We start from the raw sequence: 56,517 nt of genomic DNA on the forward strand, positions 1-56,517 counted from the left end.
TCAGGGACTCGCGCGCCGCGATTCAGCGCCTCGTGCCGGGGAAAACCGGGCGACTCCTCGGGACGGGCGTCGGCTTCGTCTTCCGGTTCCTGCCGGTCTTGCAGGCGGACCTCCGGCGGATTCGAGACGCCTCGGCCGCGCGACTCGGCGACCAGCAGTCGCTCGTCGCCCGGATGCGCCGGGTCGGCATCTCGGGACTGGCGCGGGCGCTCTCGCGGGCCGACCGGTTCGCGCTCGCGCTCCGGGCGCGGTGTTTCTCGTGGAACCCGACGCTTCCGCCGCTGGCGTTCTCGCGGGCCGACCTGCCGGTCTTCGGCGCGAGTCTCACGTTGCTCGCGTGGGCGGTAGTCTGAACCGTCGCCGACAGAGAACGAACGTCCTCGCCACCGGGTCGCAGTTCCGACTCCGAACCGAAGGATGCGAACAGTTCCGGAAATTAACTAATCGAGGAGGGAGCGAGACCATCAGTGTGAGTTATCTCGCACCCCGTGCCATCGACTGTCATGGGAATCCTTCGAGGCACCAAACTGGCGTTCGTCGGGGTAGTCGGTGCGGCCCTCGCGTGGTGGTTCGGAGTCGGGCCGATGCTACGAGAGTACGAAGTAGTCGAGGCGGCCCTCCGGTTGCCGGTAATCGCGCGACTCGTCGAGGAGTACGCCGCCCTCCTCGACTGGAGCGTCGGGGTCTTCGTCGCCGTCGTCGTCGCCGACCTGTTCGGCTACCTCGGGGCGCGGAACACGAATCGGAACGTCGAACTGAGTTCGACGTTGGGTGTCGGCAAAGGAGCGAGTGCAGTCGTCGCGGGAGTCGTCGTGTTGGCGTTCGAAGAACCTCTCTTCGCCGAGTTCGCGCGCCGAGCGCCCGAGGTCACGGATTTCGTTCGGACGTACCTCGGGGAGGCCGGGTTCTGCTTCGCGCTCGGAATCTGGGCCGGTGCGGTCGTCGCGGACGTGATACGGCTGTGACTCGATAGCGGGAAAACTGTAAACTCCGAGTCCGTTTTCGGCCGGGGAAGCGGGCTGAGTCGGTAAAACTTAAGCGAATCCTGTGCCCCGTGTACAACATGGCAAAATTTGTGCTGGCGCAGGCGGGGAGCGAGGCCACCCGCCCCACGTTTTGGAAGATCGGCCATCTGGGCGAGGCCATCTTCTACTACCTCGCGGCGGTGGCGATAGCCATCTTCGCCGTCGGGGCCTACCAGCGATTCGCGACCTACGCGCAGGGGACCGAATCGTGGTTCGACCGCCTCGACGACCTCACGGGGCGCATCGTCTCCGCGACGAAAATCGTCTTCTCGAACCAGAAGCAGTTCGACCGGGACCTCTACGGAGGTCTGATGCACGCGTTCATCTTCTGGGGCTTCCTGACCCTCCTCATCGGGACGACGATTCTGATGATAGACATGGACATCTGGACGAAGGCGCTCGGCCAGCCCTCGTTCTTCGAGGGCGCGTTCTACCTTTCGTACTCGCTGGTGATGGACGCGATGGGACTGCTGTTCGTCGTCGGCGTCGGCATGGCCATCTACCGTCGCTACTGGGTCCGGGAGGGTCGCCTCTGGGGCAAGCACACCTCGACGGAGGACGACCTGTTCGTCTGGACGCTCTTCCTGCTCGGCGTCGGCGGCTATCTCACCGAGGGCGTCCGCATCCTCGGCACGAGCGCGACCCGCGACGTGTCCTTCGAGACGGTGAGCTTCGTCGGTTGGTTCGTCTACGACGTGTTGCAGGTCGCGGGCGTGACCCCCGCGATGGCGACCGCGGCCTACCCCGTCATCTGGTGGTCTCACGCGCTGTTGGCGCTCGCGTTCGTCGCCGCGATTCCCTACGCCAAACCGTTCCACATGATTTCGAGCTTCGCCAACGTCGTCACGCGCGACGAGAAGGCGGGCAAGCGCCTCCCCGGCGTTCCGGACGACGCCAGCCCCGAGGAGATCGGTCACGGCTCCATCGAGGACTTCTCGTGGAAGGAACTGCTCGACCACGACGCCTGTACGAAGTGCGGTCGCTGTTCGTCGGTCTGTCCCGCGAAGGCCTCGGGCCGACCGCTCGACCCCCGCGACGTGATTCTCGACCTGAAACAGTACCGCGAGGACCTCGAAGCGGGCCGGACCGAGGAGAAAGACATCATCGCCGACGGCGGTGCCTCGGTCATCAATTCGGAGACGATGGAGTCCTGCATGTCGTGCATGGCCTGCATGGACGCCTGTCCCGTCGAAATCGAACACGTCGAGCAGTTCACGCAGATGAACCGGCGGCTCACCGAGTCGGGCCAGATGGACAAAAACGTCCAAGACGCGATGATGAACGTGTTCCAGAACGGCAACACGTTCGGCGAACCCCAGCGCAAGCGCCCCGACTGGGCCGACGAGTTGGACTTCGAGATTCCCGACGCGCGCGACGAATCCGTCGAGTATCTGTGGTACGTCGGCGACTACCCGAGCTTCGACGAGCGCAACCGGAAGGTGGCCCGCTCGTTGGCGACCATCCTCGAGGAGTCCGGCGTCGAGTACGGCATCCTCTACGACGACGAGCAGGCCGACGGCAACGACGTGCGCCGCGTCGGCGAGGAGGGCCTCTACGAGATGCTGGTCGAGGACAACGCCGAGGCCATCCAGAACTGCGACTACGACAAAATCGTCTGCACGGACCCCCACAGCTACAACACCTTCAAGAACGAGTATCCCGAGTTCGAGGAGTGCGACTGGACCGAAGACGACGTGTTCCACTACACGCAGGTCGTCGAGAACCTGTTCCGCAAGTTGGGTCTCTCGGGCAACGAACTCGACTACACCGTCACCTACCACGACCCCTGTCACCTCGGCCGGTACAACGACGAGTACGAGGCACCCCGCGAAATCGTGAAAGCGACGGGCTGTGAGCTGGACGAGATGCCCCGCAACCGCGACGATTCGTTCTGTTGTGGCGGCGGCGGTGGCGGCCTCTGGATGGACTTCGAGGAGGACCCCAAGCCGAGCGAGGAGCGCCTGCGCGAGGCGCTGAACGACACCGACGCGGGAGGCCGCGTCGAGAAGTTCGTCGTCGCCTGCCCGATGTGCATGACGATGTACGAGGACGGCCGCAAGACCGGCGGCTACGAGGAGGACATCGACATCGTGGACGTGTCGGAACTCCTCGTGGAGGCCATCGGCCGGAAAGAGCAGGTCGAAGTCGCGGCGGACTGAACTGGGACCGACCGAATCCGACCAACCAATTCGACCGACCGAACCGCGACCGACTACGCCGCGATTTCCGCCGGGTCGAGTCGCGGAACGAGACCGTCGAAATCGTCGTCGAACGCCAGCACCGCGTCGAAACCGTGTTCTTCTATCAGCGCAACCGTGGACGCGTCGGTGAAACTGAGGTCGTGGTCCCGGTAGCGGTCGAAGACCGCGACCGACCGGTCGAACAACTCCTCGGAGATGGTGACGAAATCTATCGCGTCGGGGTATCGGTCGCGGCCGAGAATTCGGTCTCCGACGACGGCCGCCTCCCGGAAACTGTTCGTTCGGCTACGAACGAGCGTCACCGTCTCGTCGTAAACGTAATCCGTCGTGTACGGACGACCGAACTCGCCGGACGTAACTCTCGACAGCGCCGCCGTCGCTATCTCGTGATTCGCGTTCGTTCTGGACGGCGCAGAAGACGCCGGTGTCGATGACGACGCTCATTTCCCGTACAGCGTCCGGTCTATCTCGTCTTCGGAGGTTTCGACGCCCCAGTCGCTCGTTCCTGCGAGAAAGGCGTCCCGCTCATCTTCCGAGAGACCTTCCCAGTCGTCGGAATCGGACTCACCCGCGTCGCGGAACGACGCGACGAACGCCGCCTTCGAGTCGTACCCCTCGCCGACGAGTCGGTCGAGGAGTTCCCGCTGGCTCACCTCCCGGCCGGTGGCCTCCTCGACCGCCGCTTGCAGTTGCTCTAATCGTCGCTTCGTCCGGTCCGAAACGTCCACCGACGAACTCATGCTATCAAACTGTTGTCCGTTTTCGTATTTGAAGGTTCGCCCAAAAACGACGACTGCCGCACCCATCGCGGCAGAGGTGCGCTCGCGTGAGTTCATTGCATGGCACGCGATGAATCGGCACGCGAGCGCAAATCGACCTACGAACCGAGCGTTGTTAGGTCTGACGCCTACCAGTTCGGAGAGAAACGCGCGGGGATAGCACGAGGAGTTCGTCGGGAGCAGAGAACGACCGGGGTTAGAGGAACCCGAAGAAGCCCTGCCCGGCCAAATAGAGCGCGGCCACCGCGAGCCACGACTGGAAGACGAGCGTGCCCAGCGCCGAGAGGAGAACGAACTCCCAGTCGCGCATCTCGGCGAACCCGGCCGGAACGGTGAGCATCCCGCGAGTGAACAGCAGGGCGTTGCTGACCGGGACGATGATTCGGCCCCACTTCTGGAACCAGCCGTCGAAGCGGTCGAGTTGCTCCTCGTCGATTCGGAACCACCGCTTTTTCAGCAGGTACTCGCGGCCGCCCCGCTTGGCCAGCGAGAACAGCGCGAACTGGCCGATGGTCGCGCCGACGACCGCGACGAGGATGACCGCGGCGATGGCGTCGTAGTCGCTCGCGGAGTCGGCCAGCAAGGTGACCCCGATGGGGACGAGGCTCTCGCTCGGCGCGAAATAGAGGAGCATCGCGCCCTCCAAGATGAGGATGAGAAACAGCGCGAGCAGGCCGTACTGGTCGAGCCACGCTCGGGCTAGCTCCTCGTTGCCGACGAAGAACAGGCCGACGCCGACCACTGCCGCGAGGACGATGCCCACGGTCAGTAGGACGACGCCGTTGTCGGCCAGAAACTCCCGGACGCGGCCGGGTTCGGTCGCGTTCGACAGCAACACGCCTCCGAGGACGATTACGACGAACCCGAGCGCGACTGGCGCGTCGGGAGCGACGAGAGCGGGCGGGGACAGCATTCGTGAGTGTCGTATCGACTGGGCGTAGTAAATGCGTTGTGACCCCGACCGAGTAGGAATCGCCGACGGACCCCGAACAGGAGCGGTGAATCGACGCCGAGGAGACCGGCGAATCGCCGCGAAGGGGTCGCCGCGAGCGACGCGGTTTTGAGACCCGCGGCGCAAGTGCCGACATGGACCTCACCGACCGGCCCCGCCGCCTCCGGCGGGACGGAATCCGCGAGATGGTCAGCGAGACCGACGTAGACGCCAGCGACCTCATCGCGCCCGTGTTCGTGGACGCGACGACCGACCAGCGAGTCCCTATCGAGACGATGCCGGGCCACGAGCGCGTCCCGGTCGAGGAGGCCGTCGCGCGCGTCGAGGAGGTACTCGAAACCGGCGTCGAGGCGGTCATGCTCTTCGGCATCCCCGAGTCGAAAGACGAGCGCGGGACTCGGGCGTGGGCCGACGACGGCGTGGTGCAGGAGGCGACGCGGCGCGTCACGAGCGAAACCGACGCCTACGTCATCACGGACGTGTGCCTCTGTGAGTACACGAGTCACGGCCACTGCGGCGTACTGGAAGAAAACGTAAGCGAGAGTCTGAGCGAGCGCGAGGCCCGCCTCACGGTGAAGAACGACGAGACGCTAGACTTGCTCGGGAAGATTGCGACCTCCCACGCCGAGGCTGGCGCAGAGATGGTCGCGCCCTCGGGCATGATGGACGGGATGGTCGGCGCGATTCGGGAATCGCTGGACGCCGCGGGCTTCCCGGACGTGCCAATCATGAGCTACGCCGCGAAGTACGAGTCGGCGTTCTACGGTCCCTTCCGCGACGCGGCCGACGGCGCGCCCCAGTTCGGCGACCGGCGACACTACCAGATGGACCCCGCGAACCGCCGGGAGGCCAGCCGCGAGGTCAGTCTCGATGTCGAACAGGGCGCGGACGTGCTGATGGTCAAGCCCGCGCTCCCCTATCTCGACATCGTGGCCGACCTCCGCGAGGAGTTCGACCGTCCAGTCGCGGCCTACAACGTCTCCGGGGAGTACGCGATGCTCCACGCCGCCAGCGAGAAGGGGTGGCTCGACTTGGAGGAGGTGGCGATGGAGTCGCTGGTGTCCATCAAGCGGGCGGGCGCGGACCTGATTCTGACGTACTTCGCGGAGGACGTGGCGGAACAGCTTTGAATCGCCGAGCGGCCCTTTTCGTCGGCTTCAGTAATATCACTCCTCGTCCGCCAAGAAATCGGCCTGCACAAAATATAATCAGTAGTAGCTCAAATAATCCTGTAATGGCTGAACACACTGGCGAACCGTCCGTTCCGTCGCCGCTGGACGACTACCGAGCGAAAACGGAGAGTCGGAGCGCCTTGGACCGTGTGTCGATACTCGTCCCGAATCTGACCGAGAAGACTACCGTGGCGGAAGTCGCAGACAACGCCGACGTGTCGAAAGAGACCGCCAGAAAGCATCTGAACCACTTCGAGAACTGGAACGTGCTTGTCCGGACCGGAAAGAACCCGGAGACGTTCGTCCGGAACGAGTCGTACTTCGACTGGCTCAGGGTCGATACGCTCCAGCGCGAGCAGTCCGTCGAAGAGCTACAGGAGACCCTAAGCGAACTCGCGGAGGAAGACGAGCAGTTCGCCGAGGAGTTCGACGTGGATTCGCCCAGAGACGTAGATATTTTGAGTGGAGGGTACGAGAATGCGGGAGAGTCGGCGGAGAAAATCCGACGGTGGCAGAGCGTCCGCGACCGGATGGACGACGTGGCGGCCGCGCTCCGAAACGAACTCGACCTCGGTTCGACTGCTCCGCGGGACGATAGTTCCGGAAACCGTCTCCGGATTTCGGAATAAGTATATTTAAATTGTGTAGTCAAAATAGTCTAACTAGCGTCGTGAGTCGAGCGCCAGTAGACGACCGGGTGTTGCGCGACATCGCCGACGAGTGGCGAGGACTAACTTGGGTGACGGCTATCGCTGTCCGACCGCGAAATAAACCGAAGAAGGCGGTCATCGAACTCGAATCCGACTATTACCCGAGTGAAGTCCGACAAGTATCGGTCGAGTTCGAGGTACTGATAAGCGGAGACTTCTTCGCCACGTATCGTGAGGTCTGGGACCGAGAGGCCGACGATTACCGGTGTCGATGGGACCGGCACCCGAACGACCACAACTCCAGAGACCACTTCCACGAACCGCCGGACTGCGAACGGGCGATAGACAGAGACGACTTTCCGAAGTACCCGTACCAGATGACCGAACTCGTTCTCCGGTTCGTAGAGCGCCGACGCGGGACGGCGTTCGAGGAGTCACGACTCGACTGACGTTTCGACGCCCGAGATGCTCGGTTTCTCGCGCGCGTCGCCGACTCGTGGGATACCCTGCCAGTCGCGGACCCCGGCCTACGAACGTCAGGAAATCGACCGCCCGAACGTCCGCTTTCTGGACGGAATACAACCTTATATCCGTATTATCCGATTTTAAATCGGACGGTCGTCTACCGCAGACACGATATTCTGTATATCTTCAACACTTACCCTTATGTACTGCTTTGCCGTCACACTATATCGTGAGCGAACACACGAACTCGGTGGAATTCGAGATATTCCTGAACAGTCGTCCAGACGATTTGGTGGAGATGCCGACCGAGGAGGGAGAGAGATGCTAGATGCACCCATGCAGGTGGACCCCTCGTCGATAGCCAGCGGGGTCAACAACGTCTGGGTCCTGACCGTGACCTTCCTCATCTTCTTCATGCACGCGGGCTTCGCGATGCTGGAGGCCGGGCAGGTTCGGTCGAAGAACGTCGCCAACCAGTTGACGAAGAACATGCTGACGTGGAGCGTCGGCGTGCTGGTCTACTTCCTCGTCGGCGCGGGCATCTCGTCGGTCGTCGGCGGGGCCGCCGACCCCTTCGCCTACGTCTCGGGCGGCTCGGACTCGTGGATAGGCTGGCTCTTCGGCGCGGTGTTCGCCATGACCGCGGCGACCATCGTCTCCGGCGCTGTCGCGGGCCGCGCGAAGCTCCGGGCCTACGTGAGCTACACCGTCCTGCTGGCGGCGGTCATCTACCCGGTCGTCGTCGGCTTCACGTGGGCTGGCGGCTTCCTGAACGACATCGGACCGGGCTTTCAGGACTTCGCGGGCGGCGTCATCGTCCACGGGATGGGCGGCATCGCGGGCCTGACCGCGGCGTGGATTCTCGGCCCCCGGATGGACCGCTACGACGACGACGGCTCGGTCAACGTCATCCCCGGCCACTCCATCACCTTCGCGGTACTCGGGACGCTCATCCTCTGTTTCGGCTGGTACGGCTTCAACGTCGGCACGGCCGCGAGCGTCTTCGTGGTCGAGAACGGGACGCTCGCGCTCGGCGCGTTCGCCGACACGGTGGGCCGCGTCGCGCTGACCACCACGCTGGGCATGGCCGCGGGTGCAATCGGCGCGAGCGCCGTCTCGCTGGTCAAGACGAAGAAAGTCGATACGCTCTACGTCGCCAACGGAATGTTGGCCGGACTGGTCGGCATCACCAGCAACACGAACGGGATTACGTGGGTCGGCGCGCTAGTCGTCGGCCTGCTGGCTGGCGGACAGCTTCCGGTCGTCTTCGAGTTCGTGGAGAAGAAGCTGAAGATAGACGACGTGTGCGCGGTCTTTCCGGTCCACGGCTCGGCGGGTCTCCTCGGGGCGCTCGCGTTCCCCTTCTTCGCCATTCCGGGCTACGAGGTCAGCTTCGTCGCCCAACTGGTCGGCGTCTCGGTCATCGCGCTGTGGACGGTCGCCGGGACCGGACTCGTCTTCGGCGTGTTGAAACTGCTGGGACAGGCCCGCGTCAGCGCGGAACACGAGCGCGAGGGCCTCGACATCGCGGAACACGGCGTGGACACCTACCCCGAGTTCGGCGGGCCCGACGTGGACGCGGGCGCGGTCAGAACTGACGGTAGCGGTGTCGTCCGCGCGGACGGTGCGGGCGACCCGCCCAACGCGGGGAAGATCAAGATGGTCACGGCCGTCGTCCGGCCCGACCGCCTCAGCAACGTCAAGACCGCCCTCGCCCAAGTAGGCGCGCCGAGCCTCACGGTCACGAACGTCTCGGGCCGCGGGAGCCAGCCCGCCAAGACCGGCCAGTGGCGCGGCGAGGAGTACACCGTGGACCTCCACCAGAAGGTCAAAGTCGAGTGCGTCGTCGCCGACGTGCCCGCCGACGAGGTAGTCGAAGCCATCCGCGAGGCCGCCGACACGGGCGAGCCGGGCGACGGCAAGATATTCGTCGTGCCGGTCGAGGACGCCTGTCAGGTCCGGACCGGCGTCCGCGGTCCGGAAGCGGTGTAGCGCACTCCCGAACGCCTCCTCTCTTTCCGGTCCGCGAAAGTTTATTATCGCGGTCCGAGTCTCGATTCACGATGAACAACGGGGAAGTGACCGACGGCGGCGAGCCTCTCGTCGATTTCCTGCGGTCGAAGGCCGGAGATTCACTGCGAGGCGTCATCAGATACGACAGCGACGACTACCGGTTCCTCTACGTCCGAACCGACGTTACCGAGGCCTACGGCGGAACGTCGAATTTCGAGGCGGTGGTCAGACAGTACCGGGAAGCCGAGCCGACCGAGTCCAAGCAGGAGGGGACCCTCTACGCCGGAAACCATCACGTCACGGTCCGGCTGTACGACGACGCCGCGATTCTTCACTTCCCGCAGGGCGAGGAGTACGGAACCATCGTGAGCGTGGACCCGAACGTCGCGCAGGGGCTATCGACGTTCACGTACGACTGTCTCGAACGCATCTTTCGGGATTCCCCCCAGCGAATCTCGAACGTGCCCGACTGGTAGCGCGCCGCGGCCCGGAGCCAACGTATATCCCGTCTCGCCGGGAAACACTCGCCATGGTCGAGAAACAGACTACCGCTCGGTCCGCCGACCGCCCTCCCGCTACCGGCAGGCGTCCGCCCGACGACGACCCCAACACACTGATGAACGCTATCGTCGGTGCCGTCGTGACGGTCGTCACCGCGCCCGCGCTCCCGTTCGCGGCCATCGCTGGCGGCGGGGTCGCGGGCTACTTGCAGGGGACGGACCTCGGAGACGGCGCGAAGGTCGGTGCCATCTCCGGCGCGCTGGCGGCGGTTCCGGCGTTCTTCTTCGCGTGGTTCGTCGCGGCCTTCCTCCTGCTCGGCGCGGACCCAGTTCTCGCAGTCACGAGCGTCTTCGCGGTTCTCCTCTTCGTGGTCGTCGCTGGCTACCTCGTCGGTGCCGGGGCGCTCGGCGGCGCGCTCGGCGCGTACCTACACCGGGAACTCTGAGCCGAATCGGACCGGGCACCCCGACCTGCTCGAATCGGGTCCCGACTGACCCGCCCGAACGGGACGAGGACGGACGTACCATTTTTATAAACTCGTCCCGAGGAGGTTCCGATAACAGTGTCCGACGCCGAGACCGGTGGCGCGTTGCCCGTGTCGCCCGAATCGCTGGCCGACGAGACGAACGTCCTCGTCGCCGGAGAGCCGTTCACGCGCAAGCGCGAGGTGATGCTCGAACTGTTGGACACGCCCGACCGAGGAGCCATCCTCGCGACGACGAAACTGAGCGCGGCCCGACTCAAGCAGGCGTTCGACCGGCGGTACGACGCCGCGGCGTGGGACCTCCGGTTCGTGGACTGCGTGAGCAAGGGGCGGTCGGTCGAGGCCGTCCGGGAGACCGAGACGGTCCGGTACGTCGCCGACCCCGGCGACCTGACCGGCATCGGCATCGAACTCTCGGGGTTCATGCAGGAGTTCTACCACCGCGACGACTTGGCGCGCGCCCGACTCGGCTTCGACTCGCTGTCGCCGGTCCTGATGTACGCCGACCTGCGTCGGGTCTACCAGTTTCTCCACGTCGTCACCGGCCGCATCGCCAGTTCCGGCTTCGCGGGCGTGTTCACCCTCGATACGGTCCGCGGGGACCGGCAGGCGGCCGACCGACTGATGCAGGTGTTCGACGCGCTCGTGGAAGTCAGAGAGACCGACGACGGCGAGCAGTTGCGCGTCCGCGGCGGCGACTTCGGCCCGAAGACGTGGACCGAGTTCTGAGGCTGGAGAGACGAGACTCGTCGTGCAGTCCGACCTATTCGTCCTGAAGGTGCCGTTTCGCCAAATCCACGATGGGCGACTCGCGCCGGTCGAAGACGAACGCCAGCCCGGACCACTCCCGGTAGGGGAAGTGGGCGACCTGCACGTTCTCGTACCAGCGAATCGTTGCGTCGAGCGTCCCGAAGTCGAACAGCGGTCGCTCGCGCGGCGGGTCGCCCAGCCCCTTCATCACGATGGTCTCGATGCGCGCTTCGAGTTCGTCGTCGGTGTACTGCTCGCGCACGTCCTCGCGGACGAAGAGTACGTCCGACTCGTCGCCGCTGAACCGGACCGCGAGCCGGAGCGGCGCGTCGGTCTGGTCGCGGAGTTGGTCGATGAGTCCCCGCACGTCGGTCTTTACGTCCTCCAAATCGTCCGAGATGTCGTCGAGTTCTTCGTCCAGATTCTCCTGTGGCTCCTGTGGCGCATCGACCATGTTGGACCAACCGAGGAGCGGTCGGAGTATAACAGTTGTTGTAAGCCGCGGGGTGTCGGGGACGAGCGCGCGACGACTCGAAATCCGCGCTCCGGTTCGGCGTGGCGTGGAGTGGACGAATCGGTCGGAAAGATATTGTGCGTCCGACGACTGACTGCCGGACACGAAGATGGGACGGTCTATCGAGCTGTCGGGGAACTCGGTCGTCTACCTCTTCTACGCCTCCTCGCTGGCAATCGTGCCGGTTCTGACCTACTTCGTGGTGTTGCCCCTCGACGGCCTCGACAGCGTTCTGGCCGCCATCCTGCTGGCGGCGTTGGTACTCGTAGCGGCGGTAGACTGCTGGTACTGGAAGACCGGGAAACTGAGCGACCACCTCACCGCGGCCGCGAGGAGGAGACTCTACGACATCACGTACGACCCGTTTGCCGACCCCGGACGCGCGGCCGGACGGAGTTGGAGGGCGGCGATTCGTCGCTCGCTCGGCGGGGACGACGACGAGGAGTGACCGGTCGGTCGCCGAGACAGAAATGGACTTCACGCAGGAGTCCGAAGTCCGGACCATGCACGACGCGAACTCCCGCGAGTTGTACGACCGGGCGCTCTCGGTTCTGCCCGGCGGGGTCAACTCCCCGGTCCGGGCCGTCCGACCCTACCCCTTCTTCGTCGAGCGCGGCGACGGCGCACACGTCGTGGACGCCGACGGGAACAAGTTCGTAGACTACGTGATGGGCTACGGCCCCCTGCTTCTGGGCCACGACCTGCCCCAAGAGGTCGAGTCGAGGATTCAGTCCCAACTCTCGGACGGGCCGATGTACGGCGCGCCCGCCGAGGTCGAGGTCGAACTCGCGGAGTTCATCGCGCGCCACGTCCAGAGCGTCGAGATGCTCCGGTTCGTCAACTCCGGCACCGAGGCGACCACCTCCGCGGTCCGCCTCGCGCGGGGCTACACCGGCCGAGACAAGGTGGTCGTGATGCAGGGCGGCTACCACGGTGCCCAAGAATCGACGCTCGTGGAGGGCAAGACCGGCGGCACCGGGTCCCCGAGTTCGGCCGGGATTCCCCAATCCTTCGCCGAGGAGACCATCACCGTCCCCTTCAACGACGCGGAGGCCGTCCGCGAGGTATTCGAGGCCCACGGCGACGACATCGCGGCGATTCTCACCGAGCCGATTCTGGGCAACTGCGCGTCGGTCGGGCCTGTAGAGGGCTACCTCGACAGCCTGCGCGAGATTACCGACGACCACGGCGCGCTCCTGATTTTCGACGAGGTGATGACCGGGTTCCGCGTCGGCGGGCTTCAGTGCGCCCAAGGCAAGTTCGGCGTCACGCCCGACCTGACGACGTTCGCCAAGGTCATCGGCGGCGGGTTCCCCGTGGGCGCAATCGGGGGTCCCGCCGAAATCATGGAGTCGTTCACGCCGACCGGCGACGTGTTCCAAGCGGGCACCTACTCGGGCCACCCGCTCTCGCTGACCGCCGGACTGGAGATGCTCCGCTACGCCGCCGAAAACGACGTGTACGACCACCTCGCCGACCTCGGCGAACAGATGCGCTCGGGGCTGACCGACCTCCTCGAAGACCACGCGCCCGAGTACACCGTCACGGGCTACGACAGCATGTTCAAGGTCGTCTTCACCCGCGACGGCCCCCGCGACCGGCAGGGCCAGTGCGATGCCGGATGCCGACAGGACCCCGACTGCCCCCGGTTCGACTACTGTCCGAAGAACAAGGCAGACGTAAACGCCGCCGAGACCGAGCGGTGGGAGCGCCTGTTCTGGCCCGCGATGCGCGACGAGGGCGTCTTCCTGACGGCCAACCAGTACGAGTCGCAGTTCATCAGCTACGCCCACACCGAGGAGGACGTAGCGGAGACGCTGGAAGCGTACAAAGAAGCGCTGTAGCGACCGGCGTATTGTAGTGACCTCCACCACCGTAACGTAGCGTCGCTGTGCGGGTAGGTCACGCGAGCCGTTCGGCCCACCGTCGCACGATTATTGCCGCTGTCCGCCGACCGCGTTCCGGCAAATATTTTATATTTCTCTCCGAAGTCGGCGCGTAGATGACCGACGAGACGCGGCGCGTGACCGTTCGGTCCCGGTGGGCGACGGGAGTCGAACTGGGCGTCCTCGGGTGGCCCGCGACGTTCGGAGCAGTCGGACTCGGGTTCTTCGTTCCGGGTCTCGGCGTGGAGAGCGGCGAGTTCGCCGAGACGTTAGCACTGCTGGCGGTCCTCTCGCTCGTCGTCGGAGTCGCACTCCGACTGTTGCTCGCAGTGACGCTCTACTTCGACGCGACGCGAGTGTACGAGTCGGACGCCGACTGGGACCCGTCGCCGGTGGTGTACGCGCTCGGCGGTCTCTTTCTCGCGTCGCTGACCGGTCTCGTCTACCTCCTCAAGCGCCACGACTACGTCGAACCGCCCGCGGTCCGTGGGGGTTGGTGGTACGGCGTGGGTGGAGCGTTCGCCGCGATGGTCCTCGTTCCGACGGCGACGTTACTCGTCGGTTCGACGGGAATCCAGCTGTCGAACGAGGCGATGGCGACGTTTCCGGAGTTCGGACTGTCGCTACTTCTCTGCGGCGTGCTACCGATTGCGATATACAAAGATGCCGTCTACGTGCGCGCCACCGACCGCCGCTGGTCGCCGAACCCGGTCGTCTACCTGCTGGGGACCTTCGTCACCGCCTTCCTGCCGGTCGTTCCGGCCGTCGTGAGCGGCTACTACCTCTACAAACGCCACGAACACGTCGGCACGCCCTGACGGCGCGGTTCGGAGTGCGACACCGGTTTATCGCTTCGTTCCTAACACGACGCCATGAGCAGTGAACGGACCAACCGGGGCCGGATACGACGCCGCCAGTCCCACCACTGGTACTGGGTGGCCGCCATCCCCGCGGGCTTTCTCCTCTGGGTCCTGACGGTCGGGTGGCTCGCGCTCGCCTCGTCGTGGGAGGCGTTCGGGTTCGGTACCGACCTCGTGAACCTCTCGCTGGTCGCGCTCGGAGTGCCCTTCGCCTTCCTGACGGCGTACTTCCCGGTGGCGGTCTACCGGGACGCCGACTACGTGAACCGCACGAGCGGGCAGTGGGCACCCAACCCGATGCGACAGGCGCTGTTGGCCGCGCCCGGAATCGTCCTGCTGGTCGCCGTCGCGGTGGCGGCGGCGGTGTACGACCTCCCGCCGACGTGGCCGGTCGTGGCCGGATTCGCGGCCAGCGTTCCCTTCGCGCTCTACTACCTCAAGGAGCGCCGCGAGCGCGTCGGGACACCCGACGTGCCGTGGTGACGCGCGAAATTAGTGAATCGGCTCGACGACGAGGTGCGCGTTTTCGAGGTACGGCCGCTTCTCTCGACCGTCGGCTTCGAAACCGACGACGCCGTGTTCCGCGAGCGTGCCGAGGTCGCGGCTGACCTGTGCCTTGTCGCGTTCGACGCGCCGAGCGAGTGCGCGGACCGATTCGACCTCCTCGCGGTCGAGAACGTCGATCAACTCGCGGCGCTTCTCGGTCAGGACTCGTTCGGCGCTCTCGTGACTGAGGACGTGGGCACCGTCCATCCCACCCATCGCCAGCGCTCTGGCCATCTGTGCCCGACGCTCTACGCGTTCGGCGTCGTCTTCGGGAGCGTTCTCGGTGGCGTCGCGTTGCGTGGATTCAGACATTAGTCTCTCCTCTTACTGTTGAGTTCTTCGCACAACGGTATAAACGTTCGGCGGGTCGAATTTCAAATACCATGAGGGCACACGCTGGTTTGCAGGTCCGCCGCCGACCGGAGCTTGCGGGTCGGTCGTGACCGAAAGCGGAGACGGAGCTATCCCGAGTGAGAGTACGTGCCTACGTTCAATTATCGGTACGGTGTCGGAAGCTATCGGGCGAAGGAGTATCAAATCGGTGTCCGTGCCGAGCCGGAGGTATACGACAGGGAGTCGTTCGCGGTAGTCCTGTTCTACACCCGTTCCAACGGCGAATACGTCGAAGTGGCGAAGATAGACGACAGCGAACACGAGGAGGGTACCGTCCACTTCGACCGCTACTACCGGGCCGACGGAGCGAACCGGAAGGATTTCGACGTAGACGTAGACTCGCTGTTCGAGGCCGAAGATCTCGTCAAGGACAACTGGCGTCGGTACGCTCGACTCTACGAGGAGAACCACGAGGGACAAGACTGACCCGCGAACTGGCCCCTGCCACAAGAACGAACAAGTGTTTCAACCTCCGACGCCGACCCTCTCCTATGAGCAACCACGGCACCGAGATACGCCTCGCCACGCGGGGGTCGGACCTCGCGCTCCGGCAGGCGGGCGAAGTGAAGGCGGCACTGGAAGACCGACGCTTCTCGGTCGAACTGGTCGAAGTCGAGACGACCGGCGACGAGATTCAGGACGAACTCATCCACCGACTCGGCAAGACCGGCGCGTTCGTCCGGAGTTTGGACCAGAAGGTAATCGACGGGGAACTGGACGGCGCGATTCACTCGATGAAGGACATGCCGACCGAGAGTCCCGAAGAACTAGTCGTCGCGGCCATCCCCGAGCGCGCGAGCGCCAACGACGTACTCATCACGCCCGACGGGACGCAACTGGACGAGCTACCGGAGGGCGCGACGGTCGGCACGTCCAGCCTCCGGCGGAAGGCCCAACTGCTCCACCGTCGGCCCGACCTGAACGTCGAACCGCTCCGGGGGAACGTGGACACCCGCGCCGAGAAGCTCCTCGCGCCCGCGCTGCAGGCAGAACACGAGCGCCGGACCGAGGCCGAGAAGGAGAAGCAGTCCGACAAGGCGATGGCCCAGAAGGGCCACAAGAAGGAGTACGAGGGCGAGTTCGACCGGACCGTCGAGGAGTGGTTCAACGACCTCGCCGAGGTCGAGCGCCGGGCACTCGAACGGGAAGTCGAGACCCAGTTCGACGCCATCGTCCTCGCGCAGGCCGGACTGGAGCGTAGCGGTCTCGCCCACCACCTCGAATACGTGGAACTGCCCAAAAGCGAGTTCGTGCCCGCGCCGGGGCAGGGCGCGCTCGCGGTGACGGCGCTCGACGGCGACCTCGCGGAAGACCTGAACACGGTGCTGGACCACCCGCGGACCCGCGTCGAGACGACCGTCGAACGGACCCTCCTCGCGGAGTTGGGCGGCGGATGCGTCGCGCCGATGGGCGTCCACGGCCTGATTCAGGGCGAGAACGTCCACGTGGACGTGCAGGTGTTCTCCCAAGACGGCTCGGAAATCGTGGAGGCGAGCCGTGACGTGCCCGTCGAGAACCACGTCTCGGCCGCCAAGGACCTCGCCGCGGACCTCGCCGAGCGCGGTGCCGACGACCTCATCGCCGCCGCAAAGCGCGACGAGACGCCCGAAGCGAAACGCGACGCGGGGCGATGACGAGCGGAACCCGACGCGACGTGCGCGCGGCCGTCTTCCGCCCGGACGACGAACGACTCGCCGCGGCGGTCGAACTGCTGGACTCACTCGGTGCCGACCCGGTGGCCGACCCGATGCTGGAGGTCCGGCCGACTGGCGACGCGCCCGCCGACGGCGCGTACGTGATTCTGACGAGCAAGACCGGCGTGGAGTTGGCCGCCGACGCGGGGTGGGACCCCGGCGACGCGACCGTCTGCGCAATCGGCGAGAGTACCGCCGACGCGCTCCGCGACGCTGACTACGAGGTGGACCTCGTTCCCGACGAGTACTCCTCGTCCGGACTGGTCGAAGCGCTCGGTAGCGAAGTCGAAGGCGAGCGCGTCGAAGTCGCCCGGAGCGACCACGGGAGTGAAGTCCTGACCGACGGTCTCCGGGACGCCGGAGCGGCCGTAAACGAAACTACGCTATATCAATTGGTCCGGCCGGAGGGGTCGGGCGAGTCCGCCGCACTCGCCGCCGAGGGCGGTCTCGACGCCGCTCTGTTCACTTCTTCGCTGACGGTGGCCCACTTCTTGGACGCCGCCGAGGAGCGCGGCGTCCGCGAGGAGGCAATCGAGGGGCTGAACGAGGCGGTCGTCGGCGCTATCGGCGAACCGACTCGGGAGACGGCCGAGGCGGAGGGCATCGAAGTTGACGTGGTTCCCGAGGTCGCCGACTTCGAGGAGTTGGCCTGCGAGGTCGTGGAAGCGGCCGCGCCGACGTACCACGAGTAGCGATTCGCTGGCGACGCCGGTTCTCGAACCGCTGTTTGGCGGATTTTCACCGTCGATTGGATGCGGCCGGTGACGCGGACCACCGGCGAACGCTCGGCGACTCCTCTCGCAGGACGCGCCGCGGTCGCGCTCGCGTTCTCGCGGTCACGAGGACCGCGTCAGCACGCGCCGGTCCGAAACGTGGAGCGAGTGCCGGAGGTCGGAATCCCGCCACCTAACGTCCGAAACGAGCGAGACACAGAACTTTATACGTAATAGCGACTTACCTCTCCCCGAATGGCTTCCGCTGGTCCCGTCCCCGCCCTCGCCGACCGCGCCGCTCGATGCGCCGACCGACTGCGGGACGCCGACGAGGTGTTGCTCGCGTCCCACATCGACGCCGACGGCCTGACGAGTGCCGCGATAGCCTCCTCGGCGCTCGAACGCGCCGGAATTCCGTTCGAGACCGTCTTCAGCAAGCAGTTGGACGCCGAGGAGATAGCGTCCATCGCGGCGACCGACTACGAAACCGTCCTCTTTACCGACTTCGGGAGCGGCCAGTTGGACATCATCGCGGACCACGAGAAGGCGGGCGATTTCACGCCCGTCATCGCCGACCACCACCAGCCAGCCGACCCCGACACGGAGTTCCACCTGAATCCGCTCCTGTTCGACGTGGACGGGTCGTCGGAACTCTCGGGCGCGGGCGCGGCGTACGTCCTCGCACGCGCGTTGGAGTCTAACGGGACCGACAACCGCGACTTGGCTGGACTCGCGGTCGTCGGTGCGGTCGGCGACATGCAGACCACCGACGGCGAGCTGGTCGGCGCGAACCAGTCCATCGTCGCGGAGGGCGAGGAGGCGGGCGTCGTCGAATCCCGGACCGACTTGGCGATGTACGGCAAGCAGACCCGCCCGCTCCCGAAGATGCTGGAGTATTCGAGCGACACGCGCATTCCCGGCATCACGAACAACGAGAACGGTGTCCTCCGATTTTTGGACGGACTCGACGTGCGACTCAAGGACGACGACGGCGAGTGGCGCTGTTGGGTGGACCTGACCGAGGAGGAACGGAGTACCGTCTCGAACGCGCTCATCCAGCGCGCGCTCTCGAAGGGCGTCTCCCCCGACAAAATCGACCGACTCGTCGGAACTGCCTACACCCTCACCGACGAACCCGAGGGGACCGAACTCCGGGACGTGAGCGAGTTCTCGACGCTCCTGAACGCGACGGCCAGATACGAGCGCGCCGATGTGGGACTCGCGGTGTGTCTAGGCGACCGCGACGGCGCACTCGACCAAGCAAGAGAACTCCTGCGGAACCACCGCCGGAACCTCTCCGAGGGACTCCAACTCGTCAAGCGCGAGGGCGTCGAGACCGAGGAGAACGTCCAGTGGTTCCACGCCGAGGACCGCATCCGCGAGACCATCGTCGGCATCGTCGCCGGGATGGCGGTCGGGGCCGAGGGCATCGACCGCGGGACGCCCATCCTCGCGTTCGCGGAGAAGACCGAGGAGAGCGACGAGGAGGGCGGCGAGGTGACGGAGGTCAAAGTCTCGGCGCGCGGCACGCCCTCGCTCACCCGCCGGGGTCTGGACCTCTCGGTCGTGATGCGCGAGGCCTCCCAAGCCGTCGGCGGCGACGGCGGCGGGCACAACGTCGCCGCGGGCGCGACGGTGCCCAAGGGGACCGAAGACGAGTTCGTCGCGCTCGCCGACGAATTGGTCGGCGAGCAGTTGGGCTGATTTCGAGACCGTTCCGGACTACTCGACGTACTCGGTGAGAACGTCCTTCGCCGTGTCGCCGAGATTCTGCACGTCCTCGCTCGTGAGGTGGAACTTCGGCTCCCAGTCGGAGAGGCCGAGGTAGTCGCTGACGACGAACATCGCGGCGGCGTCCGCGCCGCGGTAGTCGGCGACCGCGAACACCGCCGAGGCCTCCATCTCGACGGTGAGGACGCCTTCGTTGGCGTACTCCTCGACCTCGCGCTTGGTCTCCCGGTAGATGGCGTCGGTCGTCCACGTCGGGCCGACGTGGACGGTCTCGCCGCGCTCGTCCAGCAGTCCCGTCGTCGCATCGAATAGTTCGTCGGTCGGGGAGGCGTACTTCTCGGACTCGACGTAGTGGTGGGACGTGCCCTCGTCGCGGATGGCCCGGTCGGGAACGACGAACTCGCCCATCTCGACCGATTCGTCGAGACACCCCGCGATGCCGACCGAGAGGAACGCCTCCACGCCGTCGGCGATAAGTTCGTCCAGTAGCATCACGGCAGTCGGCGCGCCGATGCCGAAGTTACCCATGACGCCAACGGTGTAATCCGTGTCTGCGAAGCAGTACAGTTGCCCGTAGTAGTGGTCCACGGTCTCGCCCTCGTAGGTCTCGGTCAGGTAGTCCATCAACCCGCGACTGTAGCACAGGACGACCGCCTCGGGCGGTTCTGACACGTCGCCGTCCGCCTGCGACGCGCGGTAATCGGCGTGCTCCTCGGGCGTGACGAGGGGTTCTGCGCCGTGTTTGTCCGGGAAATTCGGAAACGTCATCGCTCGCCTGTATCCAGACCATCGTCAAGTGACTTGCGACGGTAAGGTAATCGGTATTAATCCTCATACGTCGGACGTTCCGGCGTGTTCGGTAGCGAGGAGTCGATTCTCGGCGATCCGAGGAGGACCGACCGAGTTGCCGAAGGGACGATTTCGTATAGCGGTAGAAGATTTATGTAATCTCCTCGGCCGACTCACCGGCGGTCTCCCAGCGCCGCGAATCGACCGCGCCGAGCGCCGAGGAGCGACCGAATCGGTCGGGCGAACCACCCGAGGAATCGGCCGTATCGGACGCGTCCGGCCGTCCTGTAGTCGGAGAGAATAAATACGTGTGGGAGAGACGGGACAAATACTGAGACCACTGCGAGCCATGATTGACCGAACGTACTCCGACGAGATTTCTGCCGAACAGGACGGTGAGACTGTCTCCATCGCTGGGCACGTCCACGAGATTCGAGACTTGGGTGGGCTGACCTTCATCATCGTGCGCGACCGTGAGGGCCAGATTCAGGCCGTATTCAAAGAGGAGAACGACGAAGCCCTCTTCGAGGCCGCCCAAGACCTCCACAAGGAAGACGTAGTTCAGATTACCGGCCGCGTGAAGGCCAGCGACCAAGCGCCCGGCGGCGTCGAACTCGCCCCGACCGAACTGGAGGTCATCAGCGAGTCCGACACGCCCCTCCCGATGGAAGTCGCCAAGGACATCGAGTCGGACCTCTCGACGCGACTCGACAACCGTGCCATCGACCTCCGCAAACCCGAGAACTACGCCGTCTTCTCCCTGCGCTCGAAGCTGATGAGCGCAATGGAGGAGTGGTTCGACGACGAGGGCTACGTGGACGTGGACACGCCGCTCATCTCCCAAGAGGGTGCCGAGGGCGGTGCCGAGCTGTTCCCGGTCGTCTACTACGGCGACGAGGTCTTCCTCTCCCAGAGCCCGCAACTCTACAAGCAGATGCTGATGGCCGCCGGGTTCGACAAAATCTACGAGACCGGCACCGCGTTCCGCGCGGAAGCGTTCGCCACCTCCCGGCACGTCTCCGAAATCGCGATGTTCGACGTGGAACTGGCCTACATCGAGGACCACCACGACGTAATGGACGTACAGGAGCAGTCCCTGCGCTACGCGCTGGAGCAGGTCGCCGAGAACGCACAGGACGAACTGGACGTTCTCGACGTGGACCTCGACGTGCCGACCGAGGAGTTCCCGCGTATCACCTTCGAGGAGGCCCGCGACATCCTCGCCACCGAGTTCGACCACGTTCCGGACGACAGCGACGACCTCGACACGAAGGGCGAGAAACTGCTGGGCGAGTACTTCGAGGAGCAGGGCCACCCCGCGTTCTTCGTCGTCGGCTACCCCAACGAGAAGTTCTACTACCGCCAAGACGTGTCGGGCGACGACATCGCCTCCCGGAAGTTCGACCTCATCTACAAAGGTCAGGAACTCTCGTCGGGCGGCCAACGCGAACACGACATCGAGACGATGGAGCAGATGATGGACGAGCAGGGCGCGGACCCCGAGAACTTCGAGTTCTACCTCGAAGCGTTCCGCTTCGGCATCCCGCCCCACGGCGGCTACGGACTGGGCATCGACCGCCTCGTCCAGAAGGTCGCCGACCTCGAAAACATCAAGGAAGCCATCTTGTTCCCGCGCGACCCCGACCGCGTGACGCCCTGACCGCGCGACCGACTGCGAGTTCGACCGCAGTTCCGACCGCGAAGCCGCGGTCCCCGGTGACTCGCGAAATCGACCAATCGTCTCACTTTTGTTCGTCGTGACCCAACCGCCGGGCATGGCCGACTTCGACCCCGAGAAGTTCGAGGACAAGTACGTCCACTACTTCAACGAGTTGCAGAAGGCGTACAAGAACGCGTTCAACCGGCTCAACGACCGGTACGACTCGGAACTCATCCACGCCATCGACCAGCAGATTCTCAACGAGAGCGAACCCTTCTACGAGGGCGACGGCGAGTTCCGCATCGACCTCCCGGAAAATCCAGTCGAGCGCGTACAGGGCATCGTGGTGAAAGACGAGAAAGTCGAGGAGATGCTCGACATCTACGTCGAGGAGATAGAGACCGAACTGCGGCGCGTGTTCGGCTTCGAGTCCGGAAACGAGTAGCCCGCCCCGTCAGCGATTCCCCGATACTCCATTTTTCGGCGATTCCGGGCGTCGCTCCGCGCGTACCCGGCGCTCGTCCGACGGACCGATTGGATGCGAGAGCGAGGCGTGTCGCCCGATTCGACCTGATAAATCACTTTCTGCTATATCGAATGTAGCGTGCGTTCCACGAAGCGACCTTCCGAACGTGGTTCGTGGAAGACAGAAATTTGGGCATACCAAAATGCCTAAGTCGGGGTTTAGGGTAGCCTAAATACATGCGAGAGACACCGGCTTCGAGACTGACCCGGCGGAGTTTGCTCAAGGGCGCGGGCGCGGCCAGCACCGGCACGCTCCTCGCCGGATGTACGGGCGACGGAGCGAGCGACGAGACACAGACGACCGAGGAGGGCGCGTCGGAGACGGCGACCGAGACGACCACGGCCGAGTCCACGACGACGGAAACCGGCGGCGGGTACTCGGTGTCGATGTCCCCGGTGGGAACCGTCGAGTTCGACGCCGTCCCGGAGAACGTCTTCACCGTGTTCCCGCAGTACGCGGACATGGCGGTTGCACTCGGCCACGGCGACGCGGTGAACTCGGTGTACGTGCCGGAGATGTCGGGCACGACGATGAACCACTACAATCACCACCTCGACGGCGTCTCGTTCGACTGGGAGGGACTGCACGACCCCCTGAGCAATAGCTTCTCCAAGGAACTGCTGTACGAACTCGATAGCGACGTTCACCTCGCCGACCCCGCGTGGGCGACCACGCAGAAGAACTGGAACCAGTCGGACGTAGAGGAAATCGCCACCCAACTCTCGCCGTGGTTCGGCAACTTCTACAGCGGCACTCGCGCCCCCGCCCCGGACGGGTACGACGACTACCAGTACTACGACCTCTGGGAACTGTTCGGAAAGGTCGCCAGCGTGTTCCGAGAGCGCGAGCGGTACGAGGCGCTGGCGGAAGTCCACTCGAACCTCGTCTCCTCGATTCGGGAGAAGCTTCCGCCGAAAGACGAGCGTCCGAGTGCCGTCCGGGTCACGCTGGCGCAGGACGGCGAGTCGTTCTACACCTACCACCTCAACAAGCCGGGCTACTGGCTGGCCGACACCCGGCCGCTGGGCGCGAACGACGCCTTCGCCGACGAGGACTGGCAGAGCCTGTGGGGCACCGTCGACTACGAGACGATGCTGGAAGCCGACCCCGACGTTATCCTCCACCTCTGGGGCATCACGCCGAGCTACAGTATGGCCGACACGCGCTCGAAACTCGAAGAAAACGCCAGCGGGAGCCAACTGAAAGCGGTCGAGAACGACCGCGTACACGCCGCGGGGATGCGATATCAGGGTCCCATCATGAACCTGTTCCAGATAGAGATGGGAGCGAAACAACTCTACCCCGACATCTTCGGCGAGTGGCCCCGCTACGAAGACGGCGACCACTACCCCGAGATTCCCGAGGGCGAATGGCTGTTCGACCGGAACCGGGTCGCCGACATCGTCGCCGGACGCACGGAGTAGCACGAATAGCAGACGAACGGCGGTGAACCAAAGGTCTAAGAACGCACACACCCTACCCCGCCGTATGAGCACCGAGACTCAGGACGACGGGGACGACTTGGAGGAGCGCGTCAGCAACTTCCTGCGGCGCAACTTCCCCCAGATTCAGATGCACGGCGGGAGCGCGGCCATCCAGAACATCGACCGCGAGGAGGGCTCGGTCCACATCCAGTTGGGCGGCGCGTGCAGTGGCTGTGGCATCTCCCCGATGACGATTCAGGCCATCAAGAGCCGGATGGTCAAGGAGATTCCCGAAATCGAGAAAGTCAACGCCGAGACCGGGATGGGCGGCGACGGCGGCCACGGCGGCGGCGGTGGCGGCATGAGTCCCTCGTTCCCCGGCGAGACGAGCGACGACGGCGACGAGGACGAAGGCCCGCAGGCCCCCTTCTAAGCCCGTATTTCCGGCCGCGAAACGTCTCGATTCTTCCCGTAGAACGCGGCTAACATCAGGATATTTATCCCGCCGGGAGTTGGACGCTACGGTATGACCAACGACGACGCCGCGGGGAACGTCGTGTTCGTGGTCATGGACACGGTTCGCAAGAGCCACCTCTCCGTCTATGGCTACGACCGACCGACGACGCCGGGCTTGGAGCGGTTCGCCGACGAAGCGGCCGTCTTCGAGCAAGCGGTCTCCCCCGCACCGTGGACGCTTCCCGTTCACGCCTCGCTGTTCACGGGGATGTATCCGAGCGAACACGGCGCGAGCCAAGAGAACCCGTATCTGGAGGGCGCGACGACGCTCGCCGAGACGCTCTCGGGCGCTGGCTACGACACCGCGTGTTACTCCTCGAACGCGTGGATTACCCCTTACACTCACCTCACCGACGGCTTCGACGACCAAGACAACTTCTTCGAGGTGATGCCCGGCGACTTCCTCTCGGGACCGCTGGCGAAGGCGTGGAAGACGATGAACGACAACGCTACTCTGCGGAAGGCCGCCGACTACCTCGTCAGCGTCGGCAACAAGATTCACGAGTACACCGCGTCGGGCGAGGGTGCCGACTCGAAGACCCCGCAGGTCATCGACCGGACGATGGAGTTCATCGACGACGCGGACGACGACTACTTCGCGTTCATCAACCTGATGGACGCTCACCTGCCGTACCACCCGCCCGAGGAGTACAAGCAGGAGTTCGCCCCCAACGTCGATTCCACGAAGGTCTGCCAGAACTCCAAGGAGTACAACTGCGGCGCGCGCGACATCAGCGACGACGAGTGGGAGGCCATCGAAGGGCTGTACGACGCCGAGATTCGCCACATCGACGCCGAACTCCAGCGCCTGTTCTCGTGGATGCAGGACAACGACGAGTGGGAGGACACGATGGTCGTCGTCTGCGCCGACCACGGGGAGTTGCACGGCGAACACGACCTCTACGGCCACGAGTTCTGTATCTACGACCCGCTCGTGAACGTCCCGCTGATGGTCAAGCATCCCGAAATGGAGTCGGGCCGCCGCGAGGAGCAACAGGTCGAACTGGTGGACCTCTATCACACGGTGTTGGACCACACCGGCGTCGAGGCCGAGCGTTCGACCAAACCGCTCGACCGAGCGCGGTCGCTACTGTCCGCCGACTACCGGGAGTTCGCCGAGGGCGACTACGCCTTCGTTGAGTACTACCGGCCGGTCGTGGAACTGAAGCAGTTAGAGCAGAAGGCCGCCGACGCGAACATCGAGTTGGACACCGACTCGCGCTTCTACTCGCGGATGCGGGCCGCGCGCCGCCCCGACGCCAAGTACATCCGCAACGAGCGCATCGCCGACGAGTTCTACCTCCTCGACGAGGACCCCGGAGAGACCGAGAACGTGCGCGGCGAGGAGACCGACGAGGAGGTCGAACTCGAAGGCGCGCTCTCGGAGTTCGAGGAGAGCGTCGGCGGCGAGTGGAAGGAAGTCGAGGACGACGACGTGTTGGACGACATGAGCGACGACGCGAAAGACCGGCTACAGGACCTCGGGTACATCGACTGAGCGGTTCGCCGCAGGGAGAGACGAACGGAGAAGTGCGGGCGCACTCGTTTTTCAGACCGAATCGACGCCGACGACGCTCACGACGCCGCCGCCGATGGTTACGGGCACCCAGTAGATGGCCCCGCGGAAGAGAACGACGGCGGCGAGCGCGGTGCCGGACTCGACTCCCGCGCCGGGGAGACTCGCCAGCAGTCCGACGAGTACTAGCTCGATACCGCCCGCGCCGCCGGGAAGCGGCGTGACTCCCGCGATAGCTCCCACCGGGACGACGAACAGGAGGACCGAGAACGAAATCGGCTCGCCGATGGCGAGGAACGCCAGCCAGAGCGCGACCATCTGGCACACCCAGCCCGCGGTCGAGGCGGTGAGCGCGAGCGTCAGGCCGCGTCGGTTCGTCGCCACGCGCTCGATGGACTCGAAGAACTCGCCGACGCGGGTTTCGAGTGTCTCGCGACTGAGCGCCACGTCCACGGGCGCGACGCGCGTGACGAACTGGAGTACCGGCGCGAGGAGCCGCGCGATTGCCCGCCGGAGCGCGTCGCGGTTGCGCCAGCCGAAGATTCCGGCCACGGGGACCGCGACCGAGAGGACGACGATGGCCATCGTCGCCAGTCGGAGGCGGCGGCCGAAGTCGGTCTGGGTCGCGTAGAAGCCCGCGCCCCCGAGCGCCAGCACGATTGAGGGGACGAAGTTGAGCGAGTCCACGCTGGCGATGGCCGCCAACCCGCGCTCGTACTCGGTGTCCGCGACCTTCGAGATGAGCAGGGCGGTGACGGGTTCGCCGCCCGCCTGCCCGAAGGGCGTGATGTTGTTCGAGAACATCGCGCCGTTCAGGATGAAGAAGGACTTGGCGAACGACACGTCCACCCCGAGTACGTCGAGGACGGTTCGGAGACCGAAGCCCCACGCGGCGAGCCAGCCGAGCGTGACAGCGACGATGAGGACGACTAGCTCGGTGTCGGCCCGCTGAATCTTCTGGACGAACCCCTCGATACCCACGAAGTACAGCAGTAGGCCGAGAATCGCGAACGTCCCGAGAAACCCGAGAATCGTCGTCCGCAACTGCGCGCCGTTCATGGGCGACAGTTGCTTTCTGCGGTAATCAGTATGTCGAAATCCCCACTCGACGCTCGACGGTGGACCGGGCGGTAGGTCGGCATGGCTTCTCGCATCTACGGGCGTCGGCCGACTAATTCAATCCTGTGGGCGCTCGCGCTCCCAAGCCCGGAGCAACTTCGTTAAGGTGCGGTTGACCGGCACCGAGACGCCGCGGTCGCGTGCGCGAGAGGAGACGTATCCGTTGATGGCCTCGACTTCGGTTCGCCTGCCCGCCGACACGTCTTGGCGCATCGAGGAGCTATTCACGGCAGTGGCCTCGGCGACGCGCTCGACCGCACGGACGGCCTCGTCGTCGCTCAGTTCGACCTCCTCGGCGCGGGCGAGGCGGGCCGTCTCGCGGGCGGCGTCGGCCGCCACGTCGCGGGCCGGGCCGTCCAGTAGCGCGCCGTTCTCGACGCGGGCGAGCGCCGTCGTCGCGTTGATGCCCGCGTTGACCGCCAGTTTCTCCCAGAGGCGGCGGGGCATGTCGTCGGCGACGGTGGTCTCGATTTGCGCGGTGGCGAACGCGCGGCCCGCGCGGTCGGCCGCCTCGGAGGTACCGCCCTCAAGCGGTCCAAGGAGAACGTTCCCCTGTCCGGTGCAGGCCACCGCGCCCGGTTCGCCCCGGACCGCGCCGTAGGTTGCGGTGCCCGCGAGGACCGGGCAGTCGAGGCGTCGCGCCAGCGTCTCCTCGTTTCCGAGTCCGTTCTGGAGCGAGAGCGCGGCGTCGATTCGCCCGGTGGCGAGCGTCCGGGCGGCCTCCTCGGTGTCGAACGCCTTGACCGTCACCACGGCGAGGTCGGCCGCGAGGTCGGTCCCGTCGGTGGTCGCGTCGGGGCAGACGGTGAACTCGAACTCGCCTTCGACCCGGAGACCGGACTCCCGAATCGCCGCGACGTGGGGGTCGCGCCCGACCAGCGTGACCGCGTGTTCGCGGGCGAGGAGGCCGCCGACGAGACTGCCGAGGCTTCCCGCGCCGAACACGACGATATCCATGTCGAGGCCTTGGAACCGGGGATAGAAAAGTCGGGGCGTCTCGAAGGCGTGGAAGGTCATGAGATAGAAAACTACACCAGACAACTGATTATCTCACCAATAGGTTTAATTAGGAAGAGAAAGTACTGGGAAGTGGTACCAGCGGACCGCCACTGAGGAGAAAAGCCACTGACTGGACCAAGAAGCGTTGCAAGCCGTGAAATTGGTCCGCCATGCCGCTCTCCTTGGCGGTTGCCGTCATTCCATTTGGCTGTACAATATCCTGAGAAGCATCTTCGTTAAACCCCGAAGATGGGAGTATTAGTCCCGAGGGGTGATTTTACGTGTCGCAAGTAGGGTCAGTGGGCCGACTTACGTAGTCAGCATGACCACTAGCTTGACAACGTTGACGATGAACCGCACGATAAGGTTTGCTGTTCGCAAATACCGACGCGTCTTTGACGCCGGTTCCGACTCGTCGTCGGCTCGGGTATCGTCTGCCGTCATTCCATTCGTGTCGGGGTTTCGGCTCGGTCGGTACCAGCGAACAGGCCGCCCCGACAAAATAGTCGATTTACGGAAGGAATAAAAAATTTTTCTTAGCTGGAACTAATTACATCCGTGTTCGGAATACCGGTAGTCGTCTTCAGTCCTCGGTCCAGTACATCAGCGCCTCTTTCGGCTCGCCGCAGTTCGGGCACTCGTCGGGGATGCCCTCGTCTATCTCGCCCATCTCGCCGCACTCGGTGCATCGCCACATCAGTTCGGCCTCGCCGAAGTCGTGGCCCGAGCGGGCGTGTTCGACGCTCATGCTCTCGACGCCCTGCCGGGTCGAGACGAAGAACCCGCCCTTCTCCAACCCGCGGACGTTCCCGAGCGCGTTGCCGTCGTCGTCGTAGACGGTCTGACCGAAGCTCACTTCGAGGGTCCGCTCCTCGGCTTCCTCGTCCCCGTCTTCCGCAGGTGTCTCCCCATGTCCACTCATGGACGACAGTACGGCGTACCGAGTGATAAAGCTCCTCGCCGATTCGGGCGAAAGGGTGTGACGGAGTGACGTTTGGAGGAACGAGTAGCATCTCAGTAATTCCACCACGAGCGAACGACCGCAGGGAGTGAGCGGACGCCACGGCCGACCGGACCACCGAGCAGACGAATCAACCGACCGGGCTAGTGTGACGACCGCGAGCGAGGAGCGAGAGCGCGGCGCGGAGCGCCGCGCGACGCGACGAGCGAGCGGACCAAGGAACCCTCGAAGAAGCACCGCAGGCGCTTCTGAGGGGGTGACGCCGTGTTTTTCATGAAAGTTTTGCAAGGGCGGCGCGCTCGTGCGCCGCCCGCAGCAAAAGTTTCTACATGAAATCCGCGATGCTCCCCTGCTTGTTCTTGTCGTTCTCGAAGATGGACTCCAGCCTGCGGTCCATGATTTCGAGGCGCTGTTTGGTGTACTCCCGGCAGTCGTACTTCTCGGCGACCCGAATCGCGGTCTCCATGTACTTGTTCACCGAGCCTTGGTGGACCGTCAGGTTGACCTGCCCGCCACACTCCCGACACTCCTTGGTCAGGGGCATCCGGCGGTACTTCTCGCCGCAGTCGAGGCATCTGGTCTCTTGCCGGGAGAACGCCCGGAGGTTGCCGATGAGGTCCGGCAGGAAGTGGTACTCGATGACGCGCTCGGCCACGTCGGTCTCGTCCACAGACCGGAGTTTCCGGGCCAACTCTAACTGGGCGTCCATCTTGTCCATCATCGACCCGAGCGTCTTGTACGCCGAGAGGTCCGGCCCCAGCGCGAGGTCCGAGGTGTCGTGGCTGTGGTGGAAGTCGGTGTACTCGCGGTCGGTGCCGAGGGTCTCCTCGGCGATTTTCATCACGTCCTCGACCTCCTCGGGGTCGGCCATCTCGCGGGTCTCCTCGTAGAACTCGCGGGGGTATTGACGCACGATGTCCATGTTGTGCGCCTCGTCGTCGATTTCGGAGGGGTCGATTCGCGAGGACATGACGAGCGGCGCGTCCATCTGGCCGCCGCGCTTGTCGGGCAGGAACTCCTTGCTGAAGTTGAGCAGGCCGTCCATCAGGAGCATGACGCAGTCCTCGTCTCCGTCGCATTGCTTTTGAGATAAATCATTCGTAACGAGGGAATGAGTATCTGCAACTGTGAGACAATACGTATAATCACTCTCAGATTCGATGTACTCAACCGAAACGATTTCGTCAACGAGATAGTCTCCATCACCGCCGTCGAATACTCGTCTCGAAGCAGGAGTAATTTCCTCTAGACGAGAACGAAGCTTCGTATCCTTCCGCTGAAGATGGAATCCAATCGTTTGTGCGTATTCTACCGCATCTATCGACGAAATTGTGAGAATGTAAGAACGTGCCGACTGGGTTTCATCCTCGATGTCGTAGTAGTCGGGGAAACTCTCGGATAGCGGCTCCGGTTCAGTTGTTTTTACACGAGCCGTAATCCCAAGCCGCGTCAATAGGGCGAGAATATCTTCTTTCAGTTCTCGGCTGACAGTTGTGGCATCCACTCTCAATGAATTTGCATTGGCAGAGCCGTCACCACTGAAGTATCCACTTAAATACGACTGCACGATACTGTCGGGCGAATCGAACACGCATTGTGGGACTCGCTTCTCATCAGCGAGGACACCAGCATTAAGGACCGTGTCGAAGAACGTTCTGAGAAGTCGTCCTGAGACAGTCACCTTTGCATGGTTTTCTCGGTAGGGGTCAGCGCCAAACTCTTCTTGGAGAACCTCGGCGAAGAAGTCACGAGATTCCTCTTCTATACCGCAAATAGTCGTTTGGTGTATCGTCCCTTTCGAGGTTTCCTGTTTACGAGCGAACCCTTCCGCAGCGTAATAGCCAAGCAACGTTGCAACCTGCTCGTTTAATTCGATACAGCGATTAATCTCCGTCCGGTCGCGCTTCATTCCGAGGGCTATGTCGTTAGGGACAAACGAGAGAAGCTCGACATCCGTCTCGAAGAACTCACGAAGAAGCGACACCGGAAGGCTTTGGCGATATAGATAGTTGCTGAGACTCTTTTTTGTGAGTCCGAGGTACTCGGCAGTGCTTTGGAGTGGATAAAATCGCCCGTCCCAATCGTCAGCCAAGACCGATTCGAAGAGGTCGTACAGGTCTTCCTTATCAAGTCCCTTGATCATTAAGCGGTCATGGTCGAAATCATCAATATCGAGGAGTTCTTCGAGAAGGTCGAAACGAGGGACGGTCTCAGAGGTGTTTATAGCGTCGATGTGAGCAGGTTTGACGGCACAATCATTCTCGGTGACGGTAGATGCTCGTTTAGAAGTAATAGACTCACCATCGAAGAGATGGACTTCATGGTCCGGTGTCACCGTAATTTCTCGCCCACTCCGGGTTTCAATCTCTACCAAGTGGTCCGGTGCGGGATGCTTCGAGACTGCCTCAACCGGTTTCTGAACTACGTCACCGTCTTCATCGACTGACGGAACCCACACGTCGCCATCCAGTTCTTCGACCAACGCGCCGAAGTCGTCCTCGCGTGGGTCGTCAAGTCGCTTCTCGACCAACGTTCGAATCTCGTCGTAGTGCCACTCGCCAGACTCGTCTTCGTACCAGACTTTCGTCTCGGGATGGAAGCAGTTCCGACGCTTCGCAGCGTGAAAGTACGGATGCGCATATCCGACGGCCGCCGAGGTGAACCCCACGATTCGACCAACTACCGCCGCGGAGGTGTGGGGAGCCATCCCGAAGACCAACTCGCCGACCAACTCGTCGCGCTCGTCCATCTCGTAGAATCGGTCGAGACCGTAGTACTGTTCCAGCAGGTCGTCCACGAAGTCGGCGGTCTGGAGGAGATGTTCGGCCGCGCCGTCCGAGAGGACGATGTCCTGCACCTTGAGTTCGACCAGTTGGTCGTCGTGGCGGAGCGGGTCGCCGTGAACGTCCTCGTCGTAGCCCAGCGACCGGAAGTGGTCGGCGGTCACGTCCAGTTCCGCGGGCCGGACGCTCGTGACCGGCAGGTCGGTCATGTCGTAGCGGACCGTGCCGTCCTTGAACGCCGACACGTCGTGTTTCGCCCGGAGGACGCCCTTCTCGATGGGTTCGGGCGTCTTGTAGGACGACGACAGCCCCTTGACGCCTTTGAGCGTATCGAAGGCGTTCTCGCGCTCGCCGACCGATTCGAGCGCCGCCCGGAACTCGTCGTTCACGTCGATGGTCCGGTACTCGACCGAACTGGCTTCGACCTCACAGCGGTCGCAGACCGCCCGGCCCGACTCGTCCAACTCGACCACGGAGTCGCAGTCGGGGCACGTGAAGTGCGCGAAGGTGTTGCCGCCACACTCCGGGCACTCGCATTCGAAGGTGTGTTCGCCGCAGTCCTCGCACTCCCGGCGGCCGACCTGCGCGTCCACCAGTCCGGGCGTACTCTCCATGTCGGGGGCGTGCTTGGCCGCGGCGGCCACGTCGCGCTGACTGCCGCCAGCCTCGCCAATGGGGAAGAGGGTGTGGACTGCGGGCGAGAGTTCGCGCTCCTCGGACTTCTCGGGGCGGCCCATCCGGTTGCCGATGCGGGTCGGTGCGCGCTCGCGGACCTCGAAGGGAGCGACTTCGTTGACCGCGCGGACCGCGTTGTCGCCCTCGTCGGTCTCGCCCCAGTCGCGGGCTTCCGTCGAGAGGTCGTCCCACGTTTTCTCCAACTGGTTGCCGCCATCCTCGTCATTGTCGGCGTCGTCGCGAGCGAGGACGCCGAGCGACCGCGCGAGCGGTCGCCACTCGGGAATTCGTATCTCGGACTCCTTCTGCTCGTGGGGGACGAGGAGACATTCGAGCGCGGTCCGGGTCTCCTCGGTGAACGCGACGAACAGGTCGCCGCCGACGACTTCGCCGTCGGCGACCGCCTCGGCGAGCGCCTCGAACTGGGAGACGGTGGCGTCGTGCCAGAGGTAGGTGTACTTCGGGTGGAGCGGGCAGTCGTACTCGGTCGCCCACGTCAGGGCTTCGTCGGGCGTCGGGTCCGAGAGGTCCACGCTCGGGGAGTCCCGGAGCGCCTGCACGTCCGCGCCAGCGTGTTCGAAGTCCTGTACCCACCACTCGACGGTGTAGGAGGCGGGTGCCAAGGGGTGGTTGTTCTCCACGAACTCGCCGTAGTTGACCAGATACTCGCCCAAATCGAGAATCTTCTCGACGCCGTTGCGCAGTTCCAGCGCCTCGTCGGGGTCGTCGATGCGCCGCACGTCGCCGTTGGCGAGGCGCACCGTGGGACCTTCGATAGAGTCTACGGGGACGACGCCCGCGGCCTTGCCGGGGCGTTCGGTCTTGATTTGGGTCCCAGTGGCGAGGAAGTCGTCCACGAGGTGCATCGTCGCGGGGTGGACGCCCGCGGTGGCGAACCCGTGGTTGCGCGCCCGACCGTAGCGCAGGCGGAAGCCCCCGGACTCGCTCGGGTGGCCGAAGACGGGGCGTCCGGCGATGAGGTCCCGGAGGAACTTCTTGGCCGGTTCGACCCGAGGAGGCCCGGAGACCTCGGTCGTCTCCTCGTCTTCCTCGGCTTCGTCGGCCTCGTCGTCGCCCTCCTCGTCGGCGTCGTCGTCCTCGGCCTCGTCGCCGTCGTCTTTCCCGATGGTGCCGTCGATGAGGTCCTGTAGCCACGGCCAGTCGATTTCGTCCAGATTGCGGGTGTACCGCTGAATCTTGGGTGCCTTCAGCGCGATACCCTCCGCGAGGACGAGACACATGCCGCCGCGGGCGTTGTTGGTATCGACCCGTTCGAGGTCCCGGAACCCCGAGACCTCCTCGTCGCCGGTCGATTCCCCGTCGAGCATGATGGGCATGTTCTCGGCGATGAATTTGGTCTCCTTGTCTTTCGGGGAGTACTGGAGACCGGTCTCCTTGTCGTAGAGCGTTATCTCCTCGGCGTAGCGTTCGATTTCGTCGTCGCGGGCCTCGTATTCGGACATCCCGACCAGCGCGCGGGTGTAGTCGGCCACGAGGACCGAGAGGGCTTGGGCGGTCCCACCGGCCGAGCGAATCGGTCCGGCGTAGTAGACGTTGACGAACTCGGAGCCGTCGTCGTTTTCGAGGACCTCCACCATGTCGATGCCCTCGATTGGCGCGGCGACGACGCCCTCGGTGAGGAGCGCCACCGCGGTCCGGACCGCGCCCTCGACTTTCCCGGCCTTGCTCTCGTAGTCGCCGACCCGACCCTCCGCGAAGTCCTCCGCGAGTTCGAGGGCGGCCTCTTCGCGACTCATTTCGCCCTCCAACTCGCGGACGCGCTCGGCGACGCCCTCGATGCCGAGGATGTTCTCGACGCGGTCGGCCATGTCCTTGGCGACCGGAATCTCGACCTCGGGTTTAGGGTCGCCGCTGTTGGCTTTGGCCTCGCGGGCGACCTCGAACGCGTCGTCTAAGTCGGCTTCCAAGTCCTCGAAGTATCGTTCGTCCTCGTCCCGCATGTTAGAGCCAGAGGTCGAGGTCGGTGGGTTCGTCGGGTTCCCGCTCCAGTTCCTCCTCGAAGGTTCGCATGTACAGTTCTCCGGCGAATACGGTCGCCGAATCGAGGTGGCCCGCGAGCGTCTGGCCGCTCTTGCGCGAGAGGACGGCGTGGGTGTGGGCGAATCGTTCCCCGTCCAGCCACGAGACGTTCCCGACGCAGGCGGCGACTTCGAGCGGTTCGTCGAACTCCACCTCGCGATACTCCAACTCCGACTGGTCGTAGAACCAGACGGTCGCGTCCTGCACCGCGCCCATCGCGACGAACCACGCCGCGTCCACGTCTTCGTCGGCGGCGAGCGACTCGATCTCCGAACGCCACTCCTCGTCGTGACCCAGTCTTGCGACGAACTCGCGGTCCCCTGAGACCTCCCGATAGTTCATGTTCAGTGGAACGAACAGCGGCGGCAAAAAGGTTGAGTATTGGCTCGTTGCCTCGGTACGTCGCAGCAGTAAAAAACAGGATGGCAGTCGGAGGAGACCGCTACTGCCAGTCTTGGAGAGCTACGCTTCCGGAGACGGGAACCGAAAGCCACGCGTCGTCGGCGGTCGTGTCGGCGATGATGAGTCGCTCCGTGCGACCGTCATCGTCCAACGAGGCCATAACCTCGTCCTGTGCGACCGAATTCGACGGAGTGGCCGTATTGGGGGCCATATGTGACACGTGGTACCAAGGGATAATAAACGCTCCGAAACGGCGAACCGGTGGGAGGAATCGAAGATTTCAAGTATTGGTAATTGATGCCACGGCGCAATACCACCAGATTTCGTTCACGACCGGGTGGCGCGGGAGCCACCGCCCCATCGCCTACTTCGTAGGTTCTGGCGCGAAACAAAGAAAATAACGGCCGAAAATACCTAGATACGAAGCAATTTAGCGGGTTAAGACGGGCTTTCCTGAAGTAACAAACGGTAACTTTATCCGGTCTGCTTTACAATGGGCGGTTGGATGACAGATACTGACAATCTCAACCGCCGTCGCTTCCTGCAGGCGACCGGCGGTGCGGCGACGGCTGTGGCCCTCGCCGGCTGTACTGGTAGCGACGACGGTTCCCAAGATACTTCGACGACTGCCGACGAGACGACGACGGCTGGCGGCGACGAGGAGACCACCACGACCGAGGAGGCCGACGAGCCGAGCGACGACGCGAACGTCCTCCGGCTCATCAACTCCACGATGACCACGATGGACCCGATTCGGGCGACCGACACCGCGTCCGGGACGGTCATCCAGCAGGTCTTCGACGCGTTGATGAACTACCCGAACGCGGAGGTCGAGGTCGAGAGCCAACTCGCCAAGGACTACGAGGTCTCCGAGGACTTCACCACCTACACCTTCACGCTCAAGGAGGGCGCGACGTTCCACAACGGAACCGAAGTCACCGCAGAGGACTTCGTCTACTCCTTCGAGCGCCTCGCGGCCTCGGACAAGTCCCGGCGCGCGTACTTCATCCTCGACTCCATCGGCGTCAAACACGAGACGGACAGCGACGGTGCCTACAAGCCCGGTAGCATGGCCGTCACCGCCGAGGACGACTACACGCTCAAGATCGAACTCGCAGAGCCGTTCCACGCGGTCACCGAGATGCTCGCGTACACGTCCTTCGCCGCGGTGCCGAAGGGCCTCATCGGCGACATCGACGGCTACGAGGGCGAGATGAAGCACAAGGAGTTCGCGACCGCCAACCCCATCGGTGCGGGTCCGTTCACCTTCGACGAGTGGAGTAGCAACACCGAGGCCAGCGTCTCGAAGTACGAGGACTACCACGGAAGCGCGGCCAGCGTCGACGGCGTCCACTGGAACATCATGTCCGACTCGCAGGCGATGTACACCTACGGGACGGTCAACCAGAACGCCGACATCCTCCACGCCGGTCAGCTCCCCACCAGCCAGTACAACCCCGACAAGGTCAACGTCGAGGAGACCGACGACCTCGGCCGGAAGGTCGGGACCTACGGCGAGACGACGAGCGGTGCCACGCTGGACTACCTCGGTGTCCCGACTATCGGTGCCTACTACATGGGATTCAACGCCGAGGCCGTTCCGAAGCCGGTTCGGCAGGCCGCCGCGTACGCCCTGAATCAAAAAGAAGCGGTCGACCAGATCTTCAAGGGTCGCGGCGAAACGTCGTATCACTTCACGCCGCCGTCCATCTACCCCGGCGGACCGAACGCCTACGAGAAGCACGCCAAGGAGAACTACCCCTACGGGTACAACGAGACGAAGCTCCCGGAAGCGAGAAAGGTCATGGAGGAGGCTGGCTACGGTCCCGACAACAAGGCTAGCTTCACCTTCACGGTCTACCAGTCGTCGAGCACGTGGCCCGCCCTCGGGAAGCTCCTGCGCGACAAGCTCGCCAGCGCGCACATCGAGATGTCCATCGAGACGACGCCGTTCTCCACGCTGACCAAGCGCGGTCGCGAAGGGAACCTCGAAGCGTACTCGCTCGGGTGGATCATGGACTACCCGGCCCCGGACAACTTCCTCGAACTCCTCTACCCGCCGCGCACCGACACCTCGAAAGACGCGCCCCTCTCGTACTTCAACTGGTCGGGCACCGACGCCGCCGAACAGGCGACGCAGGCGTGGGAGAAGGTCCAGAACAACCCCAAGCCGACCGACACGGCGAAGCAGGCTCGCAACGAGGCCTACGTCTCCATCGAGGAGGCCAACTGGGAAGACATGGTTCTCCTGCCAGCCTACCACGACTTCAGCGAGCGCTTCACGTACGACTGGGTTGACGTGCCGCACTTCGGCGGGGCCGACTACAGTCGCCAGATGTACAACAACGTCGAAATCGGCGACCGCAAGTAACGACGCGACGTTTTTTCTTTTCTACGAGTACATCCCTGATAGCCACCGGTCAAGTGCGTCAAACCGAGCAGAGACGCTTCCTATCGCGGGGTAGCTGGATAGTGTACGAAAACGCAAGACATAATGAGAGGAGTCTCAAACCCATCACGCATGTGCGCGGTCCAGTTTGGGTACGTACGATTCGACGGGAGTAGCCGCAGCCGCGGCGGTGGTTCGCCGTGAGCAGGTGGCAATACTTCGGAAAGCGGGTACTGCTCTCGATTCCGGTACTGTTGTTCGGGGCCTCGATTACCTTCCTCGTGATTCGTGCCGGGCCGCTCGACCCGGTGTCCGCCATTCTCGGGCCGCAGGGAGACCCGCAGGCGTACAACACGATTCGAGATCAACTCGGTCTCGACCAACCGCTCTGGCAACAGTACATCGACTACATGATAAACATGTTCACCCTCGACCTCGGCGAGTCGTGGGTACTCCAGCCCGACACGAGCGTCTACACGCTCGTGACGAACTACGCGCCGCGAACTATCTGGCTGGGCTTTTGGTCGGTACTCATCGCCATCTTCGTGGGCATCCCGCTCGGTTTCTACGCGGGACTGAATCCCAACACGTTCAGCGACTACGTGGCATCGTTCGGCGGTATCGTCTGGCGCGCCATGCCGAACTTCTGGCTGGCGGTCATCCTGATGAGCGTCCTCTCCCAGTCCGAGAAGTTCATGCTCGGCTTCGACTGGGAGACGTTCCTCTACTCGACGAACGTCACCGGGCCGCCGCCGCTCGGTAACCTCGCGTCCGTCGAGGGGTTCACGAAGGCGCTGAAGAAGATCGCACCGGCCGCACTCGTCCTCGGGTCCGCCTCGATGGGTAACGAGATGCGTATCGGTCGAACCGCGGTGCTGGAGACCGTCAACTCCAACTTCATCGAGACGGCGAAGGCGAAGGGCGTCAAGCCCCGGTCGCTCGTCTGGAAGCACATCTTCCGGAACGCGCTCATCCCGCTCGTCCCGATTATCACGGGTGAAGCGTTCATCCTCATCGGCGGGTCGGTCCTCGTCGAGACGGTGTTCGACATCAGCGGTATCGGGTTCCTGTTCTTCCAAGCGGTCAAGAACGGGGACATGCCGCTGGTCGGGTCGCTGATGTTCATCTTCATCCTGCTCGTCGTCCTCATCAACATCATCCAAGACTTGCTGTACACAGTTATCGACCCCCGCGTGGGGTACGACGGAGGTGCCTAACATGAGTACAGACAGAGACGCAGACGCCTCCCTCCTCGAACGAGTTCGTGAGAACCCCGGCCCGGCACTCGGATGGCTCGCCGGGGCACTGATACTGTTCGCGCTGGAAGCCGGAGCGGTCGTCAACTTCGTCACCGGCTTCTTCGGACCCGGAATGGAGTTGCCGACGCTCCTGACGCGGGACCTCATCCCGAACAACGGCTACGTGACGCCGGACGGCGCGTGGAAAGAGACGTTCCTCAACCTCCCGGCCGCGTACGCGTGGGCGCTCCGCGTCGTCCTCATCTACGCCTACGCTTTCGTCTGTCTGGTCTGGCTCTGGCGCGGCTACGAAACCTACCGGAAACACTACCGCCACGCCGACTGGACGCCGCGAGACGACATGGTCGATAGGCTCCGCGGACACCGATGGGGGCAGTTCGGCGCTGTCATCGTCTTCGCGTTCGTCGTGATGGCGATGTTCGCACCCGCGCTCGGTCCGACGACTGTCGAGCGGACCATCTCGAACCCCTACTCGCACTACATCGAGTACACCAACGACGAGGGGCAACTGGAGAACATCACGGTCGGGTCGGCCAACCTCGGGGCGCGCTCGCAGGGGACGCCCGACCGCAACGTCGGCCCGATGACGTACGACCAGTACGGTCGGTGGCACCCCTTCGGGACGTTACCGTCCGGGAAAGACATGTTCACGTTCATGGCCGCGGGAGCGCGGATATCGCTGTTCATCGGTCTGATATCCGTCGGCGTAAGCGGGCTCATCGCGGCGGCGTTCGCGCTGTTGACGGCCTACTACAAGGGGCTGGTAGACCTCGCGGTCGTCATCACTGGTGACTCTATAATGTCGTTACCGAGACTACTGTTCGTCATGCTGTTGTCGGTGGTGTTGGGCGGCACGTGGATAGCCGAAATCTACAGCGGCGCGCTCATCTTGGCGCTCATCTTCGCCGGGACCGGGTGGCCGTTCCTATGGCGGTCCGTACGCGGACCCGCGATGCAGGTCTCCGAGCAGGAGTGGATAGACGCCGCCAAGAGCTTCGGACAGCGACCGAGCGTCACGATGCGCAAGCACATGGCACCGTACATCCTCGGCTACCTGCTGGTGTACTCCTCGATGACCCTCGGCGGCGTCATCATCGCCGTCGCTGGCCTCTCGTTCCTCGGGTTGGGTATCAACCCGCCGACGCCCGAGTGGGGCCGCGCAGTGGACATCGGACAGGCGTACGTCACCACCTCGTCGTGGCACATCTCGTTCATCCCCGGCGTGATGATCGTGCTGGTCGTGACCGCGTTCAACGCGCTGGGTGACGGCATCCGCGACGCCGTGGACCCGCAGAGCGAGAGCGGCGAAGGCGACGCCGAAGTCGCCGCAGCCGGAGGAGGTGGTGCCTGATGGCACAACGAGAGACCACTACGGTACGGGAAGACGACGAGGCCCTGCTGTCGGTCGAGAACCTCCAGACCGCCTTCTTCACGGACAAGGAGGTCATCCGCGCGGTGGACGGCGTGAGCTTCGACATCCACCGAGGAGAGACCGTCGGCATCGTCGGCGAGTCCGGGTCGGGCAAGAGCGTCACCGCCCGCTCCATCATGGGGCTGGTGGACACGCCCGGTCGGGTGCTGGAGGGCAGTAGCATCCGGTTCGACGGCGAGGAGTTGACCGAGAAGACCGAAAAGCAGTACCGGAACCTCCGGGGGAGCGACATCGCGATGGTGTTCCAAGACCCGCTGACCTCGCTGAATCCGGTGTACACGGTCGGCAACCAGATCAAGGAGGCGCTTCGGCTCCACCAAGACCTGCGCGGGTCCGAAGCGACCGACGAGGCCATCGAGTTGCTCGAAGCAGTCGGGATTCCGGACGCCGCCCGGCGGGTCCGGGAGTACCCCCACGAGTTCTCGGGCGGGATGCGCCAGCGCGCGGTCATCGCGATGGCGCTGGCCTGCGACCCCGAGTTGCTCATCTGCGACGAGCCGACCACCGCCCTCGACGTGACGATTCAGGCCCAGATTCTGGAACTCTTGGACGAGTTGCAGGAAGAGCGCAATCTGGCCATCATGTTCATCACCCACGACATGGGCGTCATCGCGGAGATTTCCGACCGCGTGAACGTGATGTACGCGGGCGAAATCGTCGAAAGCGCGCCGGTCGAGGAGCTTTACGAGAACCCCCGACACCCCTACACCGAGGGACTGTTACAGTCGATTCCGGGCAACCAACCCGGTGCCGACCGGCTCTCGACCATCGAGGGCGACGTGCCGACGCCGAACGAACCCGCGAGCTACTGCCGGTTCGAGCCGCGGTGTCCGAAGGCGTTCGAGGAGTGTACGCGGGTCCACCCCGCGTCGGTCGAAGTGAACACGGACGCGGCGGACCACACCGCGGCCTGCTTGCTGTACCCCGAAGACGTATCGGAGGGTGAGGCCGTCGAGTTACACGAACAGCGCGAGAGCCAGCGCGAGGTGAGCGAACGATGAGCGAACAAGTCCAACAGGAGTCGGTCGGCGTCGCTACCGGCGAGACGCTCGTGGAGGTCAACGAACTGAAGACCTACTACGACGACGGCGGTATCGTCGATTCGAACCCCGTGAAAGCGGTCGATGGCGTAGACTTCGAGATCAAGCGCGGCGAGACGCTGGGGCTGGTCGGCGAGTCCGGCTGTGGCAAGACGACGCTCGGCCGGACGCTCATCCAGTTGGAGGACTCGACCGCCGGTGAGGTCCTGTTCGACGGGACCGACGTGACCGAACTCTCCGGGCAGGAGCTGAAAGACTGGCGACGCAACAGCCAGATGGTGTTCCAAGACCCGGAATCGAGCCTCAACGACCGGATGACCATCGGAGAAATCATCCGGGAACCGCTCGACGTTCACGACTGGAACACGCCCGAGGAGCGCCGCGAGCGCGTCCGCGAACTGCTGGACGTGGTGGGACTCCAACCGGCGCACTACTACCGGTACCCCCACCAGTTCTCGGGCGGCCAGCGCCAGCGAATCGGCATCGCGCGGGCCTTGGCGCTGGAACCCGAGTTCGTCGTGCTGGACGAACCGGTGTCGGCGCTGGACGTGTCCGTGCAGGCTCAGATTCTGAACCTGCTGGAGGACTTGCAGGACGAGTTCGGGCTGACGTATCTGTTCATCGCCCACGACCTGAGCGTGGTCCGGCACATCTGCGACCGCGTGGCCGTGATGTATCTGGGCAACGTGATGGAGTTGGGCGACACCGAGGAGCTGTTCGAGAACCCCAAGAACCCCTACACCCACTCGCTGTTGTCGGCGATTCCCGAACCCGACCCCACGGCGAACAAGGACCGCATCACGCTTCGGGGGACGCCGCCGAGTCCGCGCGACCCGCCGCAGGGCTGTCCGTTCACGACGCGGTGTCCGATGAAGATTCGCCCCGAGAAGTACCAAGACATGGACTCGGACACGTGGGTCGCCATCGAGGTGTTCCGCGAGGTCCTGCGCGAGCGGTCGCGCGCCGAGAAGTCGCTGACCGAGCAGGCCAAAGAACTGCTCGGGATGGAGACGCGCTTCTCCGACATCGGCGAGATCAAACGCGAACTGTTCGGCGACATCGAGTTGTCGGGCGAGGTCCAGCGCCACATCGACGCGGCCGCCGACCACGTCGAGGAGAACGACGAGAGACAAGCCCGGCAAGTCCTGCGCGAGGAGTTCGGGAGCGTCTGTGACTTCGAGGAGCCCGACGACCACGTGGTCAGCGACACCGGGCGCGTCAGTCACTGTCACCGCCACCAGTCGGAGTACACCGAGCCCGACGAGTTCGTCCCCTACACCGACCGGTAGATGTCGTCGCCGCCTTCCCACTCCGCGAACGCTCGGCGCGCGCGGAAGGCCGTGGATGCCGTCGTCTACGCCCTCGCGGTCGCCGCCGTGGTGTTCCTCCTCGGGGCGGTCCTCGGGGTCCTCCTCGGCGGGGGTCTCGTCACCGCGAAGTACGTGATGTTTCTCCTCGGCATCCTGCTGTTCGGCTACGGGACGTTTCAGCTCCGGCCGGACCCGCCGTGGGACACCACCGAGACCGACGAGGGCGAACTCAAGGTGACGAAAAACGAGCAGAACAGCCGGGTCATCGGCGAACGCGACGAGACGAGGTTTCAGGCCGCGGTCCAGCGGATTCCGCCGCTCCCGTGGTACTCGCTCCCGCCGAACCAGCGGTTCTCGGTGGGATTCAAGCTGTTCCTCGCGAGTCTGGCGACGCTGGCGTGGTCGTTCGTGCTGGAGACGGTGTTCGGCGTCATGGGATAGTTACAGGCGAGTCTGGACTGTTCGTGAAAGAGGTTCTCCTCACGACGAATCGGCGTTGGTCCCCAAACAACAGGTTTTACCGGCGGAAGGCCGTCAGACGTACACATGCCAGAAGCAGGGGAGGGAGAAGACCCCGACTACGCCGAGCAGATCGCCGCGAGCGCGGACGTTCACAAGGGCGCGTGGCAGCGCACCATCGACGACATGCGGGCGATGGAGGAGGACCTCGAAGCCGAGGGGTGGAGCGTCGTCGCCATCGGCGCGGGCCACACCGCGCCGACGAACCCCGATTCGGGCGAGACCGACCGCTGGGGGTTCGTCCACGTCGTCCCCGGCAACGACGCCGACGAGTTCTCCGAGGCCGTCGAGACCGGCAAGTTCCCGGAGTATCGCGTATTCCGCAACGAGATGCAGGGTCGCATCTTCATGCTGACTCAACTGCTGGACCCCGAGTCGGAGACCGCGATACTCCTCGCGGGTAACTTCGAGGTGCGCCACGCCCCCGGTCTCGTCAAGACCGCGCTGAAGGAAGACGAGATGTATACCCACGTTCAGACGCTCGACGGCACCCACTTGGGGTCGTTCCGCCACGACGACCTGACGAAGTTCTTCCCCGACCCGCACAAGTACGCGGGCTACGACGTGCCCTTCGACGACGTGCTGGACGACGAGGAGTCGGACTCCGAGTAGTTCGGACGAGTGCTTCTGTCGATGGGTGACATCGGACGAGTGTTTCTATCTGTGAGCGGCATCAAAAGAACGATTCTGACGTAGAAAGCGGCGAGAAGCTAGCTATTGCCGACTCCAAGGAGTCACTGCACAGCACCGCGACTGCACCTCAGGCCTCCCCAACCGACTGCGTTGCTCGGTCTTCGACCTGCGCTACTCATCCCTCACGCGATCGGCGCGACCACGAGGGTCGCGCCCCACGCGCCGGGTCGAAGGTCGAGAGAAGTTCGTTCGCGGTCGGTGAAGTCAGCCGAAACGGTGGGACGGACGGGCGAAGTCGGAATGTTCGGTTCGTAGACTACAAGACGCCCCGACCCGTATCGCGCGAACATGAACGTAGGCGAAGCCATGACGCCACGCTCGGAGGTCGTCACCGTGGAACTTCCGGGCACCCGCGACGACGTGCTAGAGTATCTACAGGAGCGGTCGTTCTCGTCCGTTCCCGTGGTCAAGAACAGCGACGGTACCGAGGAGTTCCGCGGTCTCATCTCGCGCGACGACCTCATCGAGAACCCCGACGAGGACCAACTCGCGATGCTGATGCGCGACGTGCCGACCACCACGCAGGACACGACCATCGAGGAGGTCGCGGCCCTGATGGTCTCGGAGGGCGCGCGCCGGGTCCCGGTCGTGGACGGCCAGTTGGAGGGCATCGTCACCGTGACCGACGTGGTTCGGGCCATCGCGGACGGCGAGGCCGCCGGGGACGCGGCGGTCGGCGACATCGCCTCCCGCGACGTGAACACCACCTACGACGGGACGCCCCTGACCGTCGCCGAGCGCGAACTCTACTACGCGAACCTGCCCTACGCGGTCGTCCTCGACGAGGAGGGCGAGATGGACGGCGTGCTGACCGAGGTGGACATCATCGAGGTCGCGCGCGTCGTGGAGGGCGAGGACGACACGGGCGACTCCATCGCCGACGAGGACGACGACTGGAAGTGGGAGTCCATCAAGGCGGTCGGCAAGCGCTACCTGCCGACCCGGAACGTCGAGATTCCGGCCGCGCCGGTCGAGGAGTTCATGACTCACGACGTAGTGACCGTCTCGGGCGAGAAGACCGCCAAGCAGGCCGCCCAGATGATGCTTCGCAACGACATCGAGCAGATTCCGCTGATGAACGGCGACCGCCTCACGGGCATCGTCCGCGACGTGAATCTGCTGGAGGCCCTACAGTGAGCCGAAACGACCTCGTGGAACTGGCCAAGCGCCGAGGGTACTTCTTCCAGTCGGCGGGCGCGTACGGCGGCGTCTCGGGGTTCTACACCTACGGCCCGCAGGGCGCGACGCTCAAGCAGAACGTCGAGAACACGTGGCGCGAGCGGTTTCAGGTCCGCGAGGGCCACCGCGAGATAGACGCCCCGACCGTGATGCCCGAACCCGTCTTCGAGGCGTCGGGCCACCTCGACACCTTCGACGACATGCTCGTGGAGTGTCCCGAGTGCGGCGAGAGCCACCGCGCGGACCACCTCATCGAGGACAACACGGACATCGAGGAGGCCGAGGCGCTTCCCATCGACGAGGTGGAGGCGCTCATCGCCGACCACGACCTCGTCTGCCCGAACTGCGGGACCGAACTCGCGGGCGAGTCGGTGGACGACTTCAACCTGATGTTCGAGACGAACATCGGGCCGGGCGACTCCTCGCCGGGCTATCTGCGCCCCGAGACCGCACAGGGCATCTTCGTGGAGTTCCCGCAACTCGCGGAGTACGCCCGCAACCAGCTTCCGTTCGGTATCACCCAGATCGGCAAGGCCTACCGCAACGAAATTTCCCCCCGAAACTCGCTCATCCGGACGCGGGAGTTCACGCAGGCGGAGTTGGAACACTTCATCGACCCCAACGAGGACGAACCGGACATCGAGAAGGTCGCCGACGTGGAACTCAAACTCTACCCGGCCGACGCACAGGAGGAGGACGGCACCGAGTACGTCTACAAGACCGTCGAGGAGGCCGTCGAGGAGGGCGTCGTTCACGAGTGGGTCGCCTACTATCTGGGCGTCGGCAAGCAGTGGTACGAGTCCATCGGCGTGGACATGGACCGGTTCCGGTTCCGCCAGCACCTCGCGGGCGAGCGCGCCCACTACGCGGCCGACTGCTGGGACGCCGAGGGCGAAATCGACGGCGACTGGTACGAACTCGCCGGGTTCGCCTACCGGAGCGACTACGACCTGAGTAAACACGACGAGTACTCCGACGACGACTTCACCGTCTTCAAGCAGTACGACGAGCCGAAGGTGGTCGAGCGCGCGACCGTCGAGCCCGACATGAGCTACCTCGGGCCGGAGTTCGGCGGCGACGCCGGAGCCGTGGCCGACGAACTCGAAAAGCTGGCCGAGCGCGACCGCGCGGCGTTCGACTCCGAGGAGGTGACCGTCGAAGTCGACGGCGACGAGTACGCCGTCCCGACCGAGAAGACCGGCTTCGGCGTCGAGGAGCAGAAGGAGACCGGCGAACACGTCATGCCCCACGTCGTGGAACCCTCCATCGGCGTGGACCGCGCGGTCTACACGACGCTGATTCACGCCTACGAGGAGGACGAAGTGGAGGGCGAGAGCCGCAAGCGCCTCGCGCTCGAACCCGAAGTCGCGCCCACCTTCGTCGGCGTCTTCCCGCTGATGGAGAAAGACGGCATGGGCGAGACCGCCCGTGAGATTACCGACGACCTCCGCGCGGCCGGTTTCGACGTGACCTACGACGACTCGGGCAACATCGGTCGGCGCTACCGGCGACAGGACGAGGTCGGCACGCCGTTCTGCGTGACGGTGGACTACGAGAGTCTAGAAGAAGAGACCGTCACCCTCCGCGAGCGCGACTCGACCGAACAGGTCCGGGTGCCCATCGCGGACCTGCCCGACCTCCTCGGGGACCTCCGCACGGGCGAAACGACCTTCGCGGAGCTGGACGCGCCCGCCCCCGAACAGTAACCGTGTCGCTACCCAGCGAGGTCAAGCGCCGACTCGTCCACGTCTCGGGGACGGGCTACCCGGCGCTGTACCTGCTGGACCTCGCGTCCTACCGGGAGTTGCAACTGTTGCTCGTGGCGAGTTCGGTCGTCGCGCTCGTGTTGGAAGTGATTCGGCTGTTCGTCGGGTTGGACTGGCGCATCTTCGACGAGTTGACCCGCGAGTACGAGCAGGACAACCTCGCGGGCTACGCGCTCTACATCTTCGGGATGACCGTGGCCGCCCTCGCGTTCGGGCCGCGGGTCTCGGTCCCCGCGATGTTGATGCTCACCATCGCCGACCCCATCAGCGGGCTGGCGGGCTCGGGCGAGTTGGGCGTCAAGCAGACCCACACGCTCTTGCTCACGTTCGGCGTCTGTCTGCTCATCACGAGTCTGTCGGGCCTCCCGCTAGTCGCGGCAGTGTTGGGCGCGCTGGCCGCGACGCTGGCCGACGGCATGAAACCAATCGTCGCTGGCTACGTCATCGACGACAACATCACGATTCCGGTCGTCTCGGCGGTCGTGATGTATCTGGCGTTGCAGTACCTGCCGACGGTGAGGCTCTGAGTTCGCCCCCGTTTCACTTTCACCTCGATAGGCGAACCCTTTAATCGGATGCCGACTTACCTGCCCACGAATGGCGACGACCGGGGACCAGCAGTACGTGGACCACGAACTCCTCGTCCCGGAGTTCATCGAGCGCCGGATGTACCAGTTGCAACTCGCGGGGTCGGCCAAGGACCGGGACACCTTGGTCTGTCTGCCGACCGGTCTCGGGAAGACGACCGTGAGCCTGCTGGTGACCGCCGAGCGACTGGCGGACGTGGGCGGCAAGAGTCTACTCCTCGCGCCGACGAAACCGCTCGTCCAGCAACACGCCGACTTCTACCGGGAGGCCCTCGATATTCCGGACGACGACATCGTGGTCTTCACCGGCGAGGTCCGGCCCGACGAGCGCACGGAGCTTTGGCAGAGCGCGTCCGTGGTCATCGCCACCCCGCAGGTCGTGGAGAACGACCTCGTGGGAAGCCGAATCGACCTCGGCAACGTTACACACGTCACCTTCGACGAGTGCCACCGCGCGACCGGCGACTACGCCTACAACTACATCGCCGAGCGATACCATCAGGACGCGAACGACCCACTCGTCACGGGGATGAGCGCGTCTCCGGGCGGCGACGAGGAGGAAATCCTCGAAGTCTGTGAGAACCTCGGCATCGAGAACGTGGAGGTGATGACCGAGGAGGACTCGGACGTAGACGAGTACACCCACGACACCGACGTGGAGTGGGAGCGCGTCGAGTTACCCGACGACGTGTTGGAGATTCGAGACGCCTTGAACGAGGTCGTGGAAGAACGACTGGCGAAGCTGAAGGAGTTGGGAATCACCCGCAAGACGAGCGCCGACCTCTCGGAGACCGACATCAAGAAGATGCGGGCGGAACTCCAGCAACTCATCGACAACGACCAGTCGGAGGGGTACCAAGGCATGTCGGCGCTCGCCGAGATTCGGAAGCTCCGGACCGCCGTCACCTACGTCGAGACCCAGAGCGTCGAAGCCCTGCGGCGGTACTTCGAGCGCCAGCGAAACGCCGCCAAGTCCTCGGGCGCGTCGAAGGCCAGCCAACGGTTCGTCTCCGAACCCAAAGTCAAGGAGGCGATGCGCAGAGCCGAGAAGTACGACGACCTCCACCCGAAGTACTCCCGTGCCCGGATGCGCATCGCCGAGACGCTGGGCATCGAGAACGGCGAGCGCGTCATCGTGTTCACCGAGTCCCGCGACACCGCCGAGGCCCTGACCGAATTCTTGGGCCAGCACTTCGACACCCAGCGATTCGTCGGGCAGGGCGACAAGGAAGGAAGCGACGGAATGACCCAGAAGCAACAGCAGGAGGTCTTGGACCGCTTCCGCGGCGGCGACTTCGAGGTGCTAGTCTCGACCTCGGTCGCCGAGGAGGGACTGGACGTGCCCGAGGTGGACCTCGTGCTGTTTTACGAACCGGTCCCCACCGCCATCCGGTCCATCCAGCGCAAGGGTCGGACCGGGCGACAGGCCAAGGGTCGGGTCGCGGTTCTCCTCGCGGAGGACACCCGCGACGAGGCCTACTTCTGGATTTCCAAGCGCCGCGAAGACGAAATGGAGACCGAGTTACGGAAGCTGAAGGGCGTTGCCGACGAGGTTGAGGAGGAACTGGACGACTCCCAGCGCCAGTTGGGCGACTTCGATTCGGGGTCCGGCGGCGGAACCGAAGCGGGCGACGACTCGGGGAGCGAGGTAGAACCCGGACTGCAAGCGTTCGACGCGAGCGACGAGAGAGACGACACCGCGGGAGACAAAGGCGATAGCGGGGGAGACGACGCCGACGAGAGAGACGAGACCGAAACCGAGGAGCGAGCCGAAGACGAGAGCGACGAGGGCGTCGTCGCCGCCGCCGAACCCGACGACGAGACGGTCGAAATCGTCGCCGACCAGCGCGAACTCGACTCGACCATCGCGCGGGACCTCTCGACGCGCGAGGGCGTCGAGACTCGCCTCGAAACGCTCTCGGTCGGCGACTACGTGCTGAGCGACCGCGTGGTGGTCGAGCGCAAGTCGGTCGGGGACTTCCTCGACACGCTGACCGGCGGCGACCGCTCGATGTTCGAGCAGTTGGGCGACGCGACGCGCCACTACGCCCGGCCGGTCGTGATTCTGGAGGGCGACGGTCTCTACGAGGAGCGCAACGTCCACCCGAACGCGATTCGGGGCGCGCTCTCGTCGCTGGCGGTGGACTTCGGCGCGAGCGTCCTCCGGACGACCGGCGAAGACGACACCGCCGACCTGCTGGAGGTCATCGCCACCCGCGAGCAGGAGGCCGACGACCGCGAGGTGTCGGTCCACGGCGAGAAGGCGAGCAAGACGCTGGCCGAACAACAGGAGTACGTCGTCTCCTCGATAGCGGACATCGGTCCCGTGACCGCCCGGTCCCTGCTGGAGGAGTTCAAGACGGTCGAGGCGGTCATGACGGCCAGAGAGGACGACTTACTAGAGGTTCAAGGCGTCGGTGAAGTCACCGCCGAGCGAATCCGCGAGGTCGTCGGAAGCGACTACGACCGGTAGCGGCCGGTGGTGGTACCACCGAGTTGTGAACGAGCGTGAACAGTTCCGCGAATTTCGACGTTGTTCCGGCAGACGACGGCGCTCCCCCGTGAGAAACGGTCGCTTACTCGCCCGTAGGCGGCGCGTAAGAGATAGTTTTCGAGCAAAACTCATCAAAACGGCCGGGGCGACTTATGTCGATACGCATTCTTGAGTAGGTACCGAGTAAATGAGATACGAACGGCCTTCCACGGACGACGACACGGGAAGCGTCGATTCGCTCTACGGTGAATCGAACTACGAGACCGCCGACGGGCCCGACGAGCGGACGCTCTACGGCGAGCCGTGTCACGAGACCGGTTCGGACTACGACGAGCAGTCCCTCTACGGCGAACCCCAGCACGAAACTCACGACGGGGACCGCGAACTGCCGGACCTCGACCTCCTGTTCGCTCGACTGCGAGCGGAGGCCCCCGCGGGACCGACCGTGCTACCGACCCGCTCGGATTCTTCCCGCGTGACTACGGAACAATAGTCACCGCGACCGTCTCTTCTTCGACCACGGTGTGCGCCGCGCTCCCGAGCATCATTCGGTCCACAGCGCCGCTGCCGTGGTGACCCATGACCACGTGGTCGTAGCCGCGCTCCTCAACGAGCGCGAGGATGTCCTTGCCGACCCGCTCGGCCGGTCGGAACGAGAGGTCCACGTCCGTCGAGACTTCGGGTTCGTCCGGGACGCCCGCCTCGTCGAGTCGCTCGCGGGCGCGGTCGAGAATCTCGTCGGTCGCGTCGGTCTCGCTGTCGCTGACGTGGACGACGTGGAGCGACGCCTCGAACCGACGGGCGAAGTCGATGGCGAAGTCGAGCGCGCGGAAACTACACTCGGAGCCGTCGATGGGAACGAGAACTTCCATGCAGGAACGTCGGTCGGGGTCGGGTTAACGGTTTGCCCGGTCGAGCGCGGCCAGCGCCTCGGCGGCCTCGCGGGTCGCCCCGAGGAGTTCCCGAGCGCGAGTCACGTCGTCGGTCTCCTCGGCGCGACGCGCGAGGTCCGAGAGTTTGCGGACCAGCGCCTCGCGGGCGGGACCGAGGTCGCCCGAGTCGGCCGCAGTTCGAGCGGTCGCGTCGCGGTCGCTCGGACCGGTCGCGGGTCGGTGGGCGTCCCGCGCGTGCTGGTGGGTTTCACCGTGGTCGTGGCCTCCTCGGCGGCCCTGCGTGCGGTCCGCGCTTCGGTCCGAAGCGCGCGTTCGGTCGTGTCCCCGACCGCCACTCTCAGACCGGGACCCTCGGTTCTCGGACTGAGACGGTGGAGCGCGCACGTCCGACCGGTCGGCGTGACGGTCGGCGACCCGAACGTCGTTGATTTCGACGCGGGGTTCGTCGTCGCCGTGGTCGGTCGGTCGGTCCGTCTCCGCGTCGGCGTTCGCGGCGTCGCCGTCCGACGCCGCTCGCCCGGCGGTTCGGCCGTCGGGACCGTCGGTCTCCTCGGTTCGTGCGCTCCGGGGCTGTCGAGGCTCTCCGCCCTGTGTTCGCTGGGCCTCGCCGTTCTGTGCTTGCTGGGTCCCTCCGTTTTGTGCTTGTTGGGTTTCTGCACTCTGGGCCTGTTGGGCCTGCTTGGCTTCGTGCTGGCAGGTCGGGCAGAACTCCTGACCATCGTACCGGAAGATGGGGTCGCCGCAGTTGTCGCAGTGCTTGCCCGTCATGGTCGCGCCCTGCAAGAGGAGTTCGCTCATCCGCCGGGTGTTCTCGCGGTCTTTCTCGTCGTCGCCGTACTTCTCGCGCAACTTCTCGCGCTCGGCCTCCTTGTCGAATCCCGAATCGTCGTCGCTGCTCATGTGAGGACAGTGGCTTTCCGGACCGAAAAACCTCGTGTCTGGCCGAGTGGCGGCGACCGACGACGGGAGTACGTCGATAGTCGAACCTCGAAGCGTCGTCTGCCGACCTCCGGCGGCCGTTTTTCGACCGTTCCGAAGCACTTAACGGATTTCCGGGCGGCGTTTTACGTGGTATGACGAAAATCAGCGTGGTCGGCGCGGCCGGAACCGTCGGGGCCGCGGCGGCGTACAACATCGCGCTTCGGGACATCGCGGACGAACTGGTACTCGTAGACATCCCGGACAAGGAGGAGGACACCGTCGGGCAGGCCGCCGACGTGAACCACGGGGCCGCCTACGACTCGAACACGGTGGTCCGGCAGGGCGGCTACGAGGAGACCGAGGGGTCGGACGTGGTCGTCATCACGGCCGGGATTCCGCGCCAGCCCGGCCAGACCCGCATCGACCTCGCGGGCGACAACGCGCCCATCATGGAGGACATCGGCTCGTCCATCGCGGAGTACAACGACGACTTCGTGACGGTCACGACCTCGAACCCGGTGGACCTGCTCAACCGCCACCTCTACGAGGTCGGCGAGCGGTCGCGCGAGAAGGTCGTCGGCTTCGGCGGCCGCCTCGACTCCGCGCGCTTCCGCTACGTCCTCAGCCAGCGCTTCGACGAGCCGGTTCAGAACGTCGAGGCGACGATTCTGGGCGAACACGGCGACGCGCAGGTGCCGGTCTTCTCGAAGGTCCGCGTGAACGGCGTGGACCCCGAGTTCAGCGACGACGAGAAAGACGAGATTCTGGACGAACTCAAGACCAGCGCGATGAACGTCATCGAGAAGAAGGGCGCGACCCAGTGGGGTCCGGCCACCGGCGTCGGCCACATGGTCGAGGCCGTCGTCCGCGACACGGGCGAGGTCCTGCCCGGCTCGGTCAAACTCGACGGCGAGTACGGCCACGACGACGTGGCGCTAGGCGTCCCGGTCAAGCTCGGTAGCGACGGCGTGCAGGAGGTCGTGGAGTGGGACCTGACCGAGTACGAGCGCGAACAGTTGGGCGAGGCCGCGGACAAGCTCTCCGAGCAGTACGACGAGATCGCCTGAAAGCGACGAACGCGTCCGCAATTCTACTGTTTATCAGAATCGACACAGTACTCGGGCTGGAGTCCGAAAAGGTACTGAACCGAGAGAGGAGAAGACGCGGAGACGAACCGGAGGTCGCTGCATCGACTCCTCGGGTCCCTCCCCGTCAGACGTGTCTCCATAGGACTTCCACGGTTGTAAACATCTGGGAACTGAAAGCTTCGGTCCCGGTCCTAACTCTACTTCCCGTACTTTAACCGAGAGCCGATTTTGCTCGGCAATCCCGCGTCTTCGACCGCTCTCTGCACGGCCGCCACGTCGTATTCGACGCGGCGCTCCTCGACGGACAGGTCGTCCAAGTCGAGGAGGGCGTAGGCCGCCTTCGGGTCGCCGTCGCGCGGTTGGCCGACGCTACCGGGGTTCATCACGACGCCGTCGGCGTACTCCTCGTGGTGCTGGACGTGGGTGTGGCCCATGACCAGTACCTCCTCGTCGCCCAGCAGGTCGGGCGAGAACTCGTCGGGCATCGTGTAGTGGTCGGGGTCCTCGGGGTGACCGTGGACGATTTTGACCCGACCGTCGAAGAGGAGACGCTCGTTCGGCAGGTCGTCCAACCAGTCCAACTGGTCGTCGGTGAGTCGCTCACGGGCCAACTCGACGCCAGCCTTCGCCATCCGGTTGAACCGGAAGGCGGTGCCGGAGGCGACCGCGCGGTCGTGGTTGCCCATCACCGTCGGAATCTCGCGCTCGCGGACCAACTCGACGCACTCGGCTGGCCACGGGTTGTACCCCACCACGTCGCCCGCACAGACCAGCGCGTCCACGTCGGGCATGTCGTCTAAGACCGTCTCGAAGGCGACTCGGTTCGAGTGAACGTCCGAGAGAACGCCGACTTGCATGGGATGGCCTTGGAGGTCGCGGGACTTAATTTCGGTCCCGGCTTTCTCCTCGGCGACGCACTCCGACTCGAATATCGACCGGGCGGTTCAGTCGCCGTTCTCCACGGCGAACTCGAACCCGTCGTCCGTGCGCGCGACGCCAGCGGCACAGACCGCGTGTTCGAAGTCGAGGTCGTAGGCCTCGGCCGCCGCCTCGGCCGCGGTGTCGGCCGCGAACTCGAACTCCTCGGGGGAGTCTCGTTCGTAGGTCGCCACGAGCGTCGGTTCCGAAACCTCGCGGACCAACAAGGCGTCTCGCCGGACGGTGCCGACGAAGGCCGACTCCTCGGTCAGGACCCCGGCGATTCGCGGAGTGTCGTAGTCGTCTTTCTCGTAGTCGAGCGCCAGCAGACTCTCGGCGAGGGCGTCGCGGGCGGGGTAGCCCAGTTCCAACTTCTCGGTGATGGGGTCCACATGCGAGCCGTTGCCGACGACTGCCGCGTCCGCGGCGGTCGCCTCGCTCGTGGCGTCCGTCCCGTTCGTGGCGTCCGTCCCGCTCGCGGCGTCCGCCGACTCCGCGCCGACCGTCCGCGCGCAGTTGTACGAGATGTAGGGGTTATCCGTCTCGGGCGCGTCCGCGGTGGGCGCGACCGTCAGCGCGGCGTCGCGCTCGATTATCTGTCGGTTCGGGAACGACCGCGACGAGACGCGATAAGCCGCGGTTTCGGGGCCGACGACGACGAAGCGTCCGACGTACATACACGAACGTGCGCACTTAGAGGCCAAGTACGTATTGGTTTATGCACGGGTGAAGCTAAGACGACGAGTTGGAAGAGCGGGTGCGACGCGAGCGATAGAATCGACCGCGAGGAGTGCCACGCGTTAGCAAATTCGGACGAACGCGCAACGCTTACATTCCCCCGGCGAGTACGACAGGATGCGCAGTCCCATGGGGTAGTGGCCAATCCTGAAGCCTTCTGGGGGCTTCGACGAAGGTTCGAATCCTTCTGGGACTACTTCTCCGATTTCGTCTTCTCCGGCGAGCGACCGCAAACGTATCGGGTGTGAGTAAAACTAAATGTCGGCGGTTCGTTTGGTTCTCTCGTGAAACGGGGCGTCGAGAAGATACTTTCTAGATTCGGACACTGGTTCGTCGCGTTCGCTGGCGCGACGTACGTCGCGTTCGCCGTCGGACTCGCGCTCCTCGTCATAGTCGATACCGAGGCTAGTTTCGGCGGTCTCCTCGACTTCGCCATCGTCGGCGGACCGGGTCTCGTTCTCCTCTACGGCGGATATCGACTGCCGCGGTCCGACATCGACCCCGAGGCCTACTCGCGCGTCGTCGCGTGGTGTCTCGGCGGATTCGCCATCATCTTGGCGTTCTTGGGTCTACTTCACCACGAACCGCTGAATCCGTTTCGGGTGTCGGTCTGGTCGGCAACGTTCTCGACGGCCATCGGGACGACCGGCGGCTTTCTCGTCGGCATCTACGACGCGCGGGCCACCACGCAGGCCCGGCAACTACGAGAACAGCACCGCAAGCTCAAGGAACAACGAGAGAAACTGGAGGACCAGCGCGAACAGCTTCGACGACAGAACCAGCGACTGGACAGTTTCGCGAGCCTCCTCGCCCACGAACTTCGCAACCCCATCGGTATCGCCCAGATATACCACGAGAAGGCGACGGAAGGCGACCCCGACGCCGCCGCCGAGGTCGAGTCGGCGCTCGACCGCATCGAGGAGATGGTCGAGGTAATCCTGTTCATCGCCCGCGACCAGAGCCAGAAACTCGACCAAGAGGCGGTCGAACTCGCCACAGTGGCAGAGAACGCTTGGGACGACATCGACAGTTCCCACGCGAATCTGGTCGTCGAGTCCGACCGGACGCCGCTCGCGGACGCGATTCACCTCCGGCATCTCCTCGAAAATCTCTTCGAGAACGCCGTCGAACACGGTTCGACGGGCAATTGTCCTGCGGACGATGAAGCCGTGGAACACGGCTCCACGAGCAGTCGGCCAGCGGCCGACGACGCGGCCGAAGACGCCGACGGAAGCGTCACAATTCGGGTGGGAAGCCTCGCGTCGGGATTCTACGTCGAGGACGACGGACCGGGCATCCCGGAAGACGAGCGCGAGCGGGTCTTCGAGGCCGGATACACCACCGACGGCACCGGGTTCGGACTGCTGTTCGTCGCGGAGTTGGCCGAGACGTACGGCTGGGACTACGCCATAACCGCCGGAACCGACGGTGGCGCGCGCTTCGAGTTCACGAACGTCGACCTCGCCGACGCCGCCGACCAGTCGCGGTGACGGTCCGAGGTCGTCGCCGACGGGTCGAAGTCGTCACCGACGGGTCGAAGTCGTCGCCGACGGTCGGCAGTCAACAGTCGTGGTGAGAAGTGTCGATTCGCGACAGGTCAGTCCTCGGGACCGTGCGCCGAAACGTCGTACTCGGAGCCACCGCACTCCGGACACTCGTCTCGGACGGGACGGATACCGTCGTCGGTCTCCCTGCCGACGCGCGACTCTCCGCAGTCTGCGCATTCCAACCGATAGACCACCACGACTCTGAAGAGGAACTCGAACTGGTAAACCCCGAAGACAGTTGCAACCGTTTCACACCGGCTCCGGGCTTCGGTCGATGGATAGCTCCGACTCGGAGGCCAGAGCGAACCGCAAGAACGAAGTGTTGCGGTCAAATAGCGTGGAGAGCGTCGTTCGGACCGAACCGCCCTGTTTTAAACCGACTCGCAGGCCGTACTCCCGTCGTCGCATTTAACCCCTTCGTTTCAACTGGAGCGTCCAGTGCGGGCCGGACACCGACCGCGTCCGGGCCGGTCAGTTGGCGTCGGCGTTCGACTCGTCGTCGGTCACGTCCGCGTCGATTTCACCGAGCGCGCGCTCGTCGTTGTACTCCTCGGGGCCGCCCGCCTCCCCGGTTATCTGGTCGTAGACCGCTTCGCGGGCCTCGTCGGCCGTGTCGAATCGCTCGTCCACGAGGCGGTCGAAGACGCTCCCCAGCGACTCGGTCTCGTTCCCGAGGTCGAGCGGTTGGTCGCCGTACTCGGTGGCCAACTCCTCGCTGGTCGCGGGGTACTTGTGTTCGCCGAGCATCCGGCCCGCCTCACCGAGCATGTCTTCGACGCTCTCGGTCCGCTCGTGCTGGCGCTCGCGGGCGTGGCGCTGTTCCTCCTCGGCGTCCGGGTCGTAGTCGGCCATGGCTTCCGATACGGTCGTGAAATCCGTAACCCTGCTGGCTGTCGGGTCCGCAAGCGCGTCACGTTCCGAGGGGAAAACATATTAGCAGTCGGACTGTAGTTAAAAGCGGGTAAGGTGTGGCATCGGTGCGTCACCGTGCGCAACTGATGCCTT

General features: G+C 64.5%; 54 protein-coding genes and 1 tRNA gene (1 of these 55 cut by a window edge). 38 read left to right on the plus strand and 17 right to left on the minus strand.

Going from position 1 to position 56,517, the window contains the following annotated elements:
- The 3 genes from EPL00_RS16665 to EPL00_RS16675 form a co-directional block, all read left to right on the plus strand.
- Positions 1-353 carry the 3' portion of an energy-coupling factor transporter transmembrane component T family protein gene (locus EPL00_RS16665; protein ID WP_135853313.1) on the plus strand. The gene continues 355 nt to the left of window position 1, outside the view, so 353 of the gene's 708 nt are visible here — the last part of the coding sequence; the start codon falls outside the window, past its left edge; the stop codon is at positions 351-353.
- Positions 354-503: 150 nt separating this feature from the next.
- Complete coding sequence (locus tag EPL00_RS16670) at positions 504-965, plus strand: hypothetical protein (RefSeq protein ID WP_135853312.1); 462 nt, start codon at positions 504-506, stop codon at positions 963-965.
- A 98-nt stretch (positions 966-1,063) separates the two neighbouring features.
- A complete protein-coding gene (locus EPL00_RS16675; RefSeq protein WP_135853311.1) occupies positions 1,064-3,184 on the plus strand; it encodes a (Fe-S)-binding protein in 2,121 nt (706 codons plus the stop codon).
- 53 nt (positions 3,185-3,237) lie between these two features.
- On the opposite strand, the gene EPL00_RS16680 is transcribed toward EPL00_RS16675, so the two are convergent.
- The 3 genes from EPL00_RS16680 to EPL00_RS16690 form a co-directional block, all read right to left on the minus strand.
- Complete coding sequence (locus tag EPL00_RS16680) at positions 3,238-3,609, minus strand: type II toxin-antitoxin system VapC family toxin (RefSeq protein WP_394352081.1); 372 nt, start codon at positions 3,607-3,609, stop codon at positions 3,238-3,240.
- Positions 3,610-3,666: 57 nt separating this feature from the next.
- Positions 3,667-3,966 (minus strand): hypothetical protein, encoded by a 300-nt coding sequence (locus EPL00_RS16685; RefSeq protein ID WP_135853310.1) that lies wholly within the window; start codon positions 3,964-3,966, stop codon positions 3,667-3,669.
- 235 nt (positions 3,967-4,201) lie between these two features.
- Complete coding sequence (locus tag EPL00_RS16690; protein WP_135853309.1) at positions 4,202-4,918, minus strand: DedA family protein; 717 nt, start codon at positions 4,916-4,918, stop codon at positions 4,202-4,204.
- A gap of 173 nt (positions 4,919-5,091) precedes the next feature.
- Here EPL00_RS16690 and hemB point away from each other — a divergent pair, with 173 nt between their 5' ends.
- From hemB to EPL00_RS16725, 7 genes are all read left to right on the plus strand, one after another.
- On the plus strand, positions 5,092-6,087 hold the full coding sequence (gene hemB, locus EPL00_RS16695; RefSeq protein ID WP_135853308.1) for a porphobilinogen synthase: 996 nt from the start codon (positions 5,092-5,094) through the stop codon (positions 6,085-6,087).
- A 104-nt stretch (positions 6,088-6,191) separates the two neighbouring features.
- A complete protein-coding gene (locus EPL00_RS16700; RefSeq protein WP_135853307.1) occupies positions 6,192-6,758 on the plus strand; it encodes a DUF7342 family protein in 567 nt (188 codons plus the stop codon).
- A gap of 41 nt (positions 6,759-6,799) precedes the next feature.
- Positions 6,800-7,228 (plus strand): hypothetical protein, encoded by a 429-nt coding sequence (locus EPL00_RS16705; protein ID WP_135853306.1) that lies wholly within the window; start codon positions 6,800-6,802, stop codon positions 7,226-7,228.
- A gap of 337 nt (positions 7,229-7,565) precedes the next feature.
- Entirely contained in the window at positions 7,566-9,236 is a 1,671-nt protein-coding gene (locus EPL00_RS16710; protein WP_238398225.1) for an ammonium transporter, read from the plus strand.
- Positions 9,237-9,307: 71 nt separating this feature from the next.
- A complete protein-coding gene (locus tag EPL00_RS16715) occupies positions 9,308-9,733 on the plus strand; it encodes a DUF7522 family protein (RefSeq protein WP_135853305.1) in 426 nt (141 codons plus the stop codon).
- Positions 9,734-9,786: 53 nt separating this feature from the next.
- A complete protein-coding gene (locus tag EPL00_RS16720) occupies positions 9,787-10,203 on the plus strand; it encodes a DUF5518 domain-containing protein (RefSeq protein ID WP_162224248.1) in 417 nt (138 codons plus the stop codon).
- 117 nt (positions 10,204-10,320) lie between these two features.
- Positions 10,321-10,971, plus strand: a complete 651-nt coding sequence (locus EPL00_RS16725) for a DUF7504 family protein (protein WP_135853304.1) — start codon at positions 10,321-10,323, stop codon at positions 10,969-10,971.
- Positions 10,972-11,005: 34 nt separating this feature from the next.
- On the opposite strand, the gene EPL00_RS16730 is transcribed toward EPL00_RS16725, so the two are convergent.
- Positions 11,006-11,446, minus strand: coding sequence for a hypothetical protein (locus tag EPL00_RS16730; protein ID WP_135853303.1), 441 nt, complete (start codon positions 11,444-11,446; stop codon positions 11,006-11,008).
- A gap of 169 nt (positions 11,447-11,615) precedes the next feature.
- Here EPL00_RS16730 and EPL00_RS16735 point away from each other — a divergent pair, with 169 nt between their 5' ends.
- The 4 genes from EPL00_RS16735 (at position 11,616) to EPL00_RS16750 (ending at position 14,735) form a co-directional block, all read left to right on the plus strand.
- Positions 11,616-11,954, plus strand: a complete 339-nt coding sequence (locus EPL00_RS16735) for a hypothetical protein (protein WP_135853302.1) — start codon at positions 11,616-11,618, stop codon at positions 11,952-11,954.
- A 55-nt stretch (positions 11,955-12,009) separates the two neighbouring features.
- Positions 12,010-13,350, plus strand: coding sequence for a glutamate-1-semialdehyde 2,1-aminomutase (gene hemL / locus EPL00_RS16740; protein WP_135853835.1), 1,341 nt, complete (start codon positions 12,010-12,012; stop codon positions 13,348-13,350).
- A gap of 158 nt (positions 13,351-13,508) precedes the next feature.
- On the plus strand, positions 13,509-14,210 hold the full coding sequence (locus tag EPL00_RS16745) for a hypothetical protein (protein WP_135853301.1): 702 nt from the start codon (positions 13,509-13,511) through the stop codon (positions 14,208-14,210).
- 54 nt (positions 14,211-14,264) lie between these two features.
- The gene (locus tag EPL00_RS16750) at positions 14,265-14,735 is read left to right on the plus strand and encodes a hypothetical protein (protein ID WP_135853300.1); all 471 of its coding nucleotides are present in this window, start codon (positions 14,265-14,267) and stop codon (positions 14,733-14,735) included.
- A 9-nt stretch (positions 14,736-14,744) separates the two neighbouring features.
- Here EPL00_RS16750 and EPL00_RS23860 read toward each other — a convergent pair whose 3' ends face one another.
- Positions 14,745-15,110, minus strand: coding sequence for an HVO_A0114 family putative DNA-binding protein (locus tag EPL00_RS23860; protein ID WP_238398226.1), 366 nt, complete (start codon positions 15,108-15,110; stop codon positions 14,745-14,747).
- 168 nt (positions 15,111-15,278) lie between these two features.
- On the opposite strand from EPL00_RS23860, the gene EPL00_RS16760 reads away from it, so the two are divergent.
- The 4 genes from EPL00_RS16760 (at position 15,279) to EPL00_RS16775 (ending at position 19,302) form a co-directional block, all read left to right on the plus strand.
- Positions 15,279-15,617, plus strand: a complete 339-nt coding sequence (locus EPL00_RS16760; RefSeq protein ID WP_135853299.1) for a DUF7718 family protein — start codon at positions 15,279-15,281, stop codon at positions 15,615-15,617.
- Positions 15,618-15,682: 65 nt separating this feature from the next.
- Positions 15,683-16,825, plus strand: coding sequence for a hydroxymethylbilane synthase (gene hemC / locus EPL00_RS16765; protein ID WP_135853298.1), 1,143 nt, complete (start codon positions 15,683-15,685; stop codon positions 16,823-16,825).
- Positions 16,822-17,577, plus strand: a complete 756-nt coding sequence (locus EPL00_RS16770; protein WP_135853297.1) for a uroporphyrinogen-III synthase — start codon at positions 16,822-16,824, stop codon at positions 17,575-17,577. The genes hemC and EPL00_RS16770 overlap by 4 nt, the downstream gene beginning before the upstream one ends.
- Before the next feature lie 276 nt (positions 17,578-17,853).
- Complete coding sequence (locus tag EPL00_RS16775) at positions 17,854-19,302, plus strand: single-stranded-DNA-specific exonuclease RecJ (protein ID WP_135853296.1); 1,449 nt, start codon at positions 17,854-17,856, stop codon at positions 19,300-19,302.
- Positions 19,303-19,320: 18 nt separating this feature from the next.
- Here EPL00_RS16775 and EPL00_RS16780 read toward each other — a convergent pair whose 3' ends face one another.
- Positions 19,321-20,097, minus strand: coding sequence for a nucleoside phosphorylase (locus EPL00_RS16780; RefSeq protein WP_135853295.1), 777 nt, complete (start codon positions 20,095-20,097; stop codon positions 19,321-19,323).
- Between the two features lie 370 nt (positions 20,098-20,467).
- Between EPL00_RS16780 and aspS the strand changes: the two genes are divergently transcribed.
- The 5 genes from aspS to EPL00_RS16805 all read left to right on the plus strand — a co-directional run bounded on the left by aspS (position 20,468) and on the right by EPL00_RS16805 (position 25,742).
- A complete protein-coding gene (aspS, locus tag EPL00_RS16785; protein ID WP_135853294.1) occupies positions 20,468-21,778 on the plus strand; it encodes an aspartate--tRNA(Asn) ligase in 1,311 nt (436 codons plus the stop codon).
- Positions 21,779-21,893: 115 nt separating this feature from the next.
- Entirely contained in the window at positions 21,894-22,223 is a 330-nt protein-coding gene (locus EPL00_RS16790; protein ID WP_135853293.1) for a DUF5783 family protein, read from the plus strand.
- 257 nt (positions 22,224-22,480) lie between these two features.
- The gene (locus tag EPL00_RS16795; RefSeq protein ID WP_135853292.1) at positions 22,481-23,728 is read left to right on the plus strand and encodes an ABC transporter substrate-binding protein; all 1,248 of its coding nucleotides are present in this window, start codon (positions 22,481-22,483) and stop codon (positions 23,726-23,728) included.
- A 64-nt stretch (positions 23,729-23,792) separates the two neighbouring features.
- Positions 23,793-24,161: a NifU family protein gene (locus tag EPL00_RS16800; protein WP_135853291.1), complete on the plus strand. Its 369-nt coding sequence runs from the start codon at positions 23,793-23,795 to the stop codon at positions 24,159-24,161.
- Positions 24,162-24,254: 93 nt separating this feature from the next.
- The gene (locus EPL00_RS16805; RefSeq protein ID WP_135853290.1) at positions 24,255-25,742 is read left to right on the plus strand and encodes a sulfatase; all 1,488 of its coding nucleotides are present in this window, start codon (positions 24,255-24,257) and stop codon (positions 25,740-25,742) included.
- 51 nt (positions 25,743-25,793) lie between these two features.
- On the opposite strand, the gene EPL00_RS16810 is transcribed toward EPL00_RS16805, so the two are convergent.
- The 6 genes from EPL00_RS16810 to EPL00_RS24320 all read right to left on the minus strand — a co-directional run bounded on the left by EPL00_RS16810 (position 25,794) and on the right by EPL00_RS24320 (position 34,950).
- The gene (locus tag EPL00_RS16810; protein ID WP_135853289.1) at positions 25,794-26,819 is read right to left on the minus strand and encodes a lysylphosphatidylglycerol synthase transmembrane domain-containing protein; all 1,026 of its coding nucleotides are present in this window, start codon (positions 26,817-26,819) and stop codon (positions 25,794-25,796) included.
- A gap of 117 nt (positions 26,820-26,936) precedes the next feature.
- Positions 26,937-27,836: a ketopantoate reductase family protein gene (locus EPL00_RS16815; RefSeq protein ID WP_135853833.1), complete on the minus strand. Its 900-nt coding sequence runs from the start codon at positions 27,834-27,836 to the stop codon at positions 26,937-26,939.
- A gap of 625 nt (positions 27,837-28,461) precedes the next feature.
- Positions 28,462-28,800 carry a DUF7130 family rubredoxin-like protein gene (locus tag EPL00_RS16820; protein ID WP_135853288.1) on the minus strand — a complete coding sequence of 113 codons (339 nt, stop codon included), beginning with the start codon at positions 28,798-28,800 and terminating at the stop codon, positions 28,462-28,464.
- Between the two features lie 364 nt (positions 28,801-29,164).
- The gene (locus EPL00_RS16825; protein ID WP_135853287.1) at positions 29,165-34,258 is read right to left on the minus strand and encodes a DNA polymerase II large subunit; all 5,094 of its coding nucleotides are present in this window, start codon (positions 34,256-34,258) and stop codon (positions 29,165-29,167) included.
- 1 nt (position 34,259) lies between these two features.
- Complete coding sequence (locus EPL00_RS16830; RefSeq protein WP_135853286.1) at positions 34,260-34,679, minus strand: PPC domain-containing DNA-binding protein; 420 nt, start codon at positions 34,677-34,679, stop codon at positions 34,260-34,262.
- Positions 34,680-34,779: 100 nt separating this feature from the next.
- On the minus strand, positions 34,780-34,950 hold the full coding sequence (locus EPL00_RS24320) for a DUF7556 family protein (RefSeq protein WP_449405131.1): 171 nt from the start codon (positions 34,948-34,950) through the stop codon (positions 34,780-34,782).
- Positions 34,951-35,244: 294 nt separating this feature from the next.
- Here EPL00_RS24320 and EPL00_RS16835 point away from each other — a divergent pair, with 294 nt between their 5' ends.
- From EPL00_RS16835 to EPL00_RS16890, 12 genes are all read left to right on the plus strand, one after another.
- Entirely contained in the window at positions 35,245-37,110 is a 1,866-nt protein-coding gene (locus EPL00_RS16835; protein WP_135853285.1) for an ABC transporter substrate-binding protein, read from the plus strand.
- A 218-nt stretch (positions 37,111-37,328) separates the two neighbouring features.
- Complete coding sequence (locus EPL00_RS16840) at positions 37,329-38,345, plus strand: ABC transporter permease (protein ID WP_135853284.1); 1,017 nt, start codon at positions 37,329-37,331, stop codon at positions 38,343-38,345.
- Position 38,346: 1 nt separating this feature from the next.
- The gene (locus EPL00_RS16845; protein ID WP_135853283.1) at positions 38,347-39,738 is read left to right on the plus strand and encodes an ABC transporter permease; all 1,392 of its coding nucleotides are present in this window, start codon (positions 38,347-38,349) and stop codon (positions 39,736-39,738) included.
- Positions 39,738-40,820 carry an ABC transporter ATP-binding protein gene (locus EPL00_RS16850; RefSeq protein WP_135853282.1) on the plus strand — a complete coding sequence of 361 codons (1,083 nt, stop codon included), beginning with the start codon at positions 39,738-39,740 and terminating at the stop codon, positions 40,818-40,820. Before EPL00_RS16845 ends, EPL00_RS16850 begins: the two co-directional genes overlap by 1 nt.
- On the plus strand, positions 40,817-42,148 hold the full coding sequence (locus EPL00_RS16855) for an ABC transporter ATP-binding protein (RefSeq protein ID WP_135853281.1): 1,332 nt from the start codon (positions 40,817-40,819) through the stop codon (positions 42,146-42,148). Before EPL00_RS16850 ends, EPL00_RS16855 begins: the two co-directional genes overlap by 4 nt.
- Positions 42,149-42,610: a DUF7555 family protein gene (locus EPL00_RS16860; protein ID WP_135853280.1), complete on the plus strand. Its 462-nt coding sequence runs from the start codon at positions 42,149-42,151 to the stop codon at positions 42,608-42,610.
- Positions 42,611-42,715: 105 nt separating this feature from the next.
- Entirely contained in the window at positions 42,716-43,300 is a 585-nt protein-coding gene (locus EPL00_RS16865) for a DUF7529 family protein (protein ID WP_135853279.1), read from the plus strand.
- Positions 43,301-43,669: 369 nt separating this feature from the next.
- Entirely contained in the window at positions 43,670-44,518 is an 849-nt protein-coding gene (locus EPL00_RS16870) for a CBS domain-containing protein (RefSeq protein ID WP_135853278.1), read from the plus strand.
- Entirely contained in the window at positions 44,515-46,266 is a 1,752-nt protein-coding gene (gene glyS, locus EPL00_RS16875; RefSeq protein ID WP_135853277.1) for a glycine--tRNA ligase, read from the plus strand. Before EPL00_RS16870 ends, glyS begins: the two co-directional genes overlap by 4 nt.
- 2 nt (positions 46,267-46,268) lie before the next feature.
- Positions 46,269-46,853, plus strand: coding sequence for a diacylglycerol/polyprenol kinase family protein (locus EPL00_RS16880; RefSeq protein WP_135853276.1), 585 nt, complete (start codon positions 46,269-46,271; stop codon positions 46,851-46,853).
- A 70-nt stretch (positions 46,854-46,923) separates the two neighbouring features.
- On the plus strand, positions 46,924-49,386 hold the full coding sequence (locus EPL00_RS16885) for a DEAD/DEAH box helicase (protein WP_135853275.1): 2,463 nt from the start codon (positions 46,924-46,926) through the stop codon (positions 49,384-49,386).
- 208 nt (positions 49,387-49,594) lie between these two features.
- A complete protein-coding gene (locus EPL00_RS16890) occupies positions 49,595-49,900 on the plus strand; it encodes a hypothetical protein (protein ID WP_135853274.1) in 306 nt (101 codons plus the stop codon).
- Here EPL00_RS16890 and EPL00_RS16895 read toward each other — a convergent pair.
- Together EPL00_RS16895 and EPL00_RS23865 are read right to left on the minus strand one after the other, a co-directional pair.
- A complete protein-coding gene (locus EPL00_RS16895; protein ID WP_135853273.1) occupies positions 49,887-50,279 on the minus strand; it encodes a universal stress protein in 393 nt (130 codons plus the stop codon). The two genes, EPL00_RS16890 and EPL00_RS16895, sit on opposite strands and share 14 nt — an antisense overlap.
- A 24-nt stretch (positions 50,280-50,303) precedes the next feature.
- Positions 50,304-51,200, minus strand: coding sequence for an Sjogren's syndrome/scleroderma autoantigen 1 family protein (locus tag EPL00_RS23865; RefSeq protein ID WP_135853272.1), 897 nt, complete (start codon positions 51,198-51,200; stop codon positions 50,304-50,306).
- A gap of 173 nt (positions 51,201-51,373) precedes the next feature.
- Between EPL00_RS23865 and mdh the strand changes: the two genes are divergently transcribed.
- Positions 51,374-52,288, plus strand: coding sequence for a malate dehydrogenase (gene mdh, locus EPL00_RS16905; RefSeq protein WP_135853271.1), 915 nt, complete (start codon positions 51,374-51,376; stop codon positions 52,286-52,288).
- A 218-nt stretch (positions 52,289-52,506) separates the two neighbouring features.
- On the opposite strand, the gene EPL00_RS16910 is transcribed toward mdh, so the two are convergent.
- Together EPL00_RS16910 and EPL00_RS16915 are read right to left on the minus strand one after the other, a co-directional pair.
- A complete protein-coding gene (locus tag EPL00_RS16910) occupies positions 52,507-53,166 on the minus strand; it encodes a metallophosphoesterase family protein (protein WP_135853270.1) in 660 nt (219 codons plus the stop codon).
- Between the two features lie 87 nt (positions 53,167-53,253).
- Positions 53,254-53,904: an IMP cyclohydrolase gene (locus EPL00_RS16915; protein WP_135853269.1), complete on the minus strand. Its 651-nt coding sequence runs from the start codon at positions 53,902-53,904 to the stop codon at positions 53,254-53,256.
- Between the two features lie 184 nt (positions 53,905-54,088).
- Between EPL00_RS16915 and EPL00_RS16920 the strand changes: the two genes are divergently transcribed.
- Both EPL00_RS16920 and EPL00_RS16925 read left to right on the plus strand, forming a co-directional pair.
- Positions 54,089-54,161, plus strand: a tRNA-Gln gene (locus EPL00_RS16920).
- Positions 54,162-54,249: 88 nt separating this feature from the next.
- Positions 54,250-55,455, plus strand: a complete 1,206-nt coding sequence (locus tag EPL00_RS16925; RefSeq protein ID WP_135853268.1) for a sensor histidine kinase — start codon at positions 54,250-54,252, stop codon at positions 55,453-55,455.
- A 528-nt stretch (positions 55,456-55,983) separates the two neighbouring features.
- Here EPL00_RS16925 and EPL00_RS16930 read toward each other — a convergent pair.
- Positions 55,984-56,364: a DUF5789 family protein gene (locus EPL00_RS16930; RefSeq protein WP_135853267.1), complete on the minus strand. Its 381-nt coding sequence runs from the start codon at positions 56,362-56,364 to the stop codon at positions 55,984-55,986.
- Positions 56,365-56,517: the final 153 nt, after the last annotated feature.

Source organism: Halorussus salinus (genome assembly GCF_004765815.2).
GTDB lineage: Archaea > Halobacteriota > Halobacteria > Halobacteriales > Haladaptataceae > Halorussus > Halorussus salinus.

Coding starts and splice junctions, on each gene's coding strand:
- EPL00_RS16870 (WP_135853278.1), top strand. CDS start 43,670: ATGAACGTAGGCGAAGCCATGACGCCACGCTCGGAGGTCGTCACCGTG.
- EPL00_RS16915 (WP_135853269.1), bottom strand. CDS start 53,904: ATGTACGTCGGACGCTTCGTCGTCGTCGGCCCCGAAACCGCGGCTTAT.
- EPL00_RS16700 (WP_135853307.1), top strand. CDS start 6,192: ATGGCTGAACACACTGGCGAACCGTCCGTTCCGTCGCCGCTGGACGAC.
- EPL00_RS16745 (WP_135853301.1), top strand. CDS start 13,509: ATGACCGACGAGACGCGGCGCGTGACCGTTCGGTCCCGGTGGGCGACG.
- EPL00_RS16845 (WP_135853283.1), top strand. CDS start 38,347: ATGAGTACAGACAGAGACGCAGACGCCTCCCTCCTCGAACGAGTTCGT.
- EPL00_RS24320 (WP_449405131.1), bottom strand. CDS start 34,950: ATGGCCCCCAATACGGCCACTCCGTCGAATTCGGTCGCACAGGACGAG.
- EPL00_RS16790 (WP_135853293.1), top strand. CDS start 21,894: ATGGCCGACTTCGACCCCGAGAAGTTCGAGGACAAGTACGTCCACTAC.
- EPL00_RS16865 (WP_135853279.1), top strand. CDS start 42,716: ATGCCAGAAGCAGGGGAGGGAGAAGACCCCGACTACGCCGAGCAGATC.
- EPL00_RS16815 (WP_135853833.1), bottom strand. CDS start 27,836: ATGGATATCGTCGTGTTCGGCGCGGGAAGCCTCGGCAGTCTCGTCGGC.
- EPL00_RS16715 (WP_135853305.1), top strand. CDS start 9,308: ATGAACAACGGGGAAGTGACCGACGGCGGCGAGCCTCTCGTCGATTTC.
- EPL00_RS16750 (WP_135853300.1), top strand. CDS start 14,265: ATGAGCAGTGAACGGACCAACCGGGGCCGGATACGACGCCGCCAGTCC.
- EPL00_RS16835 (WP_135853285.1), top strand. CDS start 35,245: ATGACAGATACTGACAATCTCAACCGCCGTCGCTTCCTGCAGGCGACC.
- EPL00_RS16890 (WP_135853274.1), top strand. CDS start 49,595: ATGAGATACGAACGGCCTTCCACGGACGACGACACGGGAAGCGTCGAT.
- EPL00_RS16710 (WP_238398225.1), top strand. CDS start 7,566: ATGCTAGATGCACCCATGCAGGTGGACCCCTCGTCGATAGCCAGCGGG.
- EPL00_RS16895 (WP_135853273.1), bottom strand. CDS start 50,279: ATGGAAGTTCTCGTTCCCATCGACGGCTCCGAGTGTAGTTTCCGCGCG.
- EPL00_RS16675 (WP_135853311.1), top strand. CDS start 1,064: ATGGCAAAATTTGTGCTGGCGCAGGCGGGGAGCGAGGCCACCCGCCCC.
- EPL00_RS23865 (WP_135853272.1), bottom strand. CDS start 51,200: ATGAGCAGCGACGACGATTCGGGATTCGACAAGGAGGCCGAGCGCGAG.
- EPL00_RS16800 (WP_135853291.1), top strand. CDS start 23,793: ATGAGCACCGAGACTCAGGACGACGGGGACGACTTGGAGGAGCGCGTC.
- EPL00_RS16860 (WP_135853280.1), top strand. CDS start 42,149: ATGTCGTCGCCGCCTTCCCACTCCGCGAACGCTCGGCGCGCGCGGAAG.
- EPL00_RS16670 (WP_135853312.1), top strand. CDS start 504: ATGGGAATCCTTCGAGGCACCAAACTGGCGTTCGTCGGGGTAGTCGGT.
- EPL00_RS16820 (WP_135853288.1), bottom strand. CDS start 28,800: ATGAGTGGACATGGGGAGACACCTGCGGAAGACGGGGACGAGGAAGCC.
- EPL00_RS16690 (WP_135853309.1), bottom strand. CDS start 4,918: ATGCTGTCCCCGCCCGCTCTCGTCGCTCCCGACGCGCCAGTCGCGCTC.
- aspS (WP_135853294.1), top strand. CDS start 20,468: ATGATTGACCGAACGTACTCCGACGAGATTTCTGCCGAACAGGACGGT.
- EPL00_RS16795 (WP_135853292.1), top strand. CDS start 22,481: ATGCGAGAGACACCGGCTTCGAGACTGACCCGGCGGAGTTTGCTCAAG.
- EPL00_RS16770 (WP_135853297.1), top strand. CDS start 16,822: ATGACGAGCGGAACCCGACGCGACGTGCGCGCGGCCGTCTTCCGCCCG.
- EPL00_RS16805 (WP_135853290.1), top strand. CDS start 24,255: ATGACCAACGACGACGCCGCGGGGAACGTCGTGTTCGTGGTCATGGAC.
- EPL00_RS16775 (WP_135853296.1), top strand. CDS start 17,854: ATGGCTTCCGCTGGTCCCGTCCCCGCCCTCGCCGACCGCGCCGCTCGA.
- EPL00_RS16825 (WP_135853287.1), bottom strand. CDS start 34,258: ATGCGGGACGAGGACGAACGATACTTCGAGGACTTGGAAGCCGACTTA.
- EPL00_RS16910 (WP_135853270.1), bottom strand. CDS start 53,166: ATGCAAGTCGGCGTTCTCTCGGACGTTCACTCGAACCGAGTCGCCTTC.
- EPL00_RS16885 (WP_135853275.1), top strand. CDS start 46,924: ATGGCGACGACCGGGGACCAGCAGTACGTGGACCACGAACTCCTCGTC.
- EPL00_RS16685 (WP_135853310.1), bottom strand. CDS start 3,966: ATGAGTTCGTCGGTGGACGTTTCGGACCGGACGAAGCGACGATTAGAG.
- EPL00_RS16720 (WP_162224248.1), top strand. CDS start 9,787: ATGGTCGAGAAACAGACTACCGCTCGGTCCGCCGACCGCCCTCCCGCT.
- EPL00_RS16810 (WP_135853289.1), bottom strand. CDS start 26,819: ATGAACGGCGCGCAGTTGCGGACGACGATTCTCGGGTTTCTCGGGACG.
- hemB (WP_135853308.1), top strand. CDS start 5,092: ATGGACCTCACCGACCGGCCCCGCCGCCTCCGGCGGGACGGAATCCGC.
- EPL00_RS16730 (WP_135853303.1), bottom strand. CDS start 11,446: ATGGTCGATGCGCCACAGGAGCCACAGGAGAATCTGGACGAAGAACTC.
- EPL00_RS16735 (WP_135853302.1), top strand. CDS start 11,616: ATGGGACGGTCTATCGAGCTGTCGGGGAACTCGGTCGTCTACCTCTTC.
- hemL (WP_135853835.1), top strand. CDS start 12,010: ATGCACGACGCGAACTCCCGCGAGTTGTACGACCGGGCGCTCTCGGTT.
- EPL00_RS16850 (WP_135853282.1), top strand. CDS start 39,738: ATGGCACAACGAGAGACCACTACGGTACGGGAAGACGACGAGGCCCTG.
- mdh (WP_135853271.1), top strand. CDS start 51,374: ATGACGAAAATCAGCGTGGTCGGCGCGGCCGGAACCGTCGGGGCCGCG.
- EPL00_RS16830 (WP_135853286.1), bottom strand. CDS start 34,679: ATGAACTATCGGGAGGTCTCAGGGGACCGCGAGTTCGTCGCAAGACTG.
- hemC (WP_135853298.1), top strand. CDS start 15,683: ATGAGCAACCACGGCACCGAGATACGCCTCGCCACGCGGGGGTCGGAC.
- EPL00_RS23860 (WP_238398226.1), bottom strand. CDS start 15,110: ATGTCTGAATCCACGCAACGCGACGCCACCGAGAACGCTCCCGAAGAC.
- EPL00_RS16930 (WP_135853267.1), bottom strand. CDS start 56,364: ATGGCCGACTACGACCCGGACGCCGAGGAGGAACAGCGCCACGCCCGC.
- EPL00_RS16855 (WP_135853281.1), top strand. CDS start 40,817: ATGAGCGAACAAGTCCAACAGGAGTCGGTCGGCGTCGCTACCGGCGAG.
- EPL00_RS16780 (WP_135853295.1), bottom strand. CDS start 20,097: ATGACGTTTCCGAATTTCCCGGACAAACACGGCGCAGAACCCCTCGTC.